General features: G+C 71.2%; 53 protein-coding genes (2 of these 53 cut by a window edge). 18 read left to right on the top strand and 35 right to left on the bottom strand.

Annotated elements, in window-relative coordinates; genetic code table 11:
- Together gltB and ACZ48Z_RS21760 are read right to left on the bottom strand one after the other, a co-directional pair.
- Positions 1-4434, bottom strand: the 5' portion of a protein-coding gene (gltB, locus tag ACZ48Z_RS21755; RefSeq protein WP_468737503.1) for a glutamate synthase large subunit. 162 nt of this gene lie to the left of the window's left edge; 4434 of the gene's 4596 nt are visible here — the first part of the coding sequence; it begins with the start codon at positions 4432-4434; its stop codon lies off the left edge, out of view.
- 378 nt (positions 4435-4812) lie between these two features.
- Positions 4813-5544, bottom strand: a complete 732-nt coding sequence (locus ACZ48Z_RS21760) for a VIT1/CCC1 transporter family protein (RefSeq protein WP_468737504.1) — start codon at positions 5542-5544, stop codon at positions 4813-4815.
- A gap of 280 nt (positions 5545-5824) precedes the next feature.
- On the opposite strand from ACZ48Z_RS21760, the gene ACZ48Z_RS21765 reads away from it, so the two are divergent.
- The 6 genes from ACZ48Z_RS21765 to ACZ48Z_RS21790 are packed head-to-tail and all read left to right on the top strand — an operon-like array spanning position 5825 to position 12767.
- On the top strand, positions 5825-6922 hold the full coding sequence (locus tag ACZ48Z_RS21765) for an ADP-ribosylglycohydrolase family protein (protein ID WP_468737505.1): 1098 nt from the start codon (positions 5825-5827) through the stop codon (positions 6920-6922).
- Positions 6919-8199, top strand: coding sequence for an ADP-ribosylglycohydrolase family protein (locus tag ACZ48Z_RS21770; RefSeq protein ID WP_468737506.1), 1281 nt, complete (start codon positions 6919-6921; stop codon positions 8197-8199). Before ACZ48Z_RS21765 ends, ACZ48Z_RS21770 begins: the two co-directional genes overlap by 4 nt.
- 8 nt (positions 8200-8207) lie before the next feature.
- Positions 8208-9410, top strand: coding sequence for an ADP-ribosylglycohydrolase family protein (locus tag ACZ48Z_RS21775; RefSeq protein ID WP_468737507.1), 1203 nt, complete (start codon positions 8208-8210; stop codon positions 9408-9410).
- Positions 9398-10759: an ADP-ribosylglycohydrolase family protein gene (locus tag ACZ48Z_RS21780; protein WP_468737508.1), complete on the top strand. Its 1362-nt coding sequence runs from the start codon at positions 9398-9400 to the stop codon at positions 10757-10759. Before ACZ48Z_RS21775 ends, ACZ48Z_RS21780 begins: the two co-directional genes overlap by 13 nt.
- Positions 10756-11946: a CaiB/BaiF CoA transferase family protein gene (locus tag ACZ48Z_RS21785; protein ID WP_468737509.1), complete on the top strand. Its 1191-nt coding sequence runs from the start codon at positions 10756-10758 to the stop codon at positions 11944-11946. Before ACZ48Z_RS21780 ends, ACZ48Z_RS21785 begins: the two co-directional genes overlap by 4 nt.
- Entirely contained in the window at positions 11943-12767 is an 825-nt protein-coding gene (locus ACZ48Z_RS21790; protein WP_468737510.1) for an HpcH/HpaI aldolase/citrate lyase family protein, read from the top strand. The genes ACZ48Z_RS21785 and ACZ48Z_RS21790 overlap by 4 nt, the downstream gene beginning before the upstream one ends.
- 74 nt (positions 12768-12841) lie before the next feature.
- On the opposite strand, the gene lgt is transcribed toward ACZ48Z_RS21790, so the two are convergent.
- The 11 genes from lgt to hisI all read right to left on the bottom strand — a co-directional run bounded on the left by lgt (position 12842) and on the right by hisI (position 21657).
- Positions 12842-13816 carry a prolipoprotein diacylglyceryl transferase gene (gene lgt / locus ACZ48Z_RS21795; protein WP_468737511.1) on the bottom strand — a complete coding sequence of 325 codons (975 nt, stop codon included), beginning with the start codon at positions 13814-13816 and terminating at the stop codon, positions 12842-12844.
- A 115-nt stretch (positions 13817-13931) separates the two neighbouring features.
- Positions 13932-14711: a DsbA family protein gene (locus ACZ48Z_RS21800; RefSeq protein ID WP_468737512.1), complete on the bottom strand. Its 780-nt coding sequence runs from the start codon at positions 14709-14711 to the stop codon at positions 13932-13934.
- A gap of 91 nt (positions 14712-14802) precedes the next feature.
- On the bottom strand, positions 14803-15627 hold the full coding sequence (gene trpA, locus ACZ48Z_RS21805; RefSeq protein ID WP_468737513.1) for a tryptophan synthase subunit alpha: 825 nt from the start codon (positions 15625-15627) through the stop codon (positions 14803-14805).
- On the bottom strand, positions 15624-16907 hold the full coding sequence (trpB, locus tag ACZ48Z_RS21810) for a tryptophan synthase subunit beta (RefSeq protein ID WP_468737514.1): 1284 nt from the start codon (positions 16905-16907) through the stop codon (positions 15624-15626). Before trpB ends, trpA begins: the two co-directional genes overlap by 4 nt.
- A gap of 78 nt (positions 16908-16985) precedes the next feature.
- Positions 16986-17213 (bottom strand): tryptophan biosynthesis modulator TrpM, encoded by a 228-nt coding sequence (gene trpM / locus ACZ48Z_RS21815; protein WP_468737515.1) that lies wholly within the window; start codon positions 17211-17213, stop codon positions 16986-16988.
- Between the two features lie 22 nt (positions 17214-17235).
- The gene (gene trpC, locus ACZ48Z_RS21820; RefSeq protein WP_468737516.1) at positions 17236-18045 is read right to left on the bottom strand and encodes an indole-3-glycerol phosphate synthase TrpC; all 810 of its coding nucleotides are present in this window, start codon (positions 18043-18045) and stop codon (positions 17236-17238) included.
- 138 nt (positions 18046-18183) lie between these two features.
- Entirely contained in the window at positions 18184-18615 is a 432-nt protein-coding gene (locus tag ACZ48Z_RS21825) for a DUF2752 domain-containing protein (RefSeq protein ID WP_468737517.1), read from the bottom strand.
- A 92-nt stretch (positions 18616-18707) separates the two neighbouring features.
- A complete protein-coding gene (locus tag ACZ48Z_RS21830) occupies positions 18708-18956 on the bottom strand; it encodes an HGxxPAAW family protein (RefSeq protein ID WP_468737518.1) in 249 nt (82 codons plus the stop codon).
- A 105-nt stretch (positions 18957-19061) separates the two neighbouring features.
- Positions 19062-19703 (bottom strand): TIGR02234 family membrane protein, encoded by a 642-nt coding sequence (locus tag ACZ48Z_RS21835; protein WP_468737519.1) that lies wholly within the window; start codon positions 19701-19703, stop codon positions 19062-19064.
- Positions 19704-19774: 71 nt separating this feature from the next.
- Positions 19775-21253: an anthranilate synthase component I gene (locus ACZ48Z_RS21840; protein WP_468737520.1), complete on the bottom strand. Its 1479-nt coding sequence runs from the start codon at positions 21251-21253 to the stop codon at positions 19775-19777.
- An 11-nt stretch (positions 21254-21264) separates the two neighbouring features.
- Complete coding sequence (gene hisI / locus ACZ48Z_RS21845) at positions 21265-21657, bottom strand: phosphoribosyl-AMP cyclohydrolase (protein WP_468737521.1); 393 nt, start codon at positions 21655-21657, stop codon at positions 21265-21267.
- Positions 21658-21739: 82 nt separating this feature from the next.
- Here hisI and ACZ48Z_RS21850 point away from each other — a divergent pair, with 82 nt between their 5' ends.
- Positions 21740-22375: a TIGR03085 family metal-binding protein gene (locus ACZ48Z_RS21850; protein ID WP_468737522.1), complete on the top strand. Its 636-nt coding sequence runs from the start codon at positions 21740-21742 to the stop codon at positions 22373-22375.
- Positions 22376-22645: 270 nt separating this feature from the next.
- Here ACZ48Z_RS21850 and ACZ48Z_RS21855 read toward each other — a convergent pair whose 3' ends face one another.
- The 10 genes from ACZ48Z_RS21855 to hisD all read right to left on the bottom strand — a co-directional run bounded on the left by ACZ48Z_RS21855 (position 22646) and on the right by hisD (position 30393).
- The gene (locus tag ACZ48Z_RS21855) at positions 22646-23896 is read right to left on the bottom strand and encodes an MFS transporter (RefSeq protein WP_468737523.1); all 1251 of its coding nucleotides are present in this window, start codon (positions 23894-23896) and stop codon (positions 22646-22648) included.
- A 22-nt stretch (positions 23897-23918) separates the two neighbouring features.
- Positions 23919-24506: an ArsR/SmtB family transcription factor gene (locus tag ACZ48Z_RS21860; protein WP_468737524.1), complete on the bottom strand. Its 588-nt coding sequence runs from the start codon at positions 24504-24506 to the stop codon at positions 23919-23921.
- Positions 24507-24649: 143 nt separating this feature from the next.
- The gene (hisF, locus tag ACZ48Z_RS21865; RefSeq protein ID WP_468737525.1) at positions 24650-25405 is read right to left on the bottom strand and encodes an imidazole glycerol phosphate synthase subunit HisF; all 756 of its coding nucleotides are present in this window, start codon (positions 25403-25405) and stop codon (positions 24650-24652) included.
- A complete protein-coding gene (locus tag ACZ48Z_RS21870; protein ID WP_468737526.1) occupies positions 25402-25800 on the bottom strand; it encodes a RidA family protein in 399 nt (132 codons plus the stop codon). The genes hisF and ACZ48Z_RS21870 overlap by 4 nt, the downstream gene beginning before the upstream one ends.
- A complete protein-coding gene (priA, locus tag ACZ48Z_RS21875; RefSeq protein WP_468737527.1) occupies positions 25797-26534 on the bottom strand; it encodes a bifunctional 1-(5-phosphoribosyl)-5-((5-phosphoribosylamino)methylideneamino)imidazole-4-carboxamide isomerase/phosphoribosylanthranilate isomerase PriA in 738 nt (245 codons plus the stop codon). Before priA ends, ACZ48Z_RS21870 begins: the two co-directional genes overlap by 4 nt.
- Positions 26534-27187, bottom strand: a complete 654-nt coding sequence (gene hisH, locus ACZ48Z_RS21880; protein WP_468737528.1) for an imidazole glycerol phosphate synthase subunit HisH — start codon at positions 27185-27187, stop codon at positions 26534-26536. Before hisH ends, priA begins: the two co-directional genes overlap by 1 nt.
- Positions 27184-27348, bottom strand: a complete 165-nt coding sequence (locus tag ACZ48Z_RS21885) for a hypothetical protein (RefSeq protein ID WP_389112589.1) — start codon at positions 27346-27348, stop codon at positions 27184-27186. The genes hisH and ACZ48Z_RS21885 overlap by 4 nt, the downstream gene beginning before the upstream one ends.
- Before the next feature lie 2 nt (positions 27349-27350).
- Positions 27351-27944 (bottom strand): imidazoleglycerol-phosphate dehydratase HisB, encoded by a 594-nt coding sequence (gene hisB / locus ACZ48Z_RS21890; RefSeq protein WP_328746590.1) that lies wholly within the window; start codon positions 27942-27944, stop codon positions 27351-27353.
- Positions 27941-29071 (bottom strand): histidinol-phosphate transaminase, encoded by a 1131-nt coding sequence (locus ACZ48Z_RS21895; protein ID WP_468737529.1) that lies wholly within the window; start codon positions 29069-29071, stop codon positions 27941-27943. The genes hisB and ACZ48Z_RS21895 overlap by 4 nt, the downstream gene beginning before the upstream one ends.
- A complete protein-coding gene (gene hisD / locus ACZ48Z_RS21900; protein WP_468737530.1) occupies positions 29068-30393 on the bottom strand; it encodes a histidinol dehydrogenase in 1326 nt (441 codons plus the stop codon). The genes ACZ48Z_RS21895 and hisD overlap by 4 nt, the downstream gene beginning before the upstream one ends.
- A 159-nt stretch (positions 30394-30552) precedes the next feature.
- Here hisD and ACZ48Z_RS21905 point away from each other — a divergent pair, with 159 nt between their 5' ends.
- The 4 genes from ACZ48Z_RS21905 (at position 30553) to ybaK (ending at position 34578) form a co-directional block, all read left to right on the top strand.
- Entirely contained in the window at positions 30553-32130 is a 1578-nt protein-coding gene (locus ACZ48Z_RS21905; protein WP_468737531.1) for an oxidoreductase, read from the top strand.
- Positions 32131-32293: 163 nt separating this feature from the next.
- On the top strand, positions 32294-33304 hold the full coding sequence (locus tag ACZ48Z_RS21910) for a hypothetical protein (protein ID WP_468737616.1): 1011 nt from the start codon (positions 32294-32296) through the stop codon (positions 33302-33304).
- An 11-nt stretch (positions 33305-33315) separates the two neighbouring features.
- Positions 33316-34056, top strand: coding sequence for an LON peptidase substrate-binding domain-containing protein (locus ACZ48Z_RS21915; RefSeq protein ID WP_468737532.1), 741 nt, complete (start codon positions 33316-33318; stop codon positions 34054-34056).
- Between the two features lie 15 nt (positions 34057-34071).
- Positions 34072-34578, top strand: coding sequence for a Cys-tRNA(Pro) deacylase (gene ybaK / locus ACZ48Z_RS21920; protein WP_468737533.1), 507 nt, complete (start codon positions 34072-34074; stop codon positions 34576-34578).
- A 100-nt stretch (positions 34579-34678) separates the two neighbouring features.
- Here ybaK and ACZ48Z_RS21925 read toward each other — a convergent pair whose 3' ends face one another.
- The 4 genes from ACZ48Z_RS21925 to ACZ48Z_RS21940 all read right to left on the bottom strand — a co-directional run bounded on the left by ACZ48Z_RS21925 (position 34679) and on the right by ACZ48Z_RS21940 (position 38595).
- Positions 34679-35356, bottom strand: coding sequence for an AAA family ATPase (locus ACZ48Z_RS21925; RefSeq protein ID WP_468737534.1), 678 nt, complete (start codon positions 35354-35356; stop codon positions 34679-34681).
- 34 nt (positions 35357-35390) lie between these two features.
- The gene (locus tag ACZ48Z_RS21930) at positions 35391-36215 is read right to left on the bottom strand and encodes an ABC transporter permease (RefSeq protein ID WP_468737535.1); all 825 of its coding nucleotides are present in this window, start codon (positions 36213-36215) and stop codon (positions 35391-35393) included.
- A 73-nt stretch (positions 36216-36288) separates the two neighbouring features.
- The gene (locus ACZ48Z_RS21935) at positions 36289-37263 is read right to left on the bottom strand and encodes an ABC transporter ATP-binding protein (RefSeq protein WP_468737617.1); all 975 of its coding nucleotides are present in this window, start codon (positions 37261-37263) and stop codon (positions 36289-36291) included.
- 120 nt (positions 37264-37383) lie between these two features.
- Positions 37384-38595, bottom strand: a complete 1212-nt coding sequence (locus tag ACZ48Z_RS21940; protein ID WP_468737536.1) for an NYN domain-containing protein — start codon at positions 38593-38595, stop codon at positions 37384-37386.
- A gap of 224 nt (positions 38596-38819) precedes the next feature.
- Here ACZ48Z_RS21940 and ACZ48Z_RS21945 point away from each other — a divergent pair, with 224 nt between their 5' ends.
- Complete coding sequence (locus ACZ48Z_RS21945; RefSeq protein WP_328746601.1) at positions 38820-38984, top strand: hypothetical protein; 165 nt, start codon at positions 38820-38822, stop codon at positions 38982-38984.
- A 79-nt stretch (positions 38985-39063) separates the two neighbouring features.
- On the opposite strand, the gene dnaE is transcribed toward ACZ48Z_RS21945, so the two are convergent.
- Complete coding sequence (gene dnaE, locus ACZ48Z_RS21950; protein WP_468737537.1) at positions 39064-42603, bottom strand: DNA polymerase III subunit alpha; 3540 nt, start codon at positions 42601-42603, stop codon at positions 39064-39066.
- Positions 42604-42804: 201 nt separating this feature from the next.
- Here dnaE and ACZ48Z_RS21955 point away from each other — a divergent pair, with 201 nt between their 5' ends.
- The 4 genes from ACZ48Z_RS21955 to ACZ48Z_RS21970 all read left to right on the top strand — a co-directional run bounded on the left by ACZ48Z_RS21955 (position 42805) and on the right by ACZ48Z_RS21970 (position 47600).
- Positions 42805-44130, top strand: coding sequence for a DUF2252 domain-containing protein (locus tag ACZ48Z_RS21955; protein WP_468737538.1), 1326 nt, complete (start codon positions 42805-42807; stop codon positions 44128-44130).
- Positions 44131-44221: 91 nt separating this feature from the next.
- A complete protein-coding gene (locus ACZ48Z_RS21960; RefSeq protein WP_468737539.1) occupies positions 44222-44914 on the top strand; it encodes a hypothetical protein in 693 nt (230 codons plus the stop codon).
- 82 nt (positions 44915-44996) lie between these two features.
- Positions 44997-45812: a thioredoxin domain-containing protein gene (locus tag ACZ48Z_RS21965; RefSeq protein WP_468737540.1), complete on the top strand. Its 816-nt coding sequence runs from the start codon at positions 44997-44999 to the stop codon at positions 45810-45812.
- Between the two features lie 129 nt (positions 45813-45941).
- On the top strand, positions 45942-47600 hold the full coding sequence (locus ACZ48Z_RS21970) for an alkaline phosphatase D family protein (RefSeq protein ID WP_468737541.1): 1659 nt from the start codon (positions 45942-45944) through the stop codon (positions 47598-47600).
- Position 47601: 1 nt separating this feature from the next.
- Here the strand turns inward: ACZ48Z_RS21970 and ACZ48Z_RS21975 are convergent, their stop codons facing one another.
- The gene (locus tag ACZ48Z_RS21975) at positions 47602-48171 is read right to left on the bottom strand and encodes a dienelactone hydrolase family protein (RefSeq protein WP_468737542.1); all 570 of its coding nucleotides are present in this window, start codon (positions 48169-48171) and stop codon (positions 47602-47604) included.
- Between the two features lie 117 nt (positions 48172-48288).
- On the opposite strand from ACZ48Z_RS21975, the gene ACZ48Z_RS21980 reads away from it, so the two are divergent.
- The gene (locus ACZ48Z_RS21980; RefSeq protein ID WP_468737543.1) at positions 48289-49407 is read left to right on the top strand and encodes a mechanosensitive ion channel family protein; all 1119 of its coding nucleotides are present in this window, start codon (positions 48289-48291) and stop codon (positions 49405-49407) included.
- Between the two features lie 119 nt (positions 49408-49526).
- Here ACZ48Z_RS21980 and ACZ48Z_RS21985 read toward each other — a convergent pair whose 3' ends face one another.
- From ACZ48Z_RS21985 to ACZ48Z_RS22010, 6 genes are all read right to left on the bottom strand, one after another.
- A complete protein-coding gene (locus ACZ48Z_RS21985; RefSeq protein WP_468737544.1) occupies positions 49527-50267 on the bottom strand; it encodes an SDR family NAD(P)-dependent oxidoreductase in 741 nt (246 codons plus the stop codon).
- A gap of 63 nt (positions 50268-50330) precedes the next feature.
- Positions 50331-51905, bottom strand: coding sequence for a Na+/H+ antiporter (locus tag ACZ48Z_RS21990; protein ID WP_468737545.1), 1575 nt, complete (start codon positions 51903-51905; stop codon positions 50331-50333).
- Positions 51906-51996: 91 nt separating this feature from the next.
- Entirely contained in the window at positions 51997-52467 is a 471-nt protein-coding gene (locus tag ACZ48Z_RS21995) for a GNAT family N-acetyltransferase (protein WP_468737546.1), read from the bottom strand.
- A complete protein-coding gene (locus ACZ48Z_RS22000; protein ID WP_468737547.1) occupies positions 52464-53408 on the bottom strand; it encodes an RluA family pseudouridine synthase in 945 nt (314 codons plus the stop codon). The genes ACZ48Z_RS21995 and ACZ48Z_RS22000 overlap by 4 nt, the downstream gene beginning before the upstream one ends.
- Before the next feature lie 49 nt (positions 53409-53457).
- On the bottom strand, positions 53458-54033 hold the full coding sequence (gene lspA, locus ACZ48Z_RS22005; protein WP_468737548.1) for a signal peptidase II: 576 nt from the start codon (positions 54031-54033) through the stop codon (positions 53458-53460).
- A 61-nt stretch (positions 54034-54094) separates the two neighbouring features.
- A complete protein-coding gene (locus ACZ48Z_RS22010) occupies positions 54095-55132 on the bottom strand; it encodes a TraR/DksA family transcriptional regulator (RefSeq protein ID WP_468737549.1) in 1038 nt (345 codons plus the stop codon).
- Positions 55133-55744: 612 nt separating this feature from the next.
- Here ACZ48Z_RS22010 and ileS point away from each other — a divergent pair.
- Positions 55745-57671, top strand: the 5' portion of a protein-coding gene (ileS, locus tag ACZ48Z_RS22015; RefSeq protein ID WP_468737550.1) for an isoleucine--tRNA ligase. The gene runs 1211 nt beyond the window's last position; the window shows 1927 of its 3138 coding nt (coding positions 1-1927); the start codon lies at positions 55745-55747; the stop codon falls past the right edge of the window.

Here is a 57671-nt window from a genome sequence, read left to right on the forward strand (position 1 = left end):
GGCGACCGTGGAGGCGGTCTCCTCCTGGTGGCGGCGCACCACGTCGTGCAGCCACTGCTTGTCCGCGTCGTCCAGAGCCTCGATGGCGTCCACGTTGCCGACGTTGACGTCGTCCCGGTCGAGGTCGATGACGTAGGCGACACCGCCGGACATGCCGGCCGCGAAGTTGCGGCCCGTCCGGCCGAGGACGACCGCGTGACCGCCGGTCATGTACTCGCAGCCGTGGTCGCCCACGCCCTCCGAGACGACCGTGGCGCCGGAGTTGCGGACGCAGAACCGCTCACCGGTGCGACCGCGCAGGAACAGCTCACCGCCGGTCGCGCCGTACGCGATGGTGTTGCCCGCGATCGTCGAGTACTCGGCGAGGTGGTCGGCGCCCCGGTCGGGACGGACGATCACCCGGCCGCCGGACAGGCCCTTGCCGACGTAGTCGTTGGCATCGCCCTCCAGGCGCAGCGTGACACCGCGCGGGAGGAAGGCGCCGAAGGACTGGCCCGCCGAGCCGGTGAAGGTGATGTCGATGGTGTCCTCGGGCAGGCCCGCACCGCCGAACTTCTTCGTCACCTCGTGGCCGAGCATGGTGCCGACCGTGCGGTTGATGTTGCGGATGGCGACCTGGGCGCGCACCGGCTGGGCGTCGGTCGCCGAGTCGGCGGCCAGGGCGTCGGCGGCGAGCTTGATCAGCTCGTTGTCGAGCGCCTTCTCCAGGCCGTGGTCCTGCGCGATCACCTGGTGCAGCGCGGCGCCCTCGGGCAGCTCGGGCACGTAGAAGAGCGGGGACAGGTCCAGGCCCTGCGCCTTCCAGTGGTCGACGGCACGCTCGACGTCGAGGGTCTCGGCGTGGCCGACGGCCTCCTCGATGGTGCGGAAGCCCAGCTCGGCGAGGATCTCGCGGACCTCTTCGGCGATGAACCTGAAGAAGTTCACGATGTACTCGGCCTTGCCGGAGAACCGGTCGCGCAGCACCGGGTTCTGGGTGGCGATGCCGACCGGGCAGGTGTCCAGGTGGCAGACGCGCATCATGACGCAGCCGGAGACGACGAGCGGCGCGGTCGCGAAACCGAACTCCTCGGCGCCGAGCAGCGCGGCGATGACGACGTCACGGCCGGTCTTGAGCTGGCCGTCGGTCTGCACGACGATGCGGTCGCGCAGGCCGTTGAGCAGCAGGGTCTGCTGGGTCTCGGCGAGACCGAGCTCCCAGGGGCCACCGGCGTGCTTGAGCGAGGTCAGCGGGGAGGCACCGGTACCACCGTCGTGACCGGAGATCAGGACGACGTCCGCGTGGGCCTTGGACACACCCGCCGCGACCGTGCCGACGCCGACCTCGGAGACCAGCTTCACGTGGATCCGCGCCTGCGGGTTCGCGTTCTTCAGGTCGTGGATCAGCTGGGCCAGGTCCTCGATCGAGTAGATGTCGTGGTGCGGCGGCGGGGAGATCAGACCGACACCCGGGGTGGAGTGCCGGGTCTTGGCGACCCACGGGTAGACCTTGTGGCCGGGCAGCTGGCCGCCCTCGCCGGGCTTGGCGCCCTGGGCCATCTTGATCTGGATGTCGTCCGCGTTGACCAGGTACTCGGAGGTCACACCGAAGCGGCCGGAGGCGACCTGCTTGATGGACGAACGGCGGGCCGGGTCGTACAGCCGGTCCGCGTCCTCGCCGCCCTCACCGGTGTTGGACTTGCCGCCCAGCTGGTTCATGGCGATGGCGAGGGTCTCGTGCGCCTCCTTGGAGATGGAGCCGTACGACATGGCGCCGGTGGAGAAGCGCTTGACGATCTCGGAGACCGGCTCGACCTCGTCGACGGAGATCGAGGGCCGGTCCGACTTGAAGCCGAAGAGCCCGCGCAGCGTCATGAGGCGCTCGGACTGCTCGTTCACGCGGTCCGTGTACTTCTTGAAGATGTCGTAGCGGTTGGCACGCGTCGAGTGCTGGAGGCGGAAGACCGTCTCCGGGTCGAACAGGTGCGGCTCGCCCTCGCGGCGCCACTGGTACTCGCCGCCTATCTCCAGGGCGCGGTGCGCGGGCGCGATGCCGGAGGCGGGGTACGCCTTGGCGTGCCGGGCGGCGACCTCCTTGGCGACGACGTCGATGCCGATGCCGCCGATCTTGGTGGCCGTGCCGCTGAAGTACTTCTGGACGAAGGCCGAGTCGAGACCGACGGCCTCGAAGACCTGGGCGCCGCGATAGGAGGCGACGGTCGAGATGCCCATCTTGGACATGACCTTCAGAACACCCTTGCCCAGGGCGTAGATCAGGTTGCGGATGGCCTTCTCGGACTCGATGTCCGACAGGAAGGTGCCGGCGCGGACGAGGTCCTCGACGGACTCCATCGCCAGGTAGGGGTTCACGGCCGCGGCGCCGAAGCCGATCAGCAGGGCGACGTGGTGGACCTCGCGGACGTCACCGGCCTCGACCAGCAGGCCCACCTCGGTGCGCTGCTTGGTACGGATGAGGTGGTGGTGGACGGCCGCGGTGAGCAGCAGCGACGGGATCGGCGCGTGCTCGGCGTCGGAGTGGCGGTCCGACAGGACGATCAGCCGGGCGCCGTTGTCGATGGCGGCGTCGGCCTCGGCGTAGATCTCCTCGATGCGCGCGGCGAGGGCGTCGCCGCCGCCGGAGACCCGGTACAGGCCGGAGAGGGTCGCGGCCTTGAAACCGGGCATGTCGCCGTCGGCGTTGATGTGGATGAGCTTGGCCAGCTCGTCGTTGTCGATCACCGGGAACGGCAGGGTGACCGTGCGGCACGACGCGGCGCTCGGCTCCAGCAGGTTGCCCTGCGGGCCCAGCGAGCTGCGCAGCGAGGTGACCAGCTCTTCGCGGATCGCGTCCAGCGGCGGGTTGGTGACCTGCGCGAACAGCTGGGTGAAGTAGTCGAAGAGCAGGCGCGGGCGCGAGGAGAGCGCGGCGATCGGCGAGTCGGTGCCCATCGAACCGATGGGCTCGGCACCGGCCTTGGCCATCGGGGCGAGCAGGACGCGCAGCTCCTCCTCGGTGTAGCCGAAGGTCTGCTGGCGGCGGGTGACCGAGGCGTGGGTGTGCACGATGTGCTCACGCTCGGGCAGGTCGGAGAGTTCGATCTCCCCGGCCTCCAGCCACTCGGCGTACGGCCGCTCGGCGGCGAGGCCGGCCTTGATCTCGTCGTCCTCGATGATGCGGTGCTCGACGGTGTCGACGAGGAACATCCGGCCGGGCTGGAGACGGCCCTTGCGGACCACCTTCGCGGGGTCGATGTCGAGGACGCCGACCTCGGAGCCGAGGACGACGAGGCCGTCGTCGGTGACCCAGTAGCGGCCGGGGCGAAGGCCGTTGCGGTCGAGGACCGCGCCGACCTGCTTGCCGTCGGTGAAGGTGACACAGGCCGGGCCGTCCCAGGGCTCCATCATCGTGGAGTGGAACTCGTAGAACGCGCGGCGGGCGGGCTCCATGGAGTCGTGGTTCTCCCACGCCTCCGGAATCATCATCAGCACGGAGTGCGGCAGCGAACGGCCGCCCAGGTGCAGGAGTTCGAGCACCTCGTCGAAGGACGCCGAGTCGGAGGCGTCCGGCGTACAGATCGGGAAGATCCGGTCCAGCGTGTCCTGGCCTCCGAAGAGGTCCGAGGTGAGCTGGGACTCGCGGGCGACCATCCAGTTGCGGTTGCCCTTGACGGTGTTGATCTCACCGTTGTGGGCGACGAAACGGTACGGGTGCGCGAGCGGCCACGACGGGAAGGTGTTCGTGGAGAACCGGGAGTGCACGAGCGCGATCGCGGAGGCGAAGCGGCGGTCGGACAGGTCCGGGAAGAAGGGTTCCAGCTGGCCGGTGGTCAGCATGCCCTTGTAGACGATCGTCCGCGCGGACAGCGACGGGAAGTACACGTGGGCCTCGCGCTCGGCGCGCTTGCGCAGCACGAAGGCCTTGCGGTCGAGGTCGATGCCCTCCGAAGTGCCGTCGCTGACGAACACCTGGCGGAAGATCGGCATCGTGGAGCGGGCGGTGGCGCCGAGCAGCTGCGGGGCGACCGGGACCTCGCGCCAGCCGAGGACCGTCAGGCCCTCTTCGCCGGCGATCGTCTCGATCTTCGAGACGGCGTCCTCGGTGTCGTCGTCCGGCAGGAAGGCGATACCGACCGCGTACTTGCCGGCCGCGGGCAGCTCGAAGCCCGCCACCTCACGGAAGAAGGTGTCCGGAACCTGGGACAGGATGCCCGCGCCGTCACCCGAGTCGGGCTCGGAGCCGGTGGCACCGCGGTGCTCCAGGTTGCGCAGAACCGTGAGCGCCTGCTCGACCAGCGCGTGGCTCGCCTCGCCGGTGAGGGTGGCCACGAAGCCGACGCCACAGGCGTCGTGCTCGTTGCGGGGGTCGTACATACCCTGCGCAGCAGGGCGAGCATCCATGAAGGACCACTTCTGGCCATTCGTGGAGTGCTGGGACGGCTGGCGCGGCGTACGCATCGGCTCTCCCGTCGTCGTCAATTGGCATATTCAGATTGCCGAGGGACGACGTTGGCCCTCTGCGCGGTGCAAAATTTCGTGCAGGTTACATGATGGAGCGGATCTCGGGAACCGGATACTCCGTTCCAGCATGCGGACGCCACGGGGTGCGAGGGGGGTGTCGCACACCTGGCTTGAAGTATGTGGGGACCAAGCCGGACTGATCGGTCAGATCCGTGTCCGTCGGTCCGGGGAGCGGTATGGGTGTCGTCACCCACCCCGCGAGCGCGCCGCAAGCGTCATTGCCCGTAGCGCTTGTGGCTCATGCCCAGTGGTTAAGCATTCGAAACCAGCGAGTAACGGCTACTTATGCGGCCCAACGCATAAGTAGCAGCCGATCTATCCTACGGCCGTTCCGAAGAAACTGCCCAGGGCGTACGTCACACCGGCCGCCGCGCCTCCCAGGACGAGCTGTCGCAGCCCGCTGTACCACCAGGTCCGGGTGGTCACCCTGGCCACGACGGCACCGCACGCGAACAGTCCGAGAAGGGCGAGCAGCACGGCGGGCCAGAGCACGGTCGCGCCGAGAAGATACGGGAGCACCGGCAGCACCGCACCCAGGGCGAAGGACCCGAAGCTGGAGACGGCGGCGACGAGCGGGGAGGGCAGATCGCCCGGATCGATCCCCAGTTCCTCACGGGCGTGGATCTCAAGGGCCTGCTCGGGGTCCTTCGACAGCTGCCGGGCGACCTCACGCGCCAGCGCGGGCTCGACACCCCGCCCCTCGTACAGGGCGGCGAGCTCGGCCTCCTCGTCCTGCGGGTGCTTGCGCAACTCCCGCCGCTCCACGTCCAGTTCGGCCTCGACGAGCTCGCGCTGCGCGGCGACGGAGGTGTACTCGCCGGCGGCCATGGAGAAGGCGCCGGCGGCGAGCCCCGCGAGTCCGGTCAGCACGATGGTGTTCTGGCCGACGGCACCGCCCGCGACACCGGTCATCAGTGCGAGGTTGGAGACGAGTCCGTCCATGGCCCCGAAGACGGCGGGCCGCAGCCAGCCACCGTTGACGTCCCGGTGCGTGTGGTTGTCGCGGTGCGCCTCGTGCAGTGGCGCCTCGATGTCGATGATGGCCATTCCGGTCCCCCAGGAAAGCTAAGCCAAAGCTAACTTTGGACAGATTCTAATTCTCAACAACGCTCACAGTACGACGGGGCATTCCCGGCCGCCAGCAAGGAAAGGCTGGGCTAACCTGCGGTTTTGCCTTCGAATGCACAGACGATCGCTATATCGCTCATATGTCGACCGGGTGATGCTGACGTGTCGGAGGCTCAGGTCAACCGCCGATGGTGGGACACATGCGCAAACGGTTCCGCCCAGGCGCGGAACACCGTCTGTCCTTGTGGAGAGGCCGCGTATGGCATCGATCGCCTGCATTCCCTCGGTCCCGGCGCCCCAGGACGCCGCCGGACTCCGCGAGCGGGCCCGCGGCGCCCTGCTGGGCCTCGCGGTCGGAGACGCCCTCGGAGCCCCCGCCGAGAACATGAAGCCGTCGGAGATCCGCGCCCGCTGGGGCCGTATCGAGGGCTATGTCGTGGACGAGCCGGCCGGCACGGACGACACGGAGTACGCGATCTTCTCCGGCCTGCTCCTGGCCCGCCACGGCTCGGCCCTCACCCCCTCCCATGTGGAGGCGGCGTGGCACGAGTGGATCGCGGACCGCGACGAGGGCCCCTTCCGGGGCGCGGGCTTCAGTGAGCGCGGCACACTGGAGAACCTCCGGCGTGGCCTCGCCGCCCCCATCTCCGCCCAGCACCGGCACGCCTGGAGCGACGGCCTGGCCATGCGGGCGGCCCCCTTCGGCGTCTTCGCGGCGGGCCGCCCCGCGGAGGCCGCCCGCCTGGTGGCGATCGACGGCTCGGTGAGCCACGCCGGCGAGGGCATCTACGGCGGCCAGGCGGTCGCGGCGGGAGTGGCGGCGGCGATGGCGGGTGCCCCGACGATCGCGGTGGTCGCCTCGGCGCTGGCGGTGATCCCGGACGACAGCTGGACGGCCCGCTCCCTACGGCGTGCCGTGGCGGTGGCCCACCGGGGCGAACGGGCGGTCCGCTCCTGCGTCGTCATCGGCGGCTATCCGTGGACCGACCTGGCCCCGGAGGCGGTCGCCCTCGCCTTCGGCGCCTACGCGGTGGCCGACGGCGACTTCCGCGAGGCGGTGCTGACGGCGGTGAACATGGGCAGGGACGCCGACACCACGGCCGCGGTGGCGGGCGCACTGGCCGGCGCGACCAGGGGCGCGTCCGCCGTCCCGGCCGACTGGGCTTCGGCGATCGGCCCGGCGCGAGGCAGCTGCCTCCCCTCCATGGCGGGCCATCACGTCCTGGACGTGGCGGAGTTGCTGGTGGCGGGCGAGGACGGAAAGTGGGACACGAAAGGCCTCGCACAGGAGTGGCCCCCACCGGACCCGGACGCCTTCACCCTGGCGGCGGGCACCGACTCGGGGACGGACCGGTGAGGCCGCCGGGGCCGTGGGGCGAGACCACGTCGAGCACGCCTCAGCCGCTCGGCCCCGCGGCCGCCGACGGCGAGTTCGCCCCAGGGGGGCCACCGGCACCCGACGACGAAAGCCGCACGGGCGGTGCGGGTGGGAACCCAAATGCCGAAGGCGAAGCCAAGGCCTGTCAAAGGGTCACCGGCCTCCTGCTGGGCCTGGCCGCAGGCGACGCCGCCGGCTGGCCCGCCGCCCGCCACCGAGCCGCCCGGATGCCCGACTGGACCCGCCGCCTCACCCGCGAACTCGACACCTTCGCCGAGCAGAACGCCACCACCACCCTCCCCGTCCCCATCGCCCTGAACCAGCCCCCCGAGCCGCTGCGCCTGGGCCCCTCCGACGACGCCGAATGGGCGGCGTTCACCGCGGAAGCCCTGCTGCGCGCGGGCGACGACACGGCCCTGGGCGACCTGACCCGGGAACGCCGTACCAGAGCCGCGATCGACCTCACCTGGAACGCCCTGGCCGCCGAGGTGGCCGCGGCGGCGGACCGTGCCCCCGAGATCGAGTCCGCCGTCCTGCCGCTGCGCGCCCGAATCTCCGTGCGGGCGGGACTGGGCAACCTCGTGGCCGGTCTGCGCCCACCCGCCACCGGCCACGACAACCCCCACTACTTCGACGACGCGGCCTGCGTCCGGGCCTGCGTCCTCGCCGTCGCCCACCTCGGTGACCCCCGACTCGCCGCGGATCTCGCGGAGTTCGACGCCCGCTACACCCAGGACGGCGACGGAGTGCACGGCGCCCGGGCGATGGCCGCGGCCCTCTCCCTCGCCCTGACCGGCGCACCCGTCGACACCTGCGTGACAGCGGCCCTCGCCGAACTCCCCGAGGACACGGAGATCGGCCGCAACGCCCGCCACGCCCTGCACCTCGCACAGTCGGCCGACAGCGCGTTCGCCCTGATCCCCGCCCTGGAACACGAGATCGTCGACCACGTCTACAGCTACGGCATCGCGGCCGCCGAAACCGTCCCGGTGGCGCTCGCCCTGGCCACCGCGGCACGGGGCCGGATCGCCGAAGCCGTCCCGGCCGCGGCCTGTCTCTCCCGGGTCGCCGACTCGGCGCCCGCCCTGGCGGGTGCCCTGACCGGCGCGCTGGGCGGCGCCGCAGCGATCCCCGCCTCCTGGCGGTCCACCTGCCGCACCCTGTCCGGCTGCGCCCTGCCCCGCCTCACCGGTACGGACCTCGTGGAACTCGCCGGACTCCTGGAAGCCGCACAACCGCCCCTCCCAGGAGGATGATTCGGGGCATGACACCCAAAAAACCAGAAACCGAACCAGAAACCGAACCAGAGTCCGAAGCAGAGAACAGCCTTGAGGACCGGATCACCGGCGCCCTCGTGGGCGCGGCGGTCGGCGACGCCCTCGGCGGTCCCGTCGAGGGCTACTCCCCCGACCAGATCCTCCAGCGCCACGCCGGCCGCGTGCACGGCATCGTCGGTCCCTGGAACGGCGACGCCTGGCGCACCGCCCGCCCCATCGCCCCGTACCACAAGGGCGACGGTCACGTCACCGACGACACCTTGATGACCCACGCGCTGATCCGCGTCTACGACCGGGTCAGAGGACACCTCGACGCCTACGCGATCGCCGACCACCTGGTCCCCGACCTGATGACGAACCCCCGCTGGATCCCGGAACTCCAGGCGGAGGCCCTGCCCCTGCACCGCATCTTCCTCGCGGAGAAGTGGCTGGTCACCCGCCTCCACTACGGCCACGTGGACCCCCGGGAGGCGGGCGTCGGAAACATCGTCAACTGCGGCGCGGCGATGTACATGGCCCCGGTGGGGCTGGTCAACGCGGCAGACCCGCGGGCCGCCTACGCGGAGGCCCTGGACATCGCGGCCGCCCACCAGTCGTCGTACGGCCGGGAGGCGGCGGGAGTCTTCGCGGCGGCGGTGGCCGCGGCGGCGACACCGGGCGCCACACCGGACTCGGTCATCGCGGCCTGTCTGACCCTGGCGAAGGACGGCACCCGCACCGCGATCGAGCGGGTCTGCGAAGTGGCCGGCGACTACACGGACTTCGAGTCGGCGCTACGACCCCTGCGTGAGGCCGTGTCCCCCTACGACACCGTGGGCCCCGACTACCGCGCACCCTCCCTCGGCGCCCGCCGCCCGTCCCGTCTCCACACGATCGAGGAACTCCCCATCGCCCTGGCGATGTTGCTGGTGGCCGACGGCGACTACCGCCAGGCGGTTCTCGGCGCGGTGAACTACGGCAGGGACTGCGACTCGATCGCCACCATGGCCGGTGCGCTGGCGGGCGCCCTGGGCTCCCCGGTCCCGGAGGACTGGTCCAAGACGGTCGCGGAGGCCAGCCGCCTGGACCTGTGGGAACCGGCGGCGACCCTGACGGCCGTGGCAAGGGAGATCTTCGCGCGGGACGTACGTCAACGCCGAAGCCACGAGGCGGCGTTCGCGGCGCTCGGAGGCCCGAGATGCTCCGACTGACCTGGGTCCAGCCGGAGGACCTGCTCGGCCACGAACTCCGCCAGGCGTCCCAGGACGGCCGGGAGCCGTCGTCGGTCGCGGCGAGATGGCGGGCCGCGGGCGGCCCCGACGCCCCGCTGCGGGCGGGTGCCTCCGCGCAGCCCGTGTCGAGGTATCTGCGGCAGCTGGCAGAGGACCTGCTGGACGAACTGGCCGACCTGCCCAGCACGTTGGCGGAGAGCGAACCGACGGATCTGACGAGGATCCGGAACCTGTGCCCGCACTGGCCCGCACCCACTGCCTCGGCGCCCCCGTCGGTGGCCGCGCTGGAAGCGGCCTGGCTGGGCCGGGCGGTGGGCTGTCTCCTGGGCAAACCGGTGGAGAAGCTCCCCCTGGACGCCATCCGCCGACTCGCCGGGTCCACCGGCAACTGGCCCCTGAACACCTACTTCACAGCGAAGGGCGTACCCGCCGGACTCCTCGCCGACCACCCGTGGAACCGCCGCTCGGCCACCACGTCCCTCGCCGAGAACATCGACGGCATGCCCGAGGACGACGACCTCAACTACCCCTTGCTGAACCTGCTGTTGCTGCGACGCCACGGCAGGGCCTTCACCACCGCGGACGTGGCGACCCACTGGCTCGACGAACTCCCCGCGGGCCGCACCTTCACCGCCGAACGCGTCGCCTACCGCAACCTCCTCCAGGGCCTGGAACCCCCACGAACGGCCCGCCACCGCAACCCCTTCCGCGAATGGATCGGCGCCCTCATCCGCGCGGACGTCCACGGCTGGACCAACCCCGGCGACCCGGCCGCAGCGGCCGAACAGGCCCACCGGGACGCCACCCTCACCCACACCGCGAACGGCGTCTACGCGGCGATGTTCACCGCCGCAGTGATCGCCGAGGCCGCGTCCGGCACCACCGACATCCATGCCTGCCTCCGCACCGGCCTCACCGTGATCCCCCCGAACTCCCGCCTGGCGAAGGCGATCACCCACGCTGTGCAACTGGCCCGGAAACACGCCGACTTCGACGAGGTCGTGGACCGGCTCCACGCCACCCACGGCGAAACCCACCACTGGGTCCATGCGATCCCCAACACCGCTCTGATCGCCGCCGCCCTCACCCACGCGAACGGCGACTTCACCGGCTCCATCTGCCGTGCGGTCAGCGGCGGTTGGGACACCGACTCCAACGGTGCCACGGCAGGAAGCATCGCCGCCCTCCTCACCGGCGCCCCCGGTCGCCTCCCCGACCGCTGGACCACCCCCCTCAAGAACCGCCTCGCCACCTCCGTCGCCGACTTCAACGGCACCGGCTTCGACACCCTGGCCCACCTCACCCACCGGGAGGCTGCCCGCCCATGACCCACGCCCCCCTCACCGGCCTCCGCGTCCTCGACATGGCCACCCTGTTCGCGGGTCCGCTGGCCGCGACCATGCTCGGCGACTTCGGCGCGGAGGTCGTCAAGATCGAGCACCCCACGAAGCCGGACCCCTCCCGCGGCCACGGCCCCTCGAAGGACGGCATCGGCCTGTGGTGGAAACTCCTGGGCCGCAACAAGCGCACGATCACGCTGGACCTCTCGAAACCGGGCGGTCAGGCCACCTTCCTCCGCCTGGCCGAGACGGCGGACGTCGTCATCGAGAACTTCCGCCCCGGCACCCTGGAGAAGTGGGACCTGGGCTGGCCGGAGCTGTCCGCCGTCAACCCCCGACTGGTCCTCACCCGGGTCACCGGCTTCGGCCAGTTCGGCCCCTACGCCCACCGCCCCGGCTTCGGCACGCTCGCCGAGGCGATGAGCGGCTTCGCGGCGATCACCGGCGAACCGGACGCGCCGCCGGTCCTGCCGCCGTTCGGGCTCGCCGACTCCATCGCGGGCCTGGCCACGGCGTACGCGGTGATGACGGCACTCGCGGCCCGCGACCGCACCGGCGCGGGCCAGGTCGTCGACATGGCGATCATCGAGCCGATCCTGACGGTCCTCGGCCCCCAGCCGACCTGGTACGACCAGCTCGGCCACGTCCAGGAACGCACCGGCAACCGTTCCGCCAACAACGCCCCGCGCAACACCTACCGCACGGCCGACGGCACCTGGGTCGCCGTCTCCACCTCGGCCCAGTCGATCGCGGAACGCGTGATGCGCCTGGTCGGCCGCCCCGAGCTGATCGAAGAGCCGTGGTTCGCGACGGGAGCCCAAAGAGCGGAACACGCGGACGTGCTGGACGCGGCGGTCGGCTCCTGGATCGCCGGACGTACCCGCAGCGACGTCCTCGCGGCCTTCGAGAAGGCGGAGGCGGCGGTCGCCCCCATCCAGGACATCCGGGACGTGATGGCCGACCCGCAGTACCAGGCCCTGGACACCGTCACCACCGTCGACGACCCCGACCTGGGCCCGCTGCGCATGCAGAACGTCCTCTTCCGCCTCTCCTCGACCCCCGGCGCGGTCCGCTGGGCGGGCCGCGCGCACGGCGCGGACACCGAGCAGGTCCTGGCAGAACTGGGCTTGCACGAGGCGGAGTTGGCGGCCCTGCGCGAGGAGGGCGCCGTATGACGGCGCTCACCTGGCTGTACGTCCCAGGCGACCGCCCCGGCATCGTCACCAAGGCCCTGACCGCCGGCGCCGATGTCGTGGTCGTCGACCTGGAGGACGCGGTCGCGCCGGACCGCAAGGAGTACGCCCGCGACGCGACCGCCGAACGCCTCACCGACCCCCAGCCGATCCCGGTCCACGTCCGCCTGAACGCCCTCGACGGTCCCCTGGCCGCAGCGGACCTGGCCGCGCTGGCCGCCCTGCCCGGGGTCTCCGGCCTGCGCCTGCCCAAGGTCACCGCCCCCGGCCAGATCACCCACGTCGCGGAGACGACGACCCCGGCCGCGGGAGGCGGCCCGCCGCTGTACGCCCTGCTGGAATCGGCCCTGGGCATCGAGCGGGCCTACGACATCGCCGGCGCGCACCCCGCGCTGCGGGGCATCGCCCTCGGCGAGGCCGACCTCCGCGCCGACCTGGGCCTACGGGACGACGCCGGTCTCGACTGGTCCCGCTCCCGGGTCGTGGTCGCCGCGAGAGCCGCGGCCCTCCCGCCCCCGCCCCAGTCGGTCCACCCAGACACCCGGGACCTGGACGGCCTCAGGACCTCCTGCGCCCACGGCCGCGCCCTCGGCTTCCTGGGGCGGGCCGCGATCCACCCCCGCCAGCTCCCGGTCATCGAACGCGCCTACCTCCCCACGGAGGAGGAGATCGAGCGGGCGGAGACCGTCCTCAAGGCGGCAGAAGCCCAACAGGGGGCCCAGGCACTCCCGGACGGCACCTTCATCGACGCGGCGTTGGTGGCCCAGGCCCACCGCACCCTGTCCCTGACCCAGCGCCGCTGACCTACGACGAGGGCGCCCCGGGATCGGATCCCGGGGCGCCCTCGTCGACGTACGTCAAGACGTACGACAAACCGTCAGGTCTTCTTCGCGGACTCGGTCTCGGTCTCCGCCTCGTCCGTCACCTCTGCGGAGTCGGAGCCGGTATCGGCCTTGGAATCGGCCTTCTCGCCGCCGTCGGTCTTGTCACCGCCGTCGGCCTTCTCACCCTCGTCGACCGCGCCTTCGGAGTCCTCGGCACCCGGCTCGACCACGGTCTCGCGGCCCGGCCGCTTCTTCGCCGACAGCACGAAGTACGTCACCGCGAGCACGAACACGATGATCGCGGTCCACACGTTGAGCCGCAGGCCCAGGATGTGGTGGGCGTCGTCGATGCGCATGTACTCGATCCAGCCGCGCCCCGTGCAGTACGCGGCGACGTACAGCGCGAACGCCCGGCCGTGTCCGAGCGTGAAGCGGCGGTCGGCCCAGATGACGAGGAGCGCGACACCGACGCACCACAACGACTCGTACAGGAACGTCGGGTGGTAGTAGCCCGGTACCCGGCCGTCCGTGGAGGACGTGATGTGCAGGGCCCAGGGCAGGTCGGTCGGCTTGCCGTACAGCTCCTGGTTGAACCAGTTGCCCCAGCGGCCGATCGCCTGCGCGAGGGCGATACCGGGGGCAAGGGCGTCGGCCCACGCCGGCAGCGGGATGCCCCGGCGGCGGCAGCCGATCCACGCGCCGACCGCGCCGAGCGCGATCGCGCCCCAGATGCCGAGACCACCCTCCCAGACTTTGAAGGCGTCCACCCAGTCACGGCCCTCGCTGAAGTACAGCTCGTAGTCCGTGATCACGTGGTAGAGGCGGCCGCCGAGCAGACCGAACGGCACGGCCCAGACCGCGATGTCGGCCACCGTGCCGACCCGTCCGCCGCGGGCGATCCACCGCTTGTTGCCGAGCCAGACGGCAACGAAGACGCCGATGATGATGCAGAACGCGTAGCCACGCAGCGGGATGGGACCGAGGTGGATCACCCCGCGCGACGGGCTGGGAATGTAGGCAAGTTCCATGGCAGGGTCGACGCTACCCTGCCGGGCCGGGCCCACGGCAGGCGGCCCGGCAACGGGTCCATAACAGGACGGTGTGAAGACCCGCCCGCGTCCTCACCTCCTGTCACCCCTTCTGTCACCCCTTGTCGGCGGCCTCCACCTGCTGCTTCAGCTTGGCCGGGGTCATCGTCCGGTCCTGGTAGATGTTCTTGCCGTTGAACAGGACGGTCGGCGTGCCCGAGAACCCGCCGCTGCGGAAGGCCGCCGCGGACTTGTCCACCCAGCTGTTGTGGGTGCCCTTCTCCACACAGGCGCGGAACGCGGGCGTGTCGAGCCCGTCGACCTTCTTCGCCAGTTCCAGGAGCTTCTCGTTCTTGGCGTAGTCGTCGCTCGTCTCCACGGGCTGGTTCTCGTAGAGCGCGTCGTGGTAGCCCGGGAACTTCCCGGCGTCCTGGGCGCAGGCCGCGGCGTTGGCCGCGTTGCGCGAGCCGGTGCCGCCCATGTTGCCGTCGATGATCGTCGCCAGGTGGTACTCGACCTTGAGCTTGCCGGACCCGGTGAGCTCGTGGATCGCCGGGCGGTACGCCGTCTCGAACGCGTTGCAGGCCGGGCAGCGGAAGTCCTCCCAGACCACGAGGGTCGACTTGGCGCCCTCCTTGCCGACCGGGATGGCGAGGCTGTCCTGGCCGTTGGCCCCCGACGGCGCCACGACCGGCCCCGACGCGTCCTTGCTGTCCTTGTCCTTGCCCGCGTTCGCCGCGACGACACCGATCGCCGCCGCGAGACCCAGGACGCACACGACACTCGCGCCCACGACGAGCACCCGGCGCCGCTTCTCCGCGGACTTCTGCTTTTCGCGCTCCTCCGCCAGCCGCTCCCGGGCGGTGCGCTTTCCCTCACGGTTCTTCTCGCTCACACCCGCAGAACGAACCGGGGAGGCGCACCGCGCCTCCCCGGCCCCAGGTCCACCCGTTCGAGTGACCGATCGTCCCGTCACGCCAGGCGGGTCACCCCTGTCGGCGCACGCCCTTCGCCAGCTCGCCGGCGAGTTCGCGGACGCCCTCCACCCCGGCCTTGTCGTCCGGAGCGTCCAGCATCCGCTTCACGAAGGCCGAGCCGACGATGACGCCGTCGGCGAAGCCTGCGACCTCGGCGGCCTGCCGGGCGTTGGAGACACCGAGCCCGACGCAGACGGGCAGATCGGCACCGGCGGTGGCGGCCCGGGTCCGCTCGACCAGGTCCTGTGCCTGCGCCCCGACCGACTCCCGGGTCCCCGTGACGCCCATCAGCGAGGCGGCGTACACGAACCCGCTGCCCGCCGCGGTGATCTCGGCGAGCCGCGCGTCCCTGCTGCTGGGCGCGACCACGAAGACCGTGGCGAGCCCGTGCTTGTCCGCGTGCTCCCTCCACAGCGCCGACTCCTGCACGGGCAGGTCCGGCAGGATGCAGCCCGCGCCGCCCGCTTCGGCGAGCTCGGCGGTGAAGCGCTCGACGCCGTAGCGGTCGATGGGGTTCCAGTACGTCATCACGAGCACCGGCTTCCCGGTGGCCTCGTAGGCCTCCTTCACCGTGCGCATGACGTCCGCGATCTTGACGCCGCCACGCAGGGCGATGTCGTCGGCGGTCTGGATGACCGGGCCGTCCAGGACGGGGTCGCTGTGCGGCAGACCGACCTCGACGATGTCCGCGCCGCCGTCGAAGACGGCCTTGATCGCCTCGATGCCGCCGTCCACGGTCGGGAACCCGGCCGGGAGGTAGGCGATGAGCGCGGCACGGCCCTCCGCCTTGGCGGCGGCGAGGGTGTCGGACAGCAGGTGGATGGTGCCGCTCACTTCGCGTCCCCCTCGATCTCAGCGATGTCGGCGGCGTTCGCGGCCACCTCGGCGTCGGTGTCGTACAGGCCGAAGTAGCGCGCGGCCGTGTCCATGTCCTTGTCACCGCGGCCGGACAGGTTGATCACGATCAGCCCGTCCTTGCCGAGCTCCTTGCCGACCTCCAGGGCCCCGGCCAGCGCGTGGGCGCTCTCGATGGCCGGGATGATGCCCTCGGTGCGCGACAGCAGGCGCAGGGCCTGCATCGCCGCGTCGTCGGTGACCGCGCGGTACTCGGCGCGGCCGGTGTCCTTGAGGTAGGAGTGCTCGGGACCGATGCCCGGGTAGTCCAGGCCGGCCGAGATCGAGTACGGCTCGGTGATCTGGCCCTCCTCGTCCTGGAGGACGTAGGAGCGGGAGCCGTGCAGGATGCCGGGCTCGCCCGCGGTGAGGGTCGCCGCGTGCTCGCCGGTCTCCACGCCGTGCCCGGCGGGCTCGCAGCCGATGAGGCGTACGTCCGTGTCGGGGATGAAGGCGTGGAACAGGCCGATGGCGTTGGAGCCGCCGCCGACGCAGGCGACGGCCGCGTCGGGCAGTCGGCCGGCCCGCTCCAGGAGCTGGCGGCGGGCCTCGACGCCGATGACCCGGTGGAAGTCGCGCACCATGGCCGGGAAGGGGTGCGGGCCGGCCACCGTGCCGAACAGGTAGTGGGTGCGGTCGACGTTGGCGACCCAGTCGCGGAACGCCTCGTTGATGGCGTCCTTCAGCGTGCGGCTGCCGGACTTCACGGCGATGACCTCGGCGCCGAGCATGCGCATCCGGGCCACGTTGAGGGCCTGGCGCTGGGTGTCGATCTCACCCATGTAGATCGTGCAGTCGAGGCCGAACAGGGCGCAGGCCGTGGCCGTCGCGACGCCGTGCTGGCCGGCGCCGGTCTCGGCGATCACCCGGGTCTTGCCCATGCGCTTGGTGAGCAGGGCCTGGCCCAGCACGTTGTTGATCTTGTGGGAGCCGGTGTGGTTGAGGTCTTCCCGCTTCAGGAAGACCCGGGCGCCACCGGCGTGTTCGGCGAACCTCGGCACCTCGGTGAGCGCCGACGGGCGGCCCGTGTAGTGCACGAGCAGGTCGTCGAGCTCGCGGGCGAACTCGGGGTCGTGCTTGGCCTTGTCGTACTCGACGGCCACCTCGTCCACGGCGGCGACGAGGGCCTCCGGGATGAACTTGCCGCCGAACGCGCCGAAGTAGCCCTCGGCGCTGGGGATTTGACCCTCGGGGTCGGGGATGAAGAACTCGCTGGGCATGACTGAACCTCACGGTGAGTGCGTGCGAAGGACACTGAGCGCCGTGGGGGCAGGGGTTTTCCGGTCGACTGCAGGCCGTCAGCGGCTGGTCGCGCCCGCGCGACGGCAGCCGCACATCGAACAGAGCCCCGCGCCCCCGAAAGCCCGCCATCGCTGCCCGTTCACCTGTCCGGGTTCGTCACCGATGACGTACCGGACCCGACGACCGTGCACCCTGCGTGCGGGCGCGCGACAGCCACGGGGGCGGCAGCCGCGCGCGAGGCGGGCGTACCGATCCGAGGCTGTCATGAAGGTCGTCGCAGTCATCGCGCGCAAGCCTAGCCGGTGATCAGCCGCGCCCGTGGCGCAATGCGGGGTGCTCGCCCGCCGCCACCAGGTCGGAGACCGCCGTCTTCGGGTCCTTGCCCGTCACCAGGGACTCGCCCACCAGGACCGCGTCGGCGCCGGCGTTGGCGTAGGCGATCAGGTCGTGCGGGCCCCGGACGCCCGACTCGGCGATCTTGACCAGGCCGGACGGGATCTCGGGGGCGATCCGCTCGAAGGTGCCGCGGTCGACCTCAAGGGTCTTGAGGTTACGCGCGTTGACGCCGATGATCTTCGCTCCGGCGTCCACCGCGCGCTCGACCTCGTCCTCGTCGTGCACCTCGACGAGCGGGGTGAGCCCGATGGACTCGGCGCGCTCGATCAGGGACTCCAGGGCGGGCTGCTCCAGGGCCGCGACGATGAGCAGCGCGAGGTCGGCGCCGTAGGCGCGGGCCTCCCACAGCTGGTACGACGTGACGATGAAGTCCTTGCGCAGGACCGGGATGTCCACGCGGGCGCGGACGGCTTCCAGGTCGGCCAGCGAGCCGCCGAAGCGGCGCTGTTCGGTGAGGACGGAGATGACGGCCGCGCCGCCCGCCTCGTAGTCCGCGGCCAGGCCCGCCGGGTCGGCGATCGCGGCCAGCGCGCCCTTGGAGGGGCTGGAGCGCTTGACCTCGCAGATGACCTTGACGCCGTCGCCGCGCAGTGCGGCCACGCCGTCCTTGGCTGCGGGAGCCTTCGCCGCGCGCTCCTTGAGCTCGTCGAGGCTGACGCGCGCCTGCCGTTCCGCGAGATCGGCACGGACGCCGTCGATGATCTCGTCGAGCACACTCACGCGAGCGGCCCCCTTCCAGACTATTGACAGTTCCAGCGACCGAAGAAAACAAGTGGTCACTGTGATGGTATCCGCAGGAGGGCGCAGGCCTCACATCCGGTTGACGCCGGTCCCACTACCTGGACGTTCACCAGTTGATCAAGGATGTAGCCAGCCACCGAACGGCAGGTTCCGGACAACCGTGAAGACCAGCAGCAATGTCCCCAGCGTCCACAGGTGCACCGGCCCCAGACCGAGCCGCAGCGGCCGGCCGCGAGCCGCACGGACCACCCAGACGGTCCACAGTACGACGAAGCCCAGATAGCCCACCACGGCCGGCGCGTTGTCCTGGAGAGCGGCCAGGAAGTCCCCGTGCACGAAGGCGTGCGCGCTGCGCAGTCCGCCGCAGCCGGGGCAGTAGAGACCGGTGAGGCGGTAGAGCGGGCACACGGGGTAGTGGCCGGGCTGGTTGGGGTCGACCGTCCCCACGTACGCGAAGGCCCCGGCGACGGCCGCGAGGATTCCTGCCGGGACGGCCAGGCGTCCCGTCAGACCGGACAGAGGTGCCACTCGCTGAGTGTCGGCGTTCACTCCGGCATTCTCCCCCGCCGCCGCCCGAACGCGTGAGGGGCGGCCCCGGCGATGTCGCCGGGGCCGCCCCTCAACAAGGTCGGGTCCGCGTGTCAGCTCTCGGCGTTCGCCTTCTCGGGCTGCGAGACGGCGAGCGGCTTGTGGGCGTCCTTGGGCATGCCCATCCCCATCGCGCTCATGATCCAGCCGATGACACCACCGATGACCACGATCGCCATACCGGCCCAGAAGCCCGCCGGCTGGGCCATCACCATGAAGGCGCCCGCGACGCAGAAACCGATGAAGGCGATAGTGACACCGGTCCAGGCGGCCGGGGTGTGACCGTGGCTGCTGCCCGCCATTGCTTGCTCCTAGGTGCTGAAGTACGTGTCTGAGCCGGACGCTCGAAGTCATTGTCGCGCACGCGGGGGCACACAGTGATCCGGGGTCACGCTTCGCGGCGGCCGCTACGCCCCCGTCGGATCCTCTCCCCTGTCGAGCGCCTTCCAGATGTCCTCGGGCCGGTCGGGATCCACGACGGCGGGCCTACGACGCGCCCGGGGCGCCCCGTCACGCTCGTACCGGCCGGACATCGCGGGCCACAGCCGCCCGTAGCGCAGGGCGAGCAGACCGGCCAGCAGGATCAGCGCGCCGCCCACCACGGCGGCGTACGGCCAGGCGGTGTGGCTGAGCGAGGCGACCGTGGCGGACGTGTCGCCGGACGCCTGGGCCGCCTTCTCGTCCAGCGCGGAGGAATCGCCCGCCCCGACCAGCGCGGCGGTCACGATCCCCGCGCCGGAGAGCGCGAGCAACGCGGCGACGAACAGCCGGCCTGCCTTGCGTACGGCGAAGACGGCGACGAGCGCGGCCAGGCCCACTATGGCCAGCGCGGCCGGGACGCCGGTCACGTCGCTGCCCCGGGCGGTCAGCGGGAAGGAGCCGCCGGCCACCGTCGCGGTGCCCTCGGACCACTGCTGGCGGGTGGCCAGCAGGGCCACGGCGGCGCCGAGCGCGCCGGCCAACAGGGCCACGGCAAGACTGAGGCGGCCGGCCCTGGCGGGTCCTGCGGCTTCGGAACGGGGGTGCGGTACAGCAGTCACGTACCCCACTATCACCCGAACCCCGGGCGAACGGGCACCCGGGGCCCCGTGAGAAGCGCCCCATTCCCCGCCGAAGCCCCCTACTTGCCGAGCCGGTTCGCCGTGTGCACCGCCCGCAGCACCGCCGCCGCCTTGTTGCGGCACTCCGTGTCCTCGGCGACCGGGTCGGAGTCGGCGACGATGCCGGCGCCGGCCTGGACGTAGGCCGTGCCGTCGCGCAGGAGGGCGGTGCGGATCGCGATCGCCGTGTCGGAGTCGCCCGCGAAGTCGAGGTAGCCGACGCAGCCGCCGTACAACCCGCGCCGGGACGGCTCCAGTTCGTCGATGATCTGCATCGCGCGGGGCTTGGGTGCCCCGGAGAGCGTGCCGGCCGGGAAACAGGCCGTCAGGACGTCGAAGGCGGTCCGGCCCTGCCCGACCTTGCCGGTGACGGTCGACACGATGTGCATCACGTGGGAGTACCGCTCCACGGACATGAAGTCGACGACCTCGACGGAACCGGGCTCGCAGACCCGCCCCAGGTCGTTGCGGCCGAGGTCGACCAGCATCAGGTGCTCGGCGCGCTCCTTGGGGTCGGCGAGCAGCTCGTCGGCGAGGGCCTGGTCCTCCTGCGGGGTCGCCCCGCGCCACCGGGTACCGGCGATGGGGTGGACCATGGCGTGTCCGTCCTCGACCTTGACCAGGGCCTCGGGCGACGAGCCCACGACGTCGAAGCCGTCGAAGCGGAACAGGTACATGTACGGCGACGGGTTCGTCGCCCTCAGGACCCGGTACACGTCCAACGCGCTTGCCGTGCACGGTGTTTCGAAGCGCTGCGAGGGGACGACCTGGAAGGCCTCGCCGGCCCGGATGCGCTCCTTGATGTCCTCGACGGCCGCCCGGAAGTCGGGGCCGCCCCACAGCGCGGTGTACTCGGGCAGCTCGGAGGGCGGCAGGACGGCGGCGGGCTGGGCGACCGCCCTCGACAGGTCGGCCTCCATCGCGTCCAGGCGGGCCACCGCGTCCGCGTAGGCCTCGTCGACGCCGGTGTCGAGGTCGTTGTGGTTGATCGCGTTGGCGATCAGCAGGACCGAGCCCTCCCAGTGGTCCATGACGGCGAGGTCGCTGGTCAGGAGCATGGTCAGCTCGGGGAGCTTCAGGTCGTCGCGCTCGCCGGGGCCGATCTTCTCCAGCCGGCGGACGATGTCGTAGCCGAGATAGCCGACCATGCCGCCGGTGAAGGGCGGCAGGCCCTCCTGGTGCGGGGTGTGCAGGGTCTCGATGGTGGCGCGCAGGGCGGCAAGCGGGTCACCGTCGACGGGGACGCCGACGGGCGGGGTGCCGAGCCAGTGGGCCTGGCCGTCGCGCGCGGTCAGCGTGGCCGCGGAACGCACGCCCACGAAGGAGTAGCGGGACCACGAGCGGCCGTTCTCCGCGGACTCCAGCAGGAAGGTGCCGGGGCGCTCGGCGGCGAGCTTGCGGTAGAGGGCGACGGGGGTGTCGCCGTCGGCCAGGAGCTTGCGCGTGACGGGGATGACACGGCGGTCGGTTGCCAGCTTGCGGAAGGTCTCGAGGTCCATGGCGGCTGACCTTACTGATCCGAGCCCAGTACGGGGGAACCGGCGTCCTTCAGCAATACGTCGGCGTCGAAGCAGGTGCGCGCGCCGGTGTGGCAGGCGGCGCCGACCTGGTCGACCTTGACCAGGACGGTGTCGGCGTCGCAGTCGAGGGCGACGGACCTGACCCACTGGAAGTGACCGGAGGTGTCGCCCTTGACCCAGTACTCACGGCGGCTGCGCGACCAGTAGGTGCAGCGGCCGGTGGTCAGCGTGCGGTGCAGGGCCTCGTCGTCCATCCAGCCGAGCATGAGCACCTCACCGGTGTCGTACTGCTGGGCGATCGCGGGGACGAGCCCGTCGGGGCTGCGCTTGAGGCGCGCGGCGATCTCCGGGTCGAGGCTGCTGGGCTGGGGCGTGCTGGTCATGTGGCCATTGTGCCGCGCCCCACTGACAGGCTTGGCGTGGTGTCCACTGTGCGGACCCTCCTGACAGTCGTAGGCTGACTGCATGTCGACTTTCGCCAAGCGTGAACGACTTCTGCTCGCCGATCTGTTGGAGGCGGAGGGCCCGGAGGCCCCCACCCTCTGCGAGGGCTGGCTCACCCGCGATCTCGCGGCACACGTGGTGGTGCGCGAGCGCCGTCCCGACGCCGCCGGCGGGCTGGTGATCAAGCAGCTCGCGTCCCGTCTGGACCGGGTGATGGCCGAGTTCTCCGAGAAGCCCTACGAGGAACTGATCCAGCTGATCCGCACCGGTCCGCCGCGCTTCTCGCCGTTCCAGCTCAAGCAGGTCGAGGAGCTGTCGAACACGGTCGAGTTCTACGTCCACACCGAGGACGTCCGCCGCGCCCGCCCGGACTGGGCGCCGCGCGAGCTCGACCCGGTCTTCCAGGACGCCCTGTGGTCGCGTCTGGAGCGCACCGCCCGGCTCATGGGCCGCGGCGCCCCCACCGGCCTGGTGCTGCGCCGCCCGGACGCCCAGACGGTGGTCGCCCACCGCGGCGCACCGGTCGTGACGGTGACCGGCGAGCCGTCGGAACTGCTGCTGTTCCTGTACGGCAGGCAGAACGCGGCCGAGGTCGAACTGGACGGCGACAAGGACGCGATCGCCAAGCTGCACGAGGCGAAGGAACTCGGAATCTGACGGCGCCCCTCAGGGGCCTTTCGGCCACCGCCGGTACTCGGGCGGACGGCCCGGGCGGCCTGGCGGCTCGACCCGGCGGCTTGGGCGGGCAGGCGGCTCGGCCCGGCAGGCTGGGCGGGCTGGCGGCTCGACCCGGCAGGCTGGCGGCTCGGGCGGGCGGCGGAGACCGTCTGGCACCTGAGTGGCTCGGTCGGGTGCAGGTGCCCGGTGCAGAACCCGCAGGTCACCTGAGTGGCTCGGTCGGGTGCAGGTCCCGCATGGTCCCGCACGTCACCTGGGCAGCTCGGCGCGGCGCAGGTCCTTCACCGCGAGCGCGACCACCCCGCCGAGCCCGCAGACCACCGCGCTGGCCACGAAGACCGGGCCGGTGCCCCAGGCCCCGATGGCCGCGGCCGACAGCGGCATGCTCAGCGGGGCGAAACCCAGGCTGACCAGGCCGGAGACCGCGGTGACGCGACCCAGGTAAGCGGGGTCGGCCTGGGTCTGCAGCAGTGCGCCGCACATGATGCCGCTGAGCCCGGCGAGCAGCCCGATCAGCAGGGCGACCCCGACGGCCGCGAGGACGGACGGCACGTAGGCGAGGGAGCCGATGGCGACCGATCCGGCGAGGATGGCGCAGGCCGCCACCTGCCCGGCGTGCGGCAGCCGGCCGCGCACCGTCAGCAGCAGGGCGGCCGCACCGGCGCCGACGCCGAACCCCGACAGGACCCAGCCCATGCCCGAGGCTCCCCAGCCGCGCTCGTCGGCGAGCAGGGCGAGGCCCACGTTGAGCGGGCCGACGAAGCCGAGGTCACCGAGGGCTATGGCGGCCATCAGCGGAGCGAGCACGCGGTGGCCGCGGATGTAGCGCAGGCCGCCCACCAGATCGCGCCAGGCGGTGCCCCCCTGGGCGGCCGCCTTGTCGTCGGCGGGCAGCTCGCGCATCCGCACGGAGACCAGCAGCGGCACGGAGACGGCGATCAGCAGCCCCGCCAGCCCGAACGCGGCCGCCGCCCCGCCGACCGCCACGCCGAGCCCGCCGAGCGGCCCGCCGACCACACTGGCGAACCGGATGCCCAGACCCCGCATGCCCTGCACGCGCGCGAGCTGCCCGCGGCTCGTCACGCGCGCGGGGAGGGCGCCCACGGCCGGCATGAACACGGCGTCGACGGTCCCGAAGACCAGGGCGAGCACGGCCAGCGGCCACAGCCCCGGGCTGGTGAGGAACAGCAGCCCCGCCACCGCGAGCACGGCCGCACAGCGCACCGCGTCACTCGCGATGACCACCCTGCGCGGCCCGAGCCGGTCGGCGATCACTCCGCCGCCCAGCATGAGCAGGGCCCGCGGCAGGGCGCTGACCGCCATGACCACGCCGGCCTGCGAGGGTGAGCCGGCCTGTACGGCCGCCCAGGACAGGGCGATGTAGTAGACGCTGTCGCCGATCATCGAGGAGGTGTAGGCGGCGAGCCAGCGCAGTACGTTGCCGTCGCGGTGGGCGGGGAGTTCGGGGGCGGCGGGTACGGCTGTGCACGTGGTGGTCACGGGAAGGTGTCCTCTCCGGACGTCAGGCGCGGAACGGGAATCCGTACATGAACAGCGCGACGTTCTCGCGCCCCTCGGTGTCGCCAGCGGCCTCGGCGGACCGGCCCTTCTCTTCGTACTTCCTGGCCAGGGCTTCGAGCTCGGCGCGCAGGCCGCCCAGTTCGCTCGCGGTCAGGTGCAGCCACGACTCGGTGTCCGGGGCCGCGGCGTTCCACTCCGGACCCCAGGTGGGCCGTTCGTCGAGGTAGCGCCGGTAGAGGTCGGCGCGCTGTTCGTGGAAGAGCCGGGTGGCCGCCATGTGCGCGGCCGCCTTCCCGGGCTCACCGCGGAAGTCCTCGTCGTGGATGCTCACCCCGTCCGAGGCGGGCTGCCACCAGCGCTCCCGGCCGTCCCCGCTCCGCGGCTCGGCCTCCTCGACGAGTTCGTGCTCGGCGAGCTTGCGCAGGTGGTAGCTGACCAGCGAGACGGCCTCGTCGACGCTCTCCGCGAGCTGGGAGGCGGTGGCGACGCCCTTGATGCACAGCAGCCGGTACAGGTTCGCCCGCAACGGGTGGGCCAGTGCCTTGAGCGTCCCGACGTCCTTGATCCTGCGGTTCTCCGTGCTTGCCATGACCCCGACCGTAGATACGAAAGGGAAGTTGCGCAATGGATTTTGCGCAACTTCCCTTTCGTATCTACTCATACGTAAGCCCCGGCCACCAGGTGGCCGGGGCTTACTCAACGCTACAAGGCGTCACACAACCGTTTCAGAGGTCACCGCACGGGATGCCCGGCCTCTCGCAGCACACCCTTCACCTCGCCGATCCGCAGATCCCCGAAGTGGAAGACGGACGCCGCGAGCACCGCGTCGGCGCCCGCCGCGACGGCCGGCGGGAAGTGGCCGAGCTTCCCCGCCCCGCCGGAGGCGATCAGCGGCACGGTCACGTGCTTGCGGACGGCCTCGATCATCTCCAGGTCGTAGCCGTCCTTGGTGCCGTCCGCGTCCATCGAGTTGAGCAGGATCTCGCCGGCGCCCAGTTCGGCGGCCCGGTGGGCCCACTCGACGGCGTCGAGACCGGTGCCCTTGCGGCCGCCGTGGGTGGTGACCTCGAAGGAGCCCGACTCGGTGCGCCGCGCGTCCACCGACAGCACCAGCACCTGCCGGCCGAACCGCTCGGCGATCTCACGGATCAGGTCGGGACGGGCGATCGCCGCCGTGTTGACGCCGACCTTGTCCGCGCCCGCCCGCAGCAGCTTGTCCACGTCCTCGGCCGTGCGGACGCCGCCGCCGACCGTCAGCGGGATGAAGACCTGCTCGGCGGTGCGGCGCACCACGTCGTACGTCGTCTCGCGGTTTCCCGACGAGGCGGTGATGTCCAGGAACGTCAGCTCGTCGGCGCCCTCGGCGTCGTACACCTTGGCCATCTCGACGGGGTCGCCCGCGTCCCGCAGGTTCTGGAAGTTGACGCCCTTGACGACCCGGCCGTTGTCCACGTCCAGGCAGGGGATGACGCGTACCGCGAGGGTCATCCGGCGCTCCCCCCTCGGTACGCCTCGACCTCGACCTCGACGACCAGACCGGGGTCCACGAAGCCGGAGACGATGATCATGGATGCGGCGGGCCGGACGGCGTCGAACAACTCCTTGTGTGCGCGGCCCACATCCTCCACGTCCCGGGCGTGGGTGATGTACAGGCGTGTCCGCACCACATCGTCCCGACCGAGACCCAGCTCCTCCAGCGCCGCGAACGCGACGTTGAAGGCGTTGACCGTCTGCTCGTAGGGGCCGCCTCCGGCGATCTGGCCGTCCACGACCGACGTGCAGCCCGAGACCAGGACCAGGCCGTTCGGCAGTTCCACCGCGCGGGAGTACCCGAAGGTCTCCTCCCAGGGCGCACCGGTCGTGACGCGTCGCAGCTCACTCACTTGGCCACCGCCTCCAAGGCCTCTTCCAGGGTGAACGCCTTCGCGTACAGGGCCTTCCCGACGATGGAGCCCTCGACACCGAGGGGCACCAGCTCGGCGATGGCCCGCAGGTCGTCCAGCGAGGACACCCCGCCGGAGGCGACGACAGGGCGGTCGGTCGCGGCGCAGACGTTGCGCAGCAGCTCCAGGTTCGGGCCCTGGAGGGTGCCGTCCTTGGCGATGTCGGTGACGACGTACCGCGCGCAGCCCTCCTTGTCGAGCCGCTCCAGCGCCTCGTAGAGGTCGCCGCCCTCGCTGGTCCAGCCGCGGCCCTTGAGGGTCGTACCGCGGACGTCGAGACCCACCGCGATCTTGTCACCGTGCTCGGCGATGACCTTGGCGACCCAGTCCGGGCTCTCCAGGGCGGCCGTGCCGAGGTTCACCCGGGTGCAGCCGGTGGCGAGGGCCGCGGCCAGGGACGCGTCGTCGCGGATGCCGCCGGACAGCTCCACCTTGATGTCCATGGCCTCGGTGACCTGGCGGACCAGGTCCCGGTTGTCGCCGGTGCCGAACGCCGCGTCGAGGTCGACCAGGTGCAGCCATTCGGCGCCCGCCCGCTGCCAGGACAGCGCGGCCTCCAGAGGGGAGCCGTAGGAGGTCTCCGTGCCGGACTCGCCGTGCACGAGCCGGACCGCCTGGCCGTCGCGGACGTCGACGGCGGGCAGGAGTTCGAGCCGTGAGGGGTTCGAGGGCATCAGAGGGTTCCGATCCAGTTGTTCAGCAGCTGCGCTCCGGCGTCACCGGACTTCTCGGGGTGGAACTGCGTGGCCCACAGGGCGCCGTTCTCCACGGCGGCCACGAAGGGCTTGCCGTGCGTCGACCAGGTGACCTTGGGCGCGGCGATCGTCTTGTTGAGCGTCTGAAGCGACCAGTCGTGGACGGCGTAGGAGTGCACGAAGTAGAAGCGGGCGTCCGCGTCCAGGCCGGCGAACAGCTGGGAGCCGGCGGGCGCGTCGACGGTGTTCCAGCCCATGTGGGGCACGATGTCGGCCTTCAGCGGCTCGACCGAGCCGGGCCACTCGTCGAGGCCCTCGGTCTCCACGCCGTGCTCGATGCCGCGCGCGAACAGGATCTGCATGCCGACGCAGATGCCCATCACAGGGCGCCCGCCGGACAGCCGGCGGTCGATGATCCAGTCGCCGCGGGCCTCGCGCAGACCCTTCATGCAGGCGGCGAAGGCGCCGACGCCCGGCACCAGCAGGCCGTCCGCGTTCATGGCCTTGTCGTAGTCACGCGTTATCTCGACGTCGGCTCCCGCGCGCGCGAGGGCGCGCTCGGCGGACCTCACGTTGCCGAAGCCGTAGTCGAAGACGACGACCTTCTTCGTGCTCTTCGACGGAGCGCTCAATTCCACACCTCCAGCCTCAGGACGCCGGAGACCAGGCACATCGCGGCGCCGATGGAGAGCAGCACGATGAGGCTCTTCGGCATCTGCTGCTTGACGAAGGAGTAGATGCCGCCGGCCAGGAAGAGGCCGACGACGATCAGGAGGGTCGAGAGTCCGGTCATGCCTACAGCGCGCCCTTCGTGGAGGGGAGGATGCCGGCCGCGCGCGGGTCACGCTCGGAGGCGTAGCGCAGGGCCCGGGCCAGCGCCTTGAACTGGCACTCCACGATGTGGTGCGCGTTGCGTCCGTAGGGCACGTGCACGTGCAGCGCGATCTGCGCCTGGGCGACGAAGGACTCCAGGATGTGCCGGGTCATCGTGGTGTCGTACTCGCCGATCATCGGCGCCATCTTCTCGGGCTCGTTGTGCACGAGGTAGGGGCGGCCGGACAGGTCGACGGTCACCTGGGCGAGGGACTCGTCCAGCGGGACCGTGCAGTTGCCGAAGCGGTAGATGCCCACCTTGTCGCCGAGCGCCTGCTTGAAGGCGGCGCCGAGCGCGAGGGCGGTGTCCTCGATGGTGTGGTGCGAGTCGATGTGCAGGTCGCCCTCGGTCTTCACGGTGAGGTCGAACAGACCGTGCCGGCCGAGCTGGTCGAGCATGTGGTCGTAGAAGCCGACTCCTGTCGACACGTCGACCTTCCCGGATCCGTCGAGATCGATCTCGACGAGGACCGAGGTCTCCTTGGTCACCCGTTCCACGCGTCCTACGCGGCTCATGCGCTCTGCTCCTTCTTCAGTTCACGTACCGCGTCGAGGAACGCGTCGTTCTCCTGCGGGGTTCCGGCGCTGACCCGCAGCCACCCCGGGATGCCGTTGTCCCGGACCAGGACACCCCGGTCGAGGATCCTCTGCCAGGCCGCGTGCGAACCACCCGGGCCGTCGAACCGCCCGAACTGCACGAAGTTCGCGTCCGACTCCACGACCTCGAAACCGATCGCGCGCAGCTCGCTCACCAGCCGGTCCCGCTCGGCCTTCAGCTGCTCGACGTACTTCAGCAGCGTGTCGGTGTGCTCCAGGGCGGCAAGGGCGGTCGCCTGGGTGACGGCCGACAGGTGGTAGGGCAGCCGTACGAGCTGTACGGCGTCCACGACCGCCGGGTGCGCGGCGAGATAGCCGAGGCGCAGGCCCGCCGCCCCGAACGCCTTCGACATGGTCCGCGAGACGACGAGATTCGGCCGTCCTTCGAGCAGCGGCAGCAGCGAGTCGCCGTGGCTGAACTCGACGTACGCCTCGTCGACCACGACGATCGCCCCGGCGGTCGCGGCCCTGGCCGCCTGCGCGGCCTCGTACAGCGCGAGGACCGTCTCGGGCGGGACCGCGTTGCCCGTGGGGTTGTTGGGGGTCGTGATGAACACGACGTCCGGCTTCTGCGAGGCGATCGCCCGCACGGCCACCTCGACGTCGATGGTGAAGTCCTCGTTGCGGGGCCCGGAGATCCAGCCCGTGCCGGTGCCGCGCGCGATGAGCGCGTGCATCGAGTACGACGGCTCGAAGCCGATCGCCGTACGGCCGGGTCCGCCGAAGGTCTGGAGCAGTTGCTGGATGACCTCGTTGGAGCCGTTGGCCGCCCAGACGTTGGGGAGGCCCACCTCGTGACCGGACGTGTCCGTCAGGTACCCGGCGAGCCGGGTGCGCAGCTCGACCGCGTCCCGGTCCGGGTAGCGGTTGAGGTTCCGGGCCGCCTCGCGGACGCGCTCGGCGATGCGCTCGACCAGCGCCTCGGGCAGCGGGTAGGGGTTCTCGTTGGTGTTCAGCCGTACGGGGACGTCCAACTGGGGCGCGCCGTAGGGGGACTTGCCGCGCAGCTCGTCCCGGACGGGGAGATCGTCGATTCCGAAGTTCACTTGCTCGTCGGCACCTTCCACCCGAACCGGGCCTTGATCGCCGCCCCGTGGGCGGGCAGGTCCTCCGCCTCCGCCAGCGTCACCACGTGGTGCGCCACCTCGGCCAGCGCGTCCTCGGTGTAGTCGACGATGTGGATGCCCCGCAGGAAGGACTGCACGGACAGCCCGGAGGAGTGGCAGGCGCAGCCACCGGTCGGGAGCACGTGGTTGGACCCGGCGGCGTAGTCGCCGAGCGAGACCGGCGCCCAGGGGCCGATGAAGACCGCGCCCGCGTTGCGGACCCGGTCGGCGACGGCGGCGGCGTCGGCCGTCTGGATCTCCAGGTGCTCGGCGCCGTACGCGTCGACGACCCGGAGGCCCTCGTCGATGCCGTCGACCAGGACGATCGCGGACTGCCTGCCCTTCAGCGCGGGCACGATCCGGTCCTCGATGTGCTTGCTGGCCGCGACCTGCGGTTCCAGCTCCTTCTCGACGGCGTCCGCGAGTTCGACGGAGTCGGTGACCAGGACGGCGGCGGCGAGCGGGTCGTGCTCGGCCTGGCTGATCAGGTCCGACGCCACGTGTACCGGGTCGGCGGAGGAGTCCGCCAGGACCGCGATCTCGGTCGGGCCGGCTTCGGCGTCGATGCCGATCCTGCCGGTGAAGTAGCGCTTGGCGGCGGCGACCCAGATGTTGCCGGGGCCGGTGACCATGTTGGCGGGCGGGCAGGACTCGGTGCCGTACGCGAACATCGCGACGGCGGTCGCGCCACCGGCGGCGTACACCTCGTCGACGCCGAGCAGTGCGCACGCGGCGAGGATCGTGGGGTGCGGGAGACCGCCGAACTCGGCCTGGGCCGGGGAGGCCAGGGCGATCGACTCGACGCCCGCTTCCTGCGCGGGCACCACGTTCATGATCACGGAGGACGGGTAGACCGACCGGCCGCCGGGCGCGTACAGCCCCACACGGTCGACCGGCACCCACTTCTCGGTGACGCTGCCGCCGGGCACGACCTGGGTCGTGCGGTTCGTGCGGCGCTGCTCGCGGTGGACGATCCGGGCGCGGCGGATGGACTCCTCCAGGGCCGCGCGTACGGCGGGGTCGAGTTCCTCCAGCGCGCGCTCAAGGGCCTCCGCGGGCACCCGTACGCGGTCGAGCCTGACCCCGTCGAACTTCTCGGCGAAGTCGATCAGCGCCGCGTCGCCCCGATGGTGCACGGCCTCGCAGATCGGACGCACCTTCTCCAGGGCGGCCGAGACGTCGAAGTCGGCTCGGGGCAGCAGGTCGCGCAGGGCGGGGCCCTCGGGGAGGGCGTCGCCGCGCAGATCGATTCGGGAGATCACGTTCCCAATTCTCTCAGACCGTCGTCAGGGCCCGTTCGCGCATTCCAGTGGCTGATACGCAACCCGGAAGATCCCCCTCACGTCTAGCGTTCGTGGGGTCACCGAGCGGGCATGAACAGGTGTGCGAAACCCGTGAGCAGCCGAGGGGATGACGAAGACGTGACCGAGGGGGCCGGCATCCGGGGCGGAGACCTGCCGGACGATCTGACCGCCGCCGAGGCCGGCATGTGGCAGGCCTTCCGCAACGGCAGCGTGTACGACCTGAGCAGCGGCGACACCGTCGTCGACGATCCTCACGGCGGGCACCCCTGGGGGCCCGAGCGCACGGTACGCGCGCGTATCGTCTGCTGGCTGCTCCTGGACGGCCCGCCCGCGCTCGCCGGCCGGGTGCCGTCCCTGAAGGTCACCGGTTTGCAGATCAGCGGCACCCTGGACCTCGCGGGCGGCACGGTGGTGCCGTACCTGGAGATGAAGGGCTGCCGCTTCGAGCGGGAGATCCTGCTGCCGGAGGCCCGCTTCACCACCGCGCGGTTCGTGGACTGCTCGGTGCCCCGGCTGGAGGCCGCCCGGGTGCACACCGAGGGCGATCTGCACTTCCCCCGCTGCCGGTTCCACAACGGCGTACGGCTGACCGACGCGCACATCGGCACGGACCTGCTGATGAACCAGGCGATCGTCTACCGCGACCGCAGCGGCCGTTCGATCGCCGCCGACGGCATGACCGTGGGCCAGGATTTACAGGCCGAACTCCTGGAGTCGCACGGCGAGCTGAGCCTGCGCAGCGCCACCATCGGCGTCTCGCTGAGCCTGCGCGGCGCCCGGCTGGTCAACCCGTACACCCGGCTCGCGCTGAACGCCCCCCAGCTGACCGTGGAACGCACGCTGTACCTGACCCCGGCGGGCGTCGGCGCCTCCATGCTGAGCGGGGCGACTCCCGCGCGCGGGACGCGGATCCAGCGCTTCGAGTGCCAGGGCGGCATCCGGCTGGACGACGGGCGGTTCGGGGACGCGGTCGACCTGGAGCGGGCCCGGTTCACCTTCACCGACGAGCAGGAGCTGTCGCTGCGCCGGATCCAGGCGCCCGAGCTGCGTTTCCTCGGGGAGAAGCCGCAGCGCGGCAAGGTGGTCCTCTCAGGGGCGCGGGTCGGCAACCTCGTGGACCGGGCGACCGCCTGGCCCGGCCCGGGCAGTCTGCACATGGGCGGCTTCGCCTACGAGAACCTCGTACCGCACGGCCCGTTCCCGCTGGAGCAGCGACTGGAGTGGGTGGCGGCGGCGACCGCCGAGTACAACCCGGAGCCGTACGAACGCCTCGCCGCCGTGCTGCGGACCGGCGGTGAGGACGAGGACGCGCGCGAGGTGCTGCTCGCCAAGCAGCGGCGGCGCCGCGAGAGCCTGCCGCTGGCCGCCAAGCTGTGGGGATACGTCCAGGACTGGACGGTCGCCTACGGGTACCGGCCGGGCCGGGCCGCCGTGTGGATGGCGGTGCTGTGGGCGGCGAGCTCCGTGGCGTTCGCACACGCGAGCCATCCGCCGCTCAAGGGCGGCGACCATCCGGCCTGGAACCCCGCGCTCTTCGCTCTCGACCTGCTCCTTCCGGTGATCGACCTGGGTCAGGTCGGTTTCTGGCAGTTGCGCGGCGGCTGGCAGTGGCTGGCGGCGGCGATGGTTCTCGCCGGCTGGATCCTGGCGACCACGGTGGCGGCGGGGGCCTCGCGACTGCTGCGGCGGGGCTGAGGACACCTGTGGAGAAATAGGCAGGGCGGTGAGGGGGACCGGTGAGACCGCTGGTCAGGAAGTTGTTCAACACTCACCTTTTTAATTCCCCTTGACTTTCCGGCGTACAACTTTCCACGAGTTGCACGTGCGCACTGGCGCAGTGTCGATCCGCGGTTCTTCAATGGTCGACACGATGGCTCTGCTGCCCCCCTTCATCCGCGCGTCGCGGATGCCCCCCTACCTCACCGGCGGACTGCCCGCCGACGACGAGGTTCTGCTCGACGCGCCCGACGACCGGCTCGGCCCCGCGCTGGTCGCGGCCGGCCAGGGCACCTACGGGCGCGCGGCCGAGCTGCTCGCCGCGACCCGCGCGAGCGCCGCCTGGGAGCTGCGGGACCGGTACGTCCGGCGGCTCTCCGCCTTCGCCCGCTCGCGCTCCGAGTGGTACGACGCCTGGCAGGCCGAGGCCCCGTACGACCCGGACCGGCTGTTGCTGGGCGCCCAGCTCGCGGTGGACCGCGCCTGGGACTCGCCGGCCAGGGCGGAGCTGCTGCGCGAGGTGAGCCCGCTGATCACGGCCGCCGCGCGCGGCGACGACCGCGACCCGGTGCCGTGGCGCCTCGCGCTGGACCACGCGCGCGGCTCGCAGGCCGGGCCCACCTACTTCGGCGAACTGTGGGAGGCGGCCGTCAGACGCGCCCCGCTCCACTACGGCTGCCATGTCGCCGCCCTGCGCTATCTGGCGACCTCCTGGCGCGGCTCGTACCGGGAATGCTTCGACTTCGCCGACCTGGCAGCGCAGGACGCCCCGCCCGGCTCCCTCGTCCAGGCGCTGCCCGCGCGGGCGGCCCTCGCCTGTCTGACGGACGGCGACGGCACGGCGGTGCCGCGCGAGCGGGTGGACGCGGCGGCGGACCGGGCGATCGACCTGTCCGCCACGTTCGCGGCGGCCGACCCGTGGCCGGCCGAGATCCGCAACAAGCTGGTGTACGTCCTGGTGCGCCTCGGCCGCTGGACGGACGCCCTGGAACAGCTGCGCATGATCGGCCCGTACGCGACCTCGTTCCCGTGGAGCAGGGCCTCGGAGGACCCGCTGAGCAGGTTCCTGGAGGTCCGCGAGGAGGTCCGGCGGCATGCCGTGATCCATCCACAAAGTGAGCACTGGGGACGTGTCCGCTCCGGAGGCCATTAGGCTTTGGCGCCGTGACCACCGTGCGGCTCCCGCTCTTCCCCCTGAACTCAGTGCTGTTCCCGGGGCTCGTGCTTCCTCTCAACGTCTTCGAGGAGCGCTACCGCGCCATGATGCGCGAACTGCTGAAGACGCCAGAGGAGGAGCCGCGCCGTTTCGCCGTCGTGGCGATCCGCGACGGCCATGAGGTCGCGCCCAGCGCGCCGGGCCTGCCGGATCAGACCGCCGAGCCCGAACGCGGCCCCACGGCCGGCTTCGGCGAGGACCCGCTCAAGGCCTTCCACGCGGTCGGCTGCGTGGCGGACGCGGCGACGGTACGGGAACGCGCGGACGGCACGTTCGAGGTCCTGGCGACCGGCACGACCCGAGCCCGTCTCCTGTCCGTCGACGCCTCCGGCCCGTTCCTGACGGCCGAGCTGGAGGAGCTGCCGGAGGCCGCGGGCGACGAGTCCGGGGCGCTGGCGGAGGGAGTGCTGCGGGCCTTCCGCCAGTACCAGAAACGCCTGGCGGGGGCACGGGAACGCTCCCTGTCCAGCGGCGCGGACCTCCCCGACGAACCGTCCGTGGTGTCGTACCTGGTGGCGGCGGCGATGATGCTGGACACCCCCACCAAGCAGCGCCTCCTCCAGGCGCCCGACACCGCGTCCCGCCTCCGCGACGAACTGAAACTGCTGCGCGCGGAGACGTCGATCATCCGTAATCTTCCGTCGTTGCCGGCGTCGGAGCTGACGCGCGGCCCGACGAGTCTGAACTGAGGCCGGAACCCGTCCATGGCGAAGAAGTCGAAGAAGCAGCAGCAGTCGGGGGGCACACCGGCGACGGTGGCCCTGACCGCCGCCGAGGTGCCGTACACGGTCCACGCCTACGACCATGACCCCTCCCACCCGTCCTACGGCGAGGAGGCGGCCGAGGCGATGGGCGTCTCCCCCGACCGCGTCTTCAAGACCCTGGTGGCCGACGTGGACGGCTCGCTGACGGTCGCGGTGGTCCCGGTGGCGGGCTCACTGGACCTGAAGGCCCTGGCGACGGCGGCGGGCGGCAAGCGAGCCGCCATGGCCGACCCGACCCTCGCCGAACGCACCACGGGCTACGTCCGGGGCGGCATCTCCCCCCTCGGCCAGCGCAAGAGGCTCCCCACGGTCCTGGACGCCTCGGCCTCCGCGCACGACACCATCTGCGTCTCGGCCGGCCGCCGGGGCCTGGAGGTGGAACTGGCGCCCGCCGACCTGGCCCACCTCACGAACGCGGTCCTGGCCCCCATCGCCCGCGCGCTTTAGCCCGTCCGGCGTTTGAGGACGAGGCCCTTCGGGCCGACGGGGGGTCTGGGGGCACAGCCCCCAGGAACGGGACGGGAAGGGGCGGCGGGGGCGAAAACCCCTACTGCACAGGCGCCCCGTACCCGTCCTGCGGAACCACCGGCCCGTACAGCGGCTCTGGATCACGGGGCCCGAACAGCGCCGTGAGCCCCAGGTGCACAAGCAGCCCGGCCAGGGACCAGACCAGCAACGCCCCCTTCGCGCCCAGCTTCAACGGCGCGGAGAAGGTCACGCCCTTGCCCGCGGACTTGGCGTGGGCGAGCACATCGGACGACGGCCCGAGCCACATCCCCGCCCGCCACGCGAGCAACGACCCCAGGAACGCCCCGACGGCCAGCCCCACCACGAGCGGCACCCCGCCCCGCCGCCGCCACAGGAACACGGCAGCCGCGCTCACGGCCCCGAGGGCGAGCGCCAGCAGGACGAACGTGCCGTCCGCGCCCACCGCCTGCTCCCCCTCGGTGTCCTTGAGGTAGACGACCCAGTTCCCCTGCTCGTCCACACTCCCGACGAGCGGCACATGCGGGGCCAGCCACCACCACAGCACCCCGAGCAGCGCCCCGGCGAGCGCCACGGCCACCGTGATCACCGCGGCCTCGACCAGCTCGGTCCGCATCCCGGGTCCGCCGTGCCCGTACGGCGCTTCGACAGCGGTCGCGTATCCGGCGGGCGGGGACTGCCAGACGTCGTGCGAGGACGGTTCGTGCGGCGGCGGAGGAGGCGTCAACGGTGCGGTCACACTGACATCGTGCCAGGCCCCGCTGTGCGGCGCGTCACCGGACGGCTGCCCGGCGGTAGGCCCAGGTGGCGACGGCCAGCGAGGCCACGCCGACGCAGGCGCACACGGCGAGGTCACCGAGCACGAAGGCCCAGTCGGGATGCGGCCCGAAGGTCCGTGCGAAGGCCTCGACGCCGTAGGTCGAGGGCAGCAGGTCCCGCGCGAACCGCACCGCCTCGGGCATCCGGTCGGCGGGCAGCACTCCGAGCAGCAGTGCGGCGGACATCCCGAGCTGCCCGAGCAGCGTGGCGAGTTCCGGCCGCGGCGCCAGCAGTCCGAGCGCCGCGCCGAGGCCCGCCAGGGCGGCACCCGCGAGCGGGATCACGGCCACCAGCACCCACAGATGGGCCAGCGGCAGCCCGAACAGCACGCACCCGAAGACGGCGGTCACCACGGTCCCGGGCACCGTGAAGGAGGCGTACGCCCCCGCGGCGCCCAGCACCACGGCGGCCGGCGGCACCGGCAGCGTGGCGTAGTGGTCGAGCCCGCCGCTCGCCCGCAGCTGCCCGAAGTACTGCGCGAGCAGGTTGAGCGCGACGAAGGCGACGACGAGCACGGACGCCCCGGCGACCACGGACTGCGCCTCACCCCCGCCGTCCACGACCCCCCGCATCAGGATCATGATCCCGATCGACTGGAAGGTCGCCACGAACAGCAGCGGGATGCGCGCCACCCGCGCGCGGGACAGCTGCGCCCGGTACACGGCCGCCAGCGACGGCCACAGCCGCGCGCGCGGACCGAGTTCGGCGGCCGCCTCCCGGCCCGCCTCCTCGACGGCCAGGGCGCCGCCCGGCAGAGCCTCGGCGGGTACGACACTCACGTGGCTCTGCTCCTCTTCGCTCCGGCGGTCGCCCTGTGACGTACGGATACGACGGGCCGCGTACTCAACGTGCTCAAGCCTTCACCAGCCCCTGCCGCGCGGCCCCGCCCAGGGCCAGGTAGACGTCCTCCAGGCTGGGCGTGGTGAGAGTGAAGTCGTCCAGGGCTGCGAAGGCGGCCCCGCCGGTGACGGTGGCGACGACCGCGCGGGCCTCCTCGGGGGCGAGCCGCAGCGTCCAGCGGCGCCCTGCGGCCACGGCCCGGTCCTGGAGGGCGGCGACCTCGGGGACGTGCAGGGGGGCTTCCTCGCGCCACACCAGGTCGACGCGGACCTCACCGGCGACCTGTTCCTTGAGCCCGGAAGGCGTGTCGCAGGCGATGACCCGCCCCTGGTCGAGGACGGCGACCCGGTCCAGGACCGTCTCCGCCTCGATGACGTTGTGGGTGACGAGCAGCACGGTCGTACCGTGCTCGGCCCTGCGCCGGTCGACGGCGGACCACACCGCGCGCCGCGCCACGGGGTCCATCGCGGTGGTCGGCTCGTCGAGCACGAGCAGCGGCCGCGCCCCCACGAGCGCCGCCGCGAAGCACGCGAGCCGCCGCTGGCCGCCGGACAGCCTGTTCAGGGGCCGTCCGGCGAGGGCGGTGAGCCCCAGCTCGTCGAGTACGGCGTCCCGCTCGGCCCGTGCCTGCCGGGCCTCCAGGCCCCGCAGGCGTCCGGTGGTCTCGGCGGCGAGCGAGACGGTCAGCTCGTCGAGGGCGGTGGACTCCTGCCCGAGGTAGGCGAGGATCCGCGAGGCCCGGTCCGGGTGGCGCACGATGTCGTGTCCGAGGATCTCGACGCTGCCGCGGTCGGGGCGCATCAGCCCGGTGAGCTGCCGTACGAGCGTGGTCTTCCCGGCCCCGTTGGGTCCGAGCAGCCCGAAGATCTCACCGCGCCGGATGTCGAGCCGTACGTCGTCGGTGGCCCGCACCTCGGGCGTCGCCGGGGTCCCGCGCCGTCCGCGCACCGCGGGATAGGTCTTGGTCAGTCCGCGCACCGCACACACGACATCACCACCGTGCCGAAGTGCCTGTGTCGCGCGCGTACTCACAAGGGACGAGCCTACGGGGTCGGCGGCGCTCCGCCGTTCCCGGGGCGTCTCTCATACCGAAATAGGCCGCGATACTCACTCACCGGCAGGCGCGTGTTCGGCCGCCGTCCGCGCATCGATCTCCCGCCAGAACCCGGCCCGGATCGCGTAACGGTCGTGCTCGTCGATCTGGTCGTCCTTGTGCGCGAGCAGCCCGAACCGTGCCGCGTACCTGAGGAGCTCTCCGTCGATCCGGTGCGGGACGCGCGGATACATCCCGGACAGGTGCTGCAGCTTGCCCTGGTCCCCCAGCCGCTCCATCCACCGCCGCGCGAAGACCTGCCCCACCTCGAACGGGTCCCCGCCGACCGTGGTGATGTCCTCCTCCCGGTCGGCCCACCGCTGCTCGGCCGTGGTCAGCTGCGCGAGTGTCGGCATGGCGGCGACCTCGGGCGGCTCGGCGGCGCCTCCGGGCCGGTCGACCCAGCCCTTGTCGGAGGACCACCGCAGGGTCGCGCTCGTGGGAGGCTGCACGGCCTGGGCGCCGGGCGCCCGCAGCGCGGCGAGGTCCTTGGGCGTCGGCACGCCCTTCGGCGCCGGCACCCGCTCCTGTGTGCCGTTCTCCGAGGGGGCCGCCGAGGCGTGCTCGCTCTCCTCCGCGGTCCGCTGGGACGCGGGCGCCGACTCGGGCAGTGGCGCCGAGAGGATCGCGGCGATCTCGGGCCGCGGCACGGGCGGCGGCGCGCAGACCCCGCCGAGCTCCTTCGCGCGGACGGCCTTGGTGATCCAGGTACGGTCCAGCACCCGCCGCTCGTCCGCCTCGGCGACCAGGTCCTCCGACTGGTTGTAGTCCCCGTCGGCGGCCTGTACGGCCCACAGGTGTACGGCGACGCCGTGCTCCTTGGCGGCCATCATCCCCGGCAGCAGGTCCCCGTCGCCGGTCACCAGGACGACGTCGGAGCAGGCGCGGTTGCGGGCCAGCTCGGTGAGCTCGGCGTGCATGGCGGCGTCCACGCCCTTCTGGGCCCAGCGTCCGTCGCTGCGGGTCAGGGCGCCGAGCCGGACGGTGACCCGGGGCATCACGCGCAGCCTGCGGTGCTCGGGCTGCGGGACGCGGTCGGGGGCACCGTCGAACCAGTAGATGCGCAGCAGGGGTCGTTCCGTGTCGGACTCGGCCCGGTCGCGCAACCCCTGGACCAGGGCGGCGTGATCGACGGTGATGCGGGAACGGGAGGGCTCCCCGGCAAGGAGACTGGCGGCGGCCCCCAGCAGATACCCGGCGTCCACCAGGACGATGCAGCGGTCCACGCGATCCACCCTCTTTCCGGGAGGTTTGCTTCGGGCTTGCTTCGAGTCTGCCCGACCGCGCTGGGGTTAACGGCCCGAACTCGATCTTCGGCGTGGCGTTTCAGGGCATCGCGTGGCGACATCCCCTGTCACACACGGTAATTATCCGAAATGCGCCTCCTGTCAGCCTATGTGAATCTGGTCCCGGCCCTGGCCCCTAGATTCCCCCCAGGAGGCAGAACGTCATGGCCAAGAACAAGAAGCAGAACCGTAAGCAGCCGCAGTCCGAGCGTGGCCGCGAGGAGGCTCAGCAGTCCTCGATGGAGGCGCAGACCGAGCAGCGCGCCACCCAGGTGACCCCCGGCGATGTCGCCCGCAAAGGACGGCAGAAGAGCTTCGGGCACAACTGACATCTGCATAAAGGGTTGTTGAGACCCAGGCACACAGAGGGGCGCACCCGGTTGCGGGTGCGCCCCTCTGCCCATTCCCTCAGCCCGCCAGGCAGGACGGTCCGAGCAGCACCTTCAGGTCGCCGAAGAGCGCCGGGTCCGGCTTCACGCGGTGCCGGTCCAGCCGTAGCACCGTCGTCCTGCTCGGCCCCTGGAGCTTGATGCGGACCTCGCTCTCGCCCTTGTGGTGGCTGAGGATCTCCCCGAGCCTGCTGACCATCGGCGGGGTGACCTTCAGCGCCGGGATGGTGAGGATCACGGGCGCGTTGGTGCCCGCGTTGGACAGGTCCGGGACCTGGAGCTCCATGGCGACCAGGCGGGGCACGTCCTCGCGCTTGTCGAGGCGGCCCTTGACGAACACGACGGCGTCCTCGACGAGTTGGGTCGACACCAGCTGGTAGGTCGCCGGGAAGAACATGCACTCGATGGAACCGGCGAGGTCCTCGACGGTGGCGATCGCCCAGGCGTTGCCCTGCTTGGTCATCTTGCGCTGGAGGCCCGAGATGATGCCACCGATGGTGACGACCGCTCCGTCGGAGTGCTCGCCGCCGGTGAGCTGGGCGATGCCCGCGTCGGCCTTGTCGGACAGCACGTGCTCCAGGCCGAAGAGCGGGTGGTCGGAGACGTAGAGACCGAGCATCTCGCGCTCCTGGGCGAGCAGATAGGTCTTGTCCCACTCGTCCTCGGTGAACTGCACGTCGAGGCCGAAGCCGGGCTCGGTGCTCTCCTCCTCGCCCATCCCGCCGAAGAGGTCGAACTGGCCCTCGGCCTCCTTGCGCTTGACCTGGACCACGTTGTCGATCATGGGCTCGTACTGGGCGGTGAGGCCCTTGCGGGTGTGGCCCAGGGTGTCGAAGGCACCGGCCTTGATCAGCGACTCCGTGGTGCGCTTGTTGCAGGCGACCGCCTCGACCTTGTCGAGGTAGTCGGGGAAGGAGCCGTACTTCCCCTTGGCCTTGCGGCTCCTGATGATCGACTCGACCACGTTGGTACCGACGTTGCGCACGGCCTCCAGGCCGAAGAGGATCACGTCGTCGCCCTGCGCGGCGAAGTTGTGCACCGACTCGTTGACGTTCGGCGGGAGCACCTTGATGCCCATGCGCCGGCACTCGTTGAGGTAGACGGCCGACTTGTCCTTGTCGTCCTTGACCGAGGTGAGCAGCCCGGCCATGTACTCCGCGGGGTGGTTGGCCTTCAGGTAGGCGGTCCAGTACGAGACCAGGCCGTACGCGGCGGAGTGCGCCTTGTTGAACGCGTATCCGGCGAAGGGGACCAGCACGTCCCACAGGGCCTTGATGGCCTCGTCGCTGTAGCCGTTCTTCTGGGCGCCGGCCTGGAAGATGGTGAAGTTCTTGGCCAGTTCGTCGGGCTTCTTCTTGCCCATCACGCGGCGCAGGATGTCGGCCTCGCCGAGCGAGTAACCGGCGATGATCTGGGCGGCCTTCTGCACCTGCTCCTGGTAGACGATCAGGCCGTAGGTGACGGCCAGGACCTCCTGGAGGGGCTCCTCCAGCTCCTTGTGGATCGGGGTGATCTCCTGGAGCTTGTTCTTGCGGAGCGCGTAGTTGGTGTGCGAGTCCATGCCCATCGGGCCGGGACGGTACAGCGCCGAGACGGCGGAGATGTCTTCGAAGTTGTCGGGCTTCATCAGGCGCAGCAGGGAGCGCATGGGGCCGCCGTCGAACTGGAAGACGCCCAGGGTCTCGCCGCGCTGGAGCAGTTCGAAGGTCTTGGGGTCGTCGAGCGGCAGGGACAGCAGGTCGAGGTCGATGCCCTTGTTGGACTTCACCATCTTGACGGCGTCGTCCATGATCGTCAGGTTGCGCAGGCCGAGGAAGTCCATCTTCAGCAGGCCGAGCGACTCGCACTGCGGGTAGTCCCACTGCGTGATGGTCACGCCGTCCGTGTGGCGCACCCAGATCGGGGCGTGGTCGACGATGGGCTCGCTGGACATGATGACGCCGGCCGCGTGCACACCCATCTGCCGGACCAGGCCCTCGACGCCCTTCGCGGTGTCGATGACCTTCTTGACGTCCGGTTCGTTCTCGTACATCGCGCGGATCTCGCCGGCCTCGCTGTAGCGCGGGTGCGAGGGGTCCGTGATGCCGTTGAGGTCGATGCCCTTGCCGAGGACGTCGGCGGGCATGGCCTTGGTGAGGCGGTCGCCCATCGCGTACGGGTAGCCCAGCACGCGCGCGGAGTCCTTGATGGCGTTCTTGGCCTTGATCTTGCCGTAGGTGCCGATCATGGCGACCTTGTCGGCGCCGTACTTCTCCGTCACGTACCGGATCACCTCGACGCGCCGGCGCTCGTCGAAGTCGATGTCGACATCGGGCATGGAGACGCGCTCGGGGTTCAGGAACCGCTCGAAGATCAGGCCGTGCGGGATCGGGTCGAGGTCGGTGATGCCCATGGCGTAGGCGACGATCGAGCCGGCCGCGGAGCCTCGTCCCGGGCCGACCGCGATGCCCTGGTTCTTGGCCCACATGATGAAGTCGGCGACGACGAGGAAGTAGCCCGGGAACCCCATCTGGATGATGACGTCCATCTCGTACTCGACCTGCTTCTGCCGGTCGTCGGGGACACCGCCGGGGAAGCGGCGGTCCATGCCCCGGCGGACCTCCTCCTTGAACCAGGAGACCTCGGTGTAGCCCTCGGGGATGTCGAACTTCGGCATGAGGTTCTTCGCCTCGAACATGCCGGCGGTGTCGACCATCTCGGCGACCAGGAGGGTGTTGGCGCAGCCCTCCTGCCAGGCGTCCGAGGAGTCGACGGCGTACATCTCGTCCGTGGACTTCAGGTAGTACCCGGTGCCGTCGAAGCGGAAGCGGTCCGGGTCGGAGAGGTTCTTGCCGGTCTGGATGCACAGCAGGGCGTCGTGGGCGACCGACTCGTGCGCGTAGGTGTAGTGCGAGTCGTTGGTGACCAGCGGCGGGATGCCGAGCTTCTTGCCGATCTCCAGGAGGCCGTCACGGACCCGGTGCTCGATCTCGATGCCGTGGTCCATCAGCTCCAGGAAGTAGCGGTCCTTGCCGAAGATGTCCTGGTACTCGGAGGCCGCCTTCAGTGCCTCGTCGTACTGGCCGAGGCGCAGCCGGGTCTGGAGCTCGCCGGAGGGGCAGCCGGTGGAGGCGACGATCCCCTCGGACCACTGGGAGATCGTCTCCTTGTCCATCCGGGGCCACTTCTGGAGCCAGCCCTCGGCGTACGCGTCCGAGGAGAGCCTGAAGAGGTTGTGCAGGCCGGTCGAGTTCACGGCCCACATCGTCTTGTGGGTGTAACCACCGGAACCGGAGACGTCGTCCCGCTTCTGGTGCGGCTGGCCCCACTGGATCTTGCGCTTGTTGCGCCGGGACTCGGGCGCGACGTACGCCTCGATCCCGATGATCGGGGTGACCCCCGCCTTCTTCGCGGTGTGGAAGAAGTCGTACGCCCCGTGCAGGTTGCCGTGGTCGGACATGGCGATATGGGTCATGCCCATCTCGTTGCACGCGTCGAACATGTCCTTGAGCCGCGCGGCACCGTCCAGCAGGGAGTACTGGGTGTGGACGTGCAGGTGCGTGAACGGCGGCTTTGACACGGCATGGCCTCCATGGAAAACACTCGGCGACAGGGCGGACGGTTCGGGGGGACAGCGTCGAAGTGTATGCCTCGGGACTGACACTCAGGGGGTCGCCCCGCGTACCTTCACAGCGAGGGTCGCGGGCACTTTCATCCGGACCCGCCCGTTGGAGAGACGACAGAAACGCTGTCGTACACATGTACCAGGAGGCACCCCGCGATGTCGGTTCCGCAGCTCAACGACGAGCACCGCGGCGAGGAGATCCTTGCCGTCTTCGACACCGCCTTCGGCGAGCTCCTGGCCGCCGATCCGGCCGCGTTCCGAGTGAAGTTCCGCAAGATGGCGGCCTCGGCGTTCGCGTTCTACCGGGGTACCGCCGCGCTCTTCTACCACGACCTGGACGCCGAGAAGCGGGGCGGCCCGTACCTCGACGAGCGCACCTCGCGCGTGTGGATCCACGGCGACCTGCACGCGGAGAACTTCGGGACGTACATGGACTCCAACGGCCGGCTGATCTTCAACGTCAACGACTTCGACGAGGCCTACGTCGGCCCCTTCACGTGGGACCTCAAGCGCTTCGCCGCCTCCGTCGCGCTGATCGGGTACGCCAAGGCCCTCGGCGACGACCAGATCAGCGAACTGGTGCGGGTGTACGCGGCCGCGTACCGCGAGCGGATCCACGCCCTGGCCACCGGCGCCAAGAGCGACGAGGTGCCGCCCTTCACCCTGGACACCGCCGAGGGCCCCCTCCTGGACGCGCTGCGCGACGCCCGCTCCCTGACCCGCTTCGGGCTGCTGGAGTCGATGACGGAGATCCGTGACTTCGAGCGCCGTTTCGCGGGCGGCGGCGGCTCCATCGAGCTGGACGCGGCCACCCGCTACAAGGTCCTCGCGGCCTTCGACGGCTATCTGGAGACCCTGCCGGAGACCTCCCTGGCCCGCCCGGACTCCTACCGCGTCAAGGACGTCGTCGGCCGCCGGGGCATCGGCATCGGCTCGGCCGGGCTGCCGTCGTACAACATCCTCCTGGAGGGCCACAGCGACGCCCTGGAGAACGACGTCGTGATCTACATCAAACAGGCCCAGACCCCGGCCGTCTCCCGGCACATCACCGACCCGGCGATCCGCGACTACTTCCAGCACGAGGGCCACCGCACGGTGATCTCCCAGCGCGCCCTCCAGCAGCACGCCGACCCGTGGCTGGGCTGGACCGAGCTGAGCGGGGCCGGCCAGCTGGTCGCCGAGATCTCGCCGTACGCCGTGGACCTGGACTGGGGCGACATCGACGACCCCGAGGAGATCGCGGCGGTCGTCGCCGACCTCGGCCGGGCCACGGCCACCATGCACGGGGCGGCGGACGACCAGTCCGGGGAGTCCCTGGTGCCGTTCTCCACGGAGCGGGCCATCGACGCGGCGATCGCGGCCGACGAGGAGGGCTTCGCGGGCCTCCTCGTCGACTTCGCGCACAGCTACGGCGCACGCGCGCGTGCCGACCACCAGACCTTCGTGGACCTGTTCCGCAACGGCCGGATCCCGGGTCTGTGACCCGCCTCACGACGAGCCCGATAACGATAGGGCTGCGCACAGGGACCCTTTAGGGGTCCCTTACAGGCCCGCGTGTCAGACTCTCCACGCTATGGACATATCCGGGACCCCGCTACGAGCGCTCCGCGCGGCGCTGTTCACGGCACTCGTCGTGACGCTCAGCACCGCGTCGCACGTGCTGCTGTCCCGGGCTCCCCTGCCGCTCAACACGGTGGCGGCCGTCGCCGCCGCCGTGTTCGCGCTCGCCTACGGGCTGGCCGGCCGTGAGCGCGGCTTCGGGCGGATCGCCGCCGTGCTGATCCCGCTGGAGCTGGCCGCCGACACCGTCTTCACCACCGGCCAGCACGTCTGCTACGGCGCCGCGGGCGGCCCCGTCACGGGCCCGCTGCGCTCGGTCGGCTGGGACCTTTTCTGCGGCGACGGCACCGGCGTCGGCTCACCGCTGGCCCGGATGACCGGCACCGACACCCACCGGCTCGGCGGTCTGCTGGCCCACGCCGACCCGCGGACCGCCTGGCTGCTGCTCGGCGCGCACCTCGTCGTCGGTCTCCTCGCGGCCGCCTGGCTGCGCCGCGGCGAACGGGCCCTGGCCCAGCTGCTGCGGGCCGTGGCCGCCACGACCTTCCGCCCGCTGCTGCTGGCGGCCGCCGCGCTGCGGGTACGGCCGGCGCCCGAGACGAACCGCCCGGTGCGGCCGGGCCGCCGTACGGCCGTCGCTCTCGAAGAGATCCTCGTGCACTCCCTGGGACGGCGTGGACCGCCGTGCTCGGTCGCTTTCGCCTGAAGCCCGAAGAGCACTGAGCACCACAAGTCCCCCCTACGTACCCCGCACACGACGTGTGCGCGTCCCCTTACGGAGATCACCCATGAGCAAGCGGAACAGCCAGCAGGCGAAGACCGCCGCCCGCGAGCGGCTGCGCGTCGAGCGCGAGCGTCAGGCCAAGCGCGACAAGGTCAAGCGGCAGGTCATCGTCGCCTGCTCCATAGTCGGCGTCCTGGCGATAGCCGGCGGCATCAGCTACGCGGTCGTCCAGGGCAACAAGCCCAGCTACTGGGAAGAGGCCAAGAACGACAAGCTCGTCAAGCCGGCCAACAGCACGGGCACCAACGGCACGACGGTCGTGATGGGCAAGAGCACGGCCAAGAAGACCCTGGTCATGTACGAGGACCCGCGCTGCCCGGTCTGCGCCCAGTTCGAGCAGACCGTCGGCACGACGGTGAAGAAGGACTTCGACGAGGGCAAGTTCAAGATCCAGTTCGTCGGCGCGAGCTTCCTCGACGGCAACCTCGGCGGCGAGGGCTCCAAGAACGGGCTCAGCGCCCTCGGCGCCGCCCTGAACGTCAGCCCCGAGGCGTTTCTCGAGTACAAGACCGCGATGTACTCCACCAAGTGGCACCCCGACGAGAGCGGCCCCGACAAGTTCAAGGACGACTCCTACCTCATCAAGATCGCGCAGACCGTCCCGGAGCTGAAGGACAACAAGGCCTTCCAGAACGCCGTGAAGAAGGGCACCTACGACAAGTGGGCCCTGGTCATGTCCGAGAAGTTCAACAAGGACGGCGTGACGGGCACCCCGACCCTGAAGATGGACGGCAAGACGCTGACCGGCTCCGACGGCAAGAGCGCGCCGATGACGGTCGCCGACTTCACCACGGCGCTCGATGCGGCCCTGAAGGCCTGACCGCGCCCTTCGGCCGAAGAGGCCCTCAAGCGTCGAAGAGACCTGACGAAGAGGCCTTGGGACAAAGAGCGGGCGAACTTTTCCCGGTTCGCCCGCTCTCGCGCGTACCGATCAGTAACCTGATCGGCCGTGACCAGTCGATACAGATCGTCCGAGCCCGCCAACTCCCTCAACCCGCGCCGCCGTACGGTCGTCAAGGCCGCGGCGGCCGGCGCCGTCCTGGCCGCCCCGCTCGCCGCCGCCCTGCCGGCCCGCGCGGCCGACGCCCCCGTCTTCCTGCACGGCGTCGCCTCCGGTGACCCGCTCCCGGACGGCATCCTGCTGTGGACCCGGGTGACCCCGGCCGCCGACGCCGTGCCCGGTTCCGGGCTCGGCCCGGACACCGAGGTCAGCTGGACCGTCGCCAAGGACAAGGCCTTCACGACCGTCGTCGCCCGGGGCTCCCTGACCGCGACCGCCGCCTCCGACCACACCGTCAAGGCGGACATCCGGGGCCTCACGCCCTCGACCGACTACTGGTTCCGCTTCTCGGCGGGCGGCACCGACTCCCCGGCGGCGCGCACCCGCACCGCGCCGGCGGCGGACGCGGCTGTCACGGGCCTCCGCTTCGGCGTGGTCTCCTGCGCCAACTGGGAGGCCGGCTACTTCTCGTCGTACCGCCATCTCGCGGCGCGTGGCGACCTGGACGCCTGGCTGCACCTCGGCGACTACATCTACGAGTACGGCACCGGCGACTACGGCACCCGGGACACCGTCGTACGGCAGCACGCGCCCACCCACGAGATCCTCACCCTCGCCGACTACCGGACACGGCACGGGAAGTACAAGACCGACGCCGACCTCCAGGCCCTGCACGCGGCCGCCCCCGTCGTCGCGATCTGGGACGACCACGAGTTCGCCAACGACGCCTGGTCGGGCGGTGCCGAGAACCACACCGAGGGCGCGGAGGGCACCTGGGCGGCACGTCAGGCCGCCGCCAAGCAGGCCTACTTCGAGTGGATGCCGGTGCGCCCGGCGATAGCGGGCACCACCTACCGCCGTCTGCGCTTCGGCAAGCTGGTCGACCTCTCCCTCCTCGACCTGCGCTCCTTCCGCTCCCAGCAGGTCGCCGTGGGCAATGGCTCGGTCGACGACCCGAACCGTACGATCACGGGCCGCGCCCAACTGGACTGGCTCAAGGCGGGGCTGAAGTCCTCCGACACGACCTGGCGGCTGGTCGGCAACTCCGTGATGATCTCGCCGTTCGCGATCGGCTCGCTCTCGGCGGACCTGCTGAAGCCGCTGGCCGAGCTCCTCGGCCTGCCGAAGGAGGGCCTCGGCCTCAACACCGACCAGTGGGACGGCTACACGGACGACCGCCGTGAACTCCTCGCCCATCTGCGCTCGAACGCGATCCGCAACACCGTCTTCCTGACCGGCGACATCCACATGGCGTGGGCCAACGACGTGCCGGTGGACGCCGGCACCTACCCGCTGTCGGCCTCGGCCGCCACGGAGTTCGTCGTCACCTCGGTGACCTCCGACAACCTCGACGACCTGGTGAAGGTCCCCGAGGGCACGGTCACCGCGCTCGCCGCGCCGATCATCCAGGTCGCCAACCGGCACGTCCACTGGGTCGACACCGACCGCCACGGCTACGGCGTCCTGGACATCACCGCCGACCGGGCGCAGATGGACTACTACGTTCTGTCCGACAAGACGAAGCAGAACGCGACCTCGTCCTGGGCGCGGTCGTACCGCACGCGGACCGGCACGCAGAAGGTCGAGCGGACGTACGACCCCGTGTGACCTAGAGGGTGTCGAGGAAGCCGAGTGCCACCCGCCAGGTGGCCTCGGCGGCCTCCTCGTCGAAGTCCGGGAGGCCCGGATCGGTGTAGAGGTGGCCGGCGCCCGCGTATCTGTAGACCTCCACGTCGGCGCCGGTGCGGCCCATCTGGAGGTACCAGGCGCTCAGCCAGTCGTCGGTCTCGAAGGGGTCCGGCTCGGCCACGTGCAGCTGGACCGGCAGGTCGTCCACGGTCGCGTTCGGTGCGATGTCCGACGTGCCGTGCAGGAGCAGCAGGCCGCGGGCCCGCTCGTCGCCGAGGGCGAGGGTCTGCGCGATCGAGGCGCCGAGCGAGAACCCGGCGTAGACCAGGCCGCGTTCGGAATAGGGCGCGGCGGCCAGGACGGCCCGCTTGAGCAGTTCGTCCTTGCCGATGCCCTCGTTGAAGGCCATGCCCTCCTCGACCGTCTCGAACGTGCGTCCCTCGAAGAGGTCCGGCGTCCACACCTCGTGTCCGGCCTCCCGCAGCCGGTCGGCGGCCTGACGGACGGCGGGCCTGAGGCCGTAGGTCGAGTGAAAGAGCATGATGTTCATGAGGCCATCGTGCCAGCCGGTACCGACAACGCCGTCGGGTACCCACGCGCGGGCGTACCCACTCCGCGGCCGAAGTCACATGTTCATGACCGCCCCGGTCCGGTTAGGTTCGGGGTCATGGTGAACGTACTCCGCCCACTGATCGTGATCGGCGGCTCGGTGCTGATCACGCTGCTGATCGGCTGGGCCACCGACCTTCTCTTGCGCAAGGCCGACGCACGGCACAGCGAGACCCCGATGTGGGGTCTGCTGCGCCGCGGCCGCATCCCCTACCAGCTCGTGCTGTGCGCGGCCATGCTGAGAGGGTTGTACGACGAGGCGCGGGTGCTGGAGCGGCACAGCGCCGGCATCGGCCAGACGCTGACGCTGGTGCTGATCGGGGCGACCGCCTGGCTGGTGATCAGGATCGCCGCCGCGATCGTGGAGACGACGTACACCCGCTACGCGCGCGCCCACCACGACGCCGCCCGGGTCCGCCGGGTGCGCACCCAGGTCACGCTGATCATGCGGGTGGTCGCCGCCACCGTCGGCGTGGTGGCCGTGGCCGCGATGCTGCTGACGTTCCCCGCGATGCGCGCGGCCGGTGCCTCGCTGCTGGCCTCGGCCGGAATCCTCGGCATCGTCGCCGGTGTCGCCGCCCAGTCGACGCTCAGCAACATGTTCGCGGGCCTGCAGATCGCCTTCGGCGACATGGTGCGCATAGGCGACACGGTGGTGGTGGACGGCGAGTGGGGCACCGTCGAGGAGATCACGCTGACGTTCCTGACCGTGCGGACCTGGGACGAGCGCCGGATCACGATGCCGGTGTCGTACTTCACGTCGAAGCCGTTCGAGAACTGGTCCCGCGGCACCCCGCAGATGACCGGCATCGTGTTCTGGCACGTGGACCACACGGCCCCCGTGGAGCTGATGCGCGAGCGGCTGCGGGACATCCTGCGCGAGTGCCCCTCCTGGGACGGCCGCGACTACGGCCTGGCCGTCACCGACACCACCCCGAACACCATGCAGGTACGGGCCCTGGTGACCGCCAAGGACGCCGACGACATCTGGACGGTACGGGTCACGGTCCGCGAGCAGATGATCCGCTGGCTGACCGAGCACCATCCCTACGCCCTGCCGCGCGTCAACACGGCGGACGCTGTGTCGGTACCGGGGTCCCGGGCGGCGGACGGCCACTCGCGGAACGGCGAGGCACCCCGCCGGGCCCACGAGACGCCGCGAACGGGACGCGGCTGACGGCACATGGCCGCGCAGGCCACCCGAACCCACCCAGGGGCGCGGGCCTGTGTCCATGTGCGGCTACCGCCGCCCGGGCGTGACCAGCCACGACGGACCCGGTCCCGCCGGCCGGCCCGTCAGTGTCCCCTCTCCGCCCCGCCATTGACCTGCACGACCTGCGAGGTCACGTGCCCGGCCCCCGCCGACGCCAGCCAATGAAGCGTGGCGGCGACATCCCGAGGCGTCCCCGCCCGCCCGGTGGACGTGTCCCCGATCAGCCGCTCCCGCCGCGCCGGGTCGATGACCGCGCCGAAGAACTCCGTGTCCTCGATGTACCCGGGCGCGACCACGTTCGCGGTGATCCCGCGCGGCCCCAAGTCCCGGGCGAGATCATGGGCGTACGGATGCAGCCCCGCCTTGGCCGCAGCGTACGCCCCGCTCCCGGAGCCCCGGTACGCGGCAATGGAACTCACGAACAGCACCCGCCCGCCCGGCGAGGCGAGCCGGTCCTTCAGCCCCTCGGTGAGCAGTGCCGCGGTCAGCAGATTGAGCCGGAAGTTCACGGTCCAGTTGTGCGCGACGGCGTCGAGCGGATCGGCGCTCTCCACGGGCGGTTCGAGCTGTCCGGTGCCCCCGGCGCTGTGGATCAGCACGTCCACGGTCCCGAACTCCCGTTCAACGAACCCGACGACCCCGCGCACCGCGTCGACGTCGCCCAGATCGGCGGCGTACGTCAGCGCCCCGGGCACCCCGGCCTTCTCCAGCACCTCGGAGCGCCGCCCCAGCAGCAGCACCCGGTCCCCTTCCGCCGCGAACGCCTGGGCCGCCGCGAGCCCGATTCCCGTACCGCCACCGCTGATCACCACATTGCGAGCCATGCAAGGACCCTACAAACACCGCGCCGCCGGGCCCACCCGGTTCACATGATCGTCGCAGTCAGGTCACCGCATGCTGCGGACGTCCAGATGCCTCAGCACCCGATCCACGATCTCGGGGTCGGCCCCCGGCTCACTGCGCGCCGCCAGCACCTCGTGCCGCGCCGCGCTCAGCATCTCCGCCTGGATCCGCCGCATCCGCTTGAGCCGCCGCCGGGCCTCGCGCCGCTCCTCGTCCCCCATCTCGGGGGAGATCCGCACCCCGATCTCGAACGCCCGCCGCAGCATCTGCTCGGACAGATCCTCCGGCAGGTCCTCCACGCTCTCGATCTCCCGCAGCCGCCGCTTGGCCGCCTTCGCCGCGCGAACGGCGAGGACCTTCTCGAACTCCATCTCCCGCTCGCTGTCCGCCCGCACCCCCAGCCGCTTCACCAGCCACGGCAGCGTCAGCCCCTGCAGCACGAGCGTCGCCACGATCACCCCGAACGCGATGAACACGATCTCGTCCCGGTCGGGGAACCCCGCCCCGGAGTCGGTCTCCAGCGGAATGGCCAGCGCCAGCGCCACGGACGCCACGCCGCGCATCCCGGACCACCACATGACGACGGTCTCCCGCCATCCCATCGGGATCTCCTCGTCGATGTCCCGCTTGGCATGCAGCCGCCTGGCGAGCCAGGTGGCCGGCAACAGCCACAGCAGCCGTACGAGGACGACCACGGCCACGATCGCCGCGGCCCAGCCGAGCATCTCGCCCCAGCGGCCGGAGGCGGTGCGGATCGCGTTGTGCAGTTCGAGTCCGATGAGCCCGAACGCCACGCCGGTCACGAGCGTGTCGACGATGGACCAGAAGGTGTGCCCGGCGAGCCGGGTCATCACGTCGTCGGCGTCGGTGGCGTACTCGGCGATGAACAGGGCGGTGGTCAGCACCGCGAGCACACCGGACCCGTGGAGTTCCTCGGCGAGCACATAGGAGGCGTACGGCACGAGCACGGTCAGCCCGATCTGGAGGGTGGCGTCCCCCAGCAGGTCCATCAGCTTGTTGGCGCCCCAGCCCAGCGCGAGCCCCACGGCGACGGCGACCACCGCGGAGAGCACCAGCTCGAACACGGCCTCCCCGGGCGCGAACGAGCCGCTCACGGCGGCGGCGACGGCCACGTGGTAGAGCACGATCGCCGTCACGTCGTTGAAGAGCCCCTCGCCCTCCAGGATCGACACCAGCCTGCGCGGCAGCCCGAGTTGCCCGGCCACCGCGGTCGCGGCGACCGGGTCGGGCGGTGCGACCAACGCGCCGAGCGCGACGGCGGCGGCGATCGGCAGCCCGGGCACGATCGAGTGGGCGACGACCGCCACGCACAGGGTCGTGACGAACACGAGCGCGACGGCGAGCAGGAAGATCGGGCGTTTGTTGGCGGCGAACTGGCGCCACGAGGTCCGCCGTACCGCCGCGTACAGCAACGGCGGCAACAGGATGGGCAGGATCAGGTCAGGCGGGATCTCGACGTTGGGCACGAAGTCCAGCACCGCGAGCACTATGCCGAGCAACGTCATCAGGACCGGCGCCGGCAAGCCGAACCGGTCCCCCACCGGGACACTGATCAGAGCCCCCAGCAACAACACGAACAACAGGGCCAACTGATCCACGGTCAGTACTCCGGGCAGCTCGACGAACCATCGGTCCCTTCAGTCTGCCCCTGGACGCCCGGACCATTTCGGCCGCCGCTCCTGGCGACCGTCAGAGAACGCGCCGCATGGCCCTGTGCGGGATCCCCGCCTCCGGATACGCCGGCCCGTACGCCACGTACCCCAGCCGTTCGTAGAACCCGAGCGCATGCGTCTGCGCGTGCAGGTCCACGGCCGCCAGTCCACGCGCGCGTGCCGCGTCCTCGACGGCCCGCACCAGCGCCGCGCCCACTCCGAGTCCGCGCGCCGCCGATGTCACCGCGAGCCGCCCCAGCGACCCCACCGTCAGGTCACCGCCGGTCTTCCCGGTCGCCGCCTCGCCGTACAGCAGCCGCCCGGTCCCGATCGGCTCGCCGTCCTCCCGCACGGCCAGCACATGGACCGCCACGGCGTCGTAGGCGTCGTACTCGAGATCCTCGGGCACGCCCTGCTCGCCGACGAAGACCTCCTTGCGCACGGCGAAGCAGGACTCACGGTCGGCGGGGTCCTCGGCGACGCGCACCGCGTACGCGCGCGTGCTCACCCGTAGGTCTCCTCGCGCACCAGGTCCAGGGCCTGCTGCAGGTCCTCCGGGTACTCGCTCGCGAACTCCGCCCACTCCCCGTCCCCGGGGTGCTCGAAGCCGAGCCGCACGGCGTGCAGCCACTGCCGGGTCAGCCGCAGCCGCTTGGAGAGCGTCGGGTCGGCGCCGTACGTCAGGTCGCCGACGCAGGGATGGCGGTGGGCCGCCATGTGCACGCGGATCTGGTGGGTGCGCCCGGTCTCCAGCTTCACGTCGAGCAGGGAGGCCGCACGGAACGCCTCGATGAGGTCGTAGTGCGTCACGGAGGGCTTGCCCTCGGCGGTGACTGCCCATTTGTAGTCGTGGTTGGGGTGGCGGCCGATGGGTGCGTCGATGGTGCCGCTGGTCGGGTCCGGGTGGCCCTGGACGAGCGTGTGGTACCGCTTGTCGACCGTGCGCTCCTTGAACTGCCGCTTGAGCGAGGTGTACGCCCGCTCCGACTTGGCCACGACCATCAGCCCCGAGGTGCCCACGTCGAGCCGGTGCACGATGCCCTGCCGCTCGGCGGCACCCGAGGTCGAGATGCGGTACCCGGCGGCGGCGAGCCCGCCGATCACGGTGGTCCCGGTCCAGCCCGGCGACGGGTGCGCGGCCACGCCGACCGGCTTGACGATCACGACCACGTCGTCGTCGTCGTGGACGATCTCCATGCCCTCGACCGGCTCGGCGACGACCTGCACGGGCGCGGGCGCCTGCGGCATCTCGACCTCCAGCCAGGCCCCGCCGTGCACCCGCTCGGACTTCCCGACCACCGATCCGTCGACCGTGACCTTCCCCGAGGCGGCGAGCTCGGCGGCCTTGGTGCGGGAGAAGCCGAACATGCGGGAGATGACGGCGTCGACGCGCTCGCCCTCCAGGCCGTCGGGCACGGGCAGGGTGCGGATCTCGGGAATGGTGCTCACCCGTCGAGTATGCAGGACCGCACCGACAGCCCCGACCGGCGGCTGTGGATCAGTCCTTGTGGACGGTGCCGTCGGGGTCGAGCCCCTTGAACGAAAGGAGCACGATCAGGATGCCGCCGCACACGATCGCCGAGTCGGCGAGGTTGAAGACCGCGAAGTGCTTGGGGGCGATGAAGTCGACGACCGCACCCTCGAACACGCCAGGCGAGCGGAAGAGGCGGTCGGTGAGGTTGCCGAGCGCGCCGCCGAGCAGCAGGCCGAGCGCGAACGCCCAGGGCAGGCTGTACAGCTTGCGGGCGAGCCGGGCGATGACCACGATCACCGCGGCCGCGATCACCGTGAAGATCACGGTGAAGGCCTCGCCGAAACCGAAGGCGGCGCCCGCGTTGCGGATCGCCTCCAGCCGCAGCCAGTCCCCGACGAGGTCGATCGGCTCGTGGTGCTCCAGCTTGGCGACCACGATCATCTTGCTGATCAGGTCGAGGGCGTACGCGAAGGCGGCCACCGTGAACAGGACGGCGATACGGCGCCCGCCCCTGGGCCGCGCCGTCTGGTCGTGCCCCGGCTCGGCCCCCGCCGCCTCTGGGGTATCCGGCGTACCGATGATGCGCTCCGCCTCTGCCACGTGTGTCCCTCGACCTAGGTGCCTGACTGAGGACGAGGGTACGACACGCCTCCTGGGACCCTCAGTACCGGCGTTCCTGCTTCTGCTTGCACTCCACGCACAGGGTGGCCCGCGGGAAGGCCTGCATCCGTGCCTTGCCGATGGCGTTGCCGCAGTTCTCGCACAGACCGTAGGTGCCGGCGTCGAGCCGTCCCAGGGCGCGCTCGGCCTGCAGGAGCATCTCGCGCGCGTTGGCCGCGAGGGCCATCTCGCTCTCGCGCGTGATGTTCTTCGTCCCGGTGTCGGCCTGGTCGTCGCCCGCGCCGTCCCCGGAGTCCCGCATGAGCCCCACCAGGGACTCCTCGGAGGCGGCGATCTCGGCGCGCAGCCGCAGGACCTCGGCCGTGAGCTCCGCGTGCGCCTCCTCGACCTCCTGCGGCGTCCACGGGTCCTCTCCGGGGCGTACCGCGAGCTCGCCGGGCTCCACCGCGGCGGCACGCGCGTTGGGTAGGGCGGTCTTGGCCGCCGTGGCCGTGCCAGAAGTCTTCTTCGCAACCACCGTCGTGGCTCCCGTCTTATTCGCGGCCTCTGCCGCGCCCGCCTTCTTGGCCGTGCTCTTCTTGGCCGCCCTCTTGGTGAGGGTGCTCTTCCCGGAGGTGCCCTGCCCGGCGTCCCGCTGTGGGGCACCGGCCTCCATGGCGGCCGTCCTGCCGTCCGCGGAGTCCTTCGCGGCCGTCTTCTTGGCCGCGCTCTTCGTCGCGACCGTGCTCTTGGCGACCGCCTTCCTGGCGACCGCCTTCTTCTTGGTGACCGAAGCCTTCCTCGCGACCGGGGCCTTCTGCGTGACCGAGGCCTTGCCGACGCCCTTGGTGGTGTCCGAAGCACCGCCGACCGGTGCCTCGGTGTCCGGTCTTCCGGACGCGCCCCCCTCCTCGGCCGCGGCCTTCCCTGCACCCGCGCGTGTGCTCTTCACGGCCGCCTTCTTCACGGCGCCCTTGGCCGCCGCGGACGGCGCGGCCCGGGTGCTCTTCTTCGCGCCCGCGCCCTTGGCCGCACCACCGGAGACATGCGTGGACCGGCCCGACGCCGACTTCTCTGCGGCGGTCTTCTTCGCCACCATGCCGCGGCCCCTTCACATATTGTGATCTTGCTCGCGAATCGTGCTGGGACGATAAATCGACTTCAGTCCCGCGGCAACGGGGCACGCCGCCCGATCCGCCCGTCCCAGGCCTGCCGGGCAGAAGGCATGCATGCGTTGTGCCCAGCTCCCCGCCGGGTAATCCGCCGGACGGCCCGTCCCGGAATCCCGGGCAGCGGTGCCGCTCCATTCGGGTCACTCCGAGCGCCGCGGCGGCCTCCGCGTCCGGCCCCGGAAAACCGGTCGGCCACTGTCCTCGGGGCGCCGTACACTGGGCGCAGCGAGAAGCGTGGATGGGGACGAGTAGCGGCGTACGCAGCCCAGAGCGACCCGGGGACGGTGGAAGCCCGGGGGCGAGCGCGACGTGAAGATCACCCCGGAGCCGCCGGAAGAAAGCCTTGGACCAGTGGGCTCCGCCCACGGGCCGCAGGGGCTGGTAGACCCGGCATCGCGACCCCAATGAGGGGGCTCACCGACGCACACCACGTGTCGGCGGGCCAAGGAGGGTGGTACCGCGGGAGCGCGTCGAAACCGGCGCACGGACTCTCGTCCCTCCGGACGGAAGGCAGCAAGTCCGCCGGAGGAAGCTCGCTGATGACAACGCCGACATACCGCCAGGTGCCCGCCCAGGTCGACCTGCCCGCGCTGGAGCACGCCGTGCTCGACTTCTGGCGTGAGCAGAAGGTCTTCGCCAAGAGCCTGGAGCAGTCCGAGGGCCGCCCCGAGTGGGTGTTCTACGAGGGCCCGCCCACCGCCAACGGCATGCCGGGCGCCCACCACATCGAGGCACGCGTCTTCAAGGACGTCTTCCCCCGCTTCCGCACCATGCGCGGCTACCACGTGGCCCGCAAGGCCGGCTGGGACTGCCACGGCCTCCCGGTCGAGCTCGCGGTGGAGAAGGAGCTCGGCTTCTCCGGCAAGCAGGACATCGAGACGTACGGCATCGCGGAGTTCAACGACAGGTGCCGCGAGTCCGTGACCCGGCACACCGACGCCTTCGAGGCGCTCACGACCCGCATGGGTTACTGGACCGACCTCCAGGACCCCTACCGCACGATGGACCCGGAGTACATCGAGTCCGTCTGGTGGTCGCTGAAGACGATCTTCGACAAGGGTCTGCTGGTCCAGGACCACCGCGTCGCCCCCTGGTGTCCGCGCTGCGGCACCGGCCTGTCCGACCACGAGCTGGCGCAGGGCTACGAGACGGTCGTGGACCCGTCCGTGTACGTCCGTTTCCCGCTCACCTCCGGTCCGCTCGCCGGTGACGCCGCGCTCCTGGTGTGGACGACGACCCCCTGGACGCTGGTGTCCAACACGGCGGTCGCCGCGCACCCGGAAGTCACCTACGTCGTGGTGACCGACGGCACGGAGAAGCTCGTCGTCGCCGAGCCGCTCGTCGCCAAGTCGCTCGGCGAGGGCTGGGAGACCACCGGCCAGTCCTTCACCGGTGCCGAAATGGAGCGCTGGACCTATCAACGTCCGTTCGAGCTCGTGGAGTTCCCGGCAGAGGCCCACTACGTGGTCAACGCCGAGTACGTCACGACCGAGGACGGTACGGGTCTGGTCCACCAGTCCCCCGCCTTCGGTGAGGACGACCTCAAGGTCTGCCGCGCCTACGGCCTGCCGGTGGTGAACCCGGTCCGCCCCGACGGCACCTTCGAGGAGGACGTCCCTCTCGTGGGCGGCGTCTTCTTCAAGAAGGCGGACGAAAAGCTCACCGAGGACCTTCAGCAGCGCGGCCTCCTCTTCCGGCACATCCCGTACGAGCACAGCTACCCGCACTGCTGGCGCTGCCACACCGCGCTCCTCTACTACGCGCAGCCGTCCTGGTACATCCGCACCACCGCCGCCAAGGACCGGCTCCTCCAGGAGAACGAGAACACCAACTGGTTCCCGGAGACGGTCAAGCACGGCCGCTTCGGCGACTGGCTGCAGAACAACATCGACTGGGCGCTGTCCCGCAACCGCTACTGGGGCACCCCGCTGCCGATCTGGCGCTGCGAGGACGACCACCTCACCGTCGTCGGCTCCCGCGCGGAGCTCACCGAGCTGACCGGCACGGACCATTCCGAACTGGACCCGCACCGCCCGTACATCGACGAGGTCACCTTCGCGTGCCCCCAGTGCGAGAAGACGGCCACGCGCGTGCCGGAGGTCATCGACGCCTGGTACGACTCGGGTTCGATGCCGTTCGCCCAGTGGGGCTACCCGTACAAGAACAAGGAACTGTTCGAGTCCCGCTACCCGGCGCAGTTCATCAGCGAGGCCATCGACCAGACCCGCGGCTGGTTCTACACGCTGATGGCCATCGGCACCCTGGTCTTCGACAAGTCCTCGTACGAGAACGTCGTCTGCCTCGGCCACATCCTCGCCGAGGACGGCCGCAAGATGTCCAAGCACCTGGGCAACACCCTGGAGCCGATCCCGCTGATGGACCGGCACGGCGCCGACGCGGTCCGCTGGTTCATGGCGGCCGGCGGCTCCCCCTGGGCGGCCCGCCGAGTGGGCCACGGCACGATCC

The sequence above is a fragment of the Streptomyces sp. NPDC031225 genome (assembly GCF_055570355.1).

Coding starts and splice junctions, on each gene's coding strand:
- ACZ48Z_RS21760 (WP_468737504.1), bottom strand. CDS start 5,544: ATGGCCATCATCGACATCGAGGCGCCACTGCACGAGGCGCACCGCGAC.
- ACZ48Z_RS21765 (WP_468737505.1), top strand. CDS start 5,825: ATGGCATCGATCGCCTGCATTCCCTCGGTCCCGGCGCCCCAGGACGCC.
- ACZ48Z_RS21775 (WP_468737507.1), top strand. CDS start 8,208: ATGACACCCAAAAAACCAGAAACCGAACCAGAAACCGAACCAGAGTCC.
- ACZ48Z_RS21780 (WP_468737508.1), top strand. CDS start 9,398: ATGCTCCGACTGACCTGGGTCCAGCCGGAGGACCTGCTCGGCCACGAA.
- ACZ48Z_RS21785 (WP_468737509.1), top strand. CDS start 10,756: ATGACCCACGCCCCCCTCACCGGCCTCCGCGTCCTCGACATGGCCACC.
- ACZ48Z_RS21790 (WP_468737510.1), top strand. CDS start 11,943: ATGACGGCGCTCACCTGGCTGTACGTCCCAGGCGACCGCCCCGGCATC.
- lgt (WP_468737511.1), bottom strand. CDS start 13,816: ATGGAACTTGCCTACATTCCCAGCCCGTCGCGCGGGGTGATCCACCTC.
- trpB (WP_468737514.1), bottom strand. CDS start 16,907: ATGCCCAGCGAGTTCTTCATCCCCGACCCCGAGGGTCAAATCCCCAGC.
- trpM (WP_468737515.1), bottom strand. CDS start 17,213: ATGACTGCGACGACCTTCATGACAGCCTCGGATCGGTACGCCCGCCTC.
- ACZ48Z_RS21830 (WP_468737518.1), bottom strand. CDS start 18,956: ATGGCGGGCAGCAGCCACGGTCACACCCCGGCCGCCTGGACCGGTGTC.
- ACZ48Z_RS21840 (WP_468737520.1), bottom strand. CDS start 21,253: ATGGACCTCGAGACCTTCCGCAAGCTGGCAACCGACCGCCGTGTCATC.
- hisI (WP_468737521.1), bottom strand. CDS start 21,657: ATGACCAGCACGCCCCAGCCCAGCAGCCTCGACCCGGAGATCGCCGCG.
- ACZ48Z_RS21850 (WP_468737522.1), top strand. CDS start 21,740: ATGTCGACTTTCGCCAAGCGTGAACGACTTCTGCTCGCCGATCTGTTG.
- ACZ48Z_RS21860 (WP_468737524.1), bottom strand. CDS start 24,506: ATGGCAAGCACGGAGAACCGCAGGATCAAGGACGTCGGGACGCTCAAG.
- hisF (WP_468737525.1), bottom strand. CDS start 25,405: ATGACCCTCGCGGTACGCGTCATCCCCTGCCTGGACGTGGACAACGGC.
- priA (WP_468737527.1), bottom strand. CDS start 26,534: ATGCCCTCGAACCCCTCACGGCTCGAACTCCTGCCCGCCGTCGACGTC.
- ACZ48Z_RS21885 (WP_389112589.1), bottom strand. CDS start 27,348: ATGACCGGACTCTCGACCCTCCTGATCGTCGTCGGCCTCTTCCTGGCC.
- hisB (WP_328746590.1), bottom strand. CDS start 27,944: ATGAGCCGCGTAGGACGCGTGGAACGGGTGACCAAGGAGACCTCGGTC.
- ACZ48Z_RS21910 (WP_468737616.1), top strand. CDS start 32,294: ATGGTCGACACGATGGCTCTGCTGCCCCCCTTCATCCGCGCGTCGCGG.
- ybaK (WP_468737533.1), top strand. CDS start 34,072: ATGGCGAAGAAGTCGAAGAAGCAGCAGCAGTCGGGGGGCACACCGGCG.
- ACZ48Z_RS21945 (WP_328746601.1), top strand. CDS start 38,820: ATGGCCAAGAACAAGAAGCAGAACCGTAAGCAGCCGCAGTCCGAGCGT.
- ACZ48Z_RS21955 (WP_468737538.1), top strand. CDS start 42,805: ATGTCGGTTCCGCAGCTCAACGACGAGCACCGCGGCGAGGAGATCCTT.
- ACZ48Z_RS21960 (WP_468737539.1), top strand. CDS start 44,222: ATGGACATATCCGGGACCCCGCTACGAGCGCTCCGCGCGGCGCTGTTC.
- ACZ48Z_RS21965 (WP_468737540.1), top strand. CDS start 44,997: ATGAGCAAGCGGAACAGCCAGCAGGCGAAGACCGCCGCCCGCGAGCGG.
- ACZ48Z_RS21975 (WP_468737542.1), bottom strand. CDS start 48,171: ATGAACATCATGCTCTTTCACTCGACCTACGGCCTCAGGCCCGCCGTC.
- ACZ48Z_RS21980 (WP_468737543.1), top strand. CDS start 48,289: ATGGTGAACGTACTCCGCCCACTGATCGTGATCGGCGGCTCGGTGCTG.
- ACZ48Z_RS21985 (WP_468737544.1), bottom strand. CDS start 50,267: ATGGCTCGCAATGTGGTGATCAGCGGTGGCGGTACGGGAATCGGGCTC.
- ACZ48Z_RS22010 (WP_468737549.1), bottom strand. CDS start 55,132: ATGGTGGCGAAGAAGACCGCCGCAGAGAAGTCGGCGTCGGGCCGGTCC.